Annotated in this window: 41 protein-coding genes and 5 pseudogenes; 23 read left to right on the top strand and 23 right to left on the bottom strand. The window is 72.2% G+C overall.

Annotation, left to right across the window (positions count from 1 at the left end; genetic code table 11):
• Positions 1 to 97: 97 nt before the first annotated feature.
• Positions 98 to 370, top strand: a pseudogene (locus AB0D53_RS36585) (maleylpyruvate isomerase); the annotation flags it as partial.
• Between the two features lie 144 nt (positions 371 to 514).
• Here the strand turns inward: AB0D53_RS36585 and AB0D53_RS36580 are convergent.
• Together AB0D53_RS36580 and AB0D53_RS36575 are read right to left on the bottom strand one after the other, a co-directional pair.
• A pseudogene (locus tag AB0D53_RS36580) lies at positions 515 to 832 on the bottom strand (hypothetical protein); the annotation flags it as partial.
• Positions 833 to 1,000: 168 nt separating this feature from the next.
• Complete coding sequence (locus AB0D53_RS36575; protein WP_362453678.1) at positions 1,001 to 1,603, bottom strand: hypothetical protein; 603 nt, start codon at positions 1,601 to 1,603, stop codon at positions 1,001 to 1,003.
• A 70-nt stretch (positions 1,604 to 1,673) separates the two neighbouring features.
• Between AB0D53_RS36575 and AB0D53_RS36570 the strand changes: the two are divergent.
• Positions 1,674 to 1,822: pseudogene (locus tag AB0D53_RS36570) on the top strand (IS5/IS1182 family transposase); the annotation flags it as partial.
• Positions 1,823 to 1,979: 157 nt separating this feature from the next.
• On the opposite strand, the gene arr reads toward AB0D53_RS36570, so the two are convergent.
• A complete protein-coding gene (gene arr, locus AB0D53_RS36565; RefSeq protein ID WP_362453677.1) occupies positions 1,980 to 2,390 on the bottom strand; it encodes an NAD(+)--rifampin ADP-ribosyltransferase in 411 nt (136 codons plus the stop codon).
• Positions 2,391 to 2,553: 163 nt separating this feature from the next.
• Positions 2,554 to 2,991, bottom strand: a complete 438-nt coding sequence (locus tag AB0D53_RS36560; RefSeq protein ID WP_353791073.1) for a hypothetical protein — start codon at positions 2,989 to 2,991, stop codon at positions 2,554 to 2,556.
• Between the two features lie 199 nt (positions 2,992 to 3,190).
• On the opposite strand from AB0D53_RS36560, the pseudogene AB0D53_RS36555 reads away from it, so the two are divergent.
• Positions 3,191 to 3,457 (top strand): annotated as a pseudogene (locus AB0D53_RS36555) (DUF6112 family protein); the annotation flags it as partial.
• Positions 3,458 to 4,025: 568 nt separating this feature from the next.
• Here the strand turns inward: AB0D53_RS36555 and AB0D53_RS36550 are convergent.
• Entirely contained in the window at positions 4,026 to 4,454 is a 429-nt protein-coding gene (locus AB0D53_RS36550) for a hypothetical protein (protein ID WP_362453694.1), read from the bottom strand.
• A 464-nt stretch (positions 4,455 to 4,918) separates the two neighbouring features.
• Between AB0D53_RS36550 and AB0D53_RS36545 the strand changes: the two genes are divergently transcribed.
• Positions 4,919 to 5,644 carry a DUF2625 family protein gene (locus tag AB0D53_RS36545; RefSeq protein WP_362453676.1) on the top strand — a complete coding sequence of 242 codons (726 nt, stop codon included), beginning with the start codon at positions 4,919 to 4,921 and terminating at the stop codon, positions 5,642 to 5,644.
• A gap of 198 nt (positions 5,645 to 5,842) precedes the next feature.
• Here AB0D53_RS36545 and AB0D53_RS36540 read toward each other — a convergent pair whose 3' ends face one another.
• Entirely contained in the window at positions 5,843 to 6,034 is a 192-nt protein-coding gene (locus AB0D53_RS36540) for a hypothetical protein (RefSeq protein WP_362453675.1), read from the bottom strand.
• A gap of 1,322 nt (positions 6,035 to 7,356) precedes the next feature.
• On the opposite strand from AB0D53_RS36540, the gene AB0D53_RS36535 reads away from it, so the two are divergent.
• A complete protein-coding gene (locus AB0D53_RS36535; RefSeq protein ID WP_362453674.1) occupies positions 7,357 to 7,983 on the top strand; it encodes a PadR family transcriptional regulator in 627 nt (208 codons plus the stop codon).
• Between the two features lie 80 nt (positions 7,984 to 8,063).
• Here AB0D53_RS36535 and AB0D53_RS36530 read toward each other — a convergent pair whose 3' ends face one another.
• On the bottom strand, positions 8,064 to 8,495 hold the full coding sequence (locus AB0D53_RS36530) for an SRPBCC family protein (RefSeq protein WP_362453673.1): 432 nt from the start codon (positions 8,493 to 8,495) through the stop codon (positions 8,064 to 8,066).
• 61 nt (positions 8,496 to 8,556) lie between these two features.
• Positions 8,557 to 8,778 (bottom strand): hypothetical protein, encoded by a 222-nt coding sequence (locus AB0D53_RS36525; RefSeq protein WP_362453672.1) that lies wholly within the window; start codon positions 8,776 to 8,778, stop codon positions 8,557 to 8,559.
• A gap of 243 nt (positions 8,779 to 9,021) precedes the next feature.
• On the opposite strand from AB0D53_RS36525, the gene AB0D53_RS36520 reads away from it, so the two are divergent.
• Both AB0D53_RS36520 and AB0D53_RS36515 read left to right on the top strand, forming a co-directional pair.
• Complete coding sequence (locus tag AB0D53_RS36520) at positions 9,022 to 9,585, top strand: Clp protease N-terminal domain-containing protein (RefSeq protein WP_362453671.1); 564 nt, start codon at positions 9,022 to 9,024, stop codon at positions 9,583 to 9,585.
• A gap of 133 nt (positions 9,586 to 9,718) precedes the next feature.
• A complete protein-coding gene (locus AB0D53_RS36515) occupies positions 9,719 to 10,747 on the top strand; it encodes an EamA family transporter (protein ID WP_362453670.1) in 1,029 nt (342 codons plus the stop codon).
• Between the two features lie 162 nt (positions 10,748 to 10,909).
• Here the strand turns inward: AB0D53_RS36515 and AB0D53_RS36510 are convergent, their stop codons facing one another.
• The gene (locus AB0D53_RS36510) at positions 10,910 to 11,605 is read right to left on the bottom strand and encodes a pyridoxamine 5'-phosphate oxidase family protein (protein WP_362453669.1); all 696 of its coding nucleotides are present in this window, start codon (positions 11,603 to 11,605) and stop codon (positions 10,910 to 10,912) included.
• 35 nt (positions 11,606 to 11,640) lie between these two features.
• Between AB0D53_RS36510 and AB0D53_RS36505 the strand changes: the two genes are divergently transcribed.
• Entirely contained in the window at positions 11,641 to 12,972 is a 1,332-nt protein-coding gene (locus tag AB0D53_RS36505) for an aminotransferase class I/II-fold pyridoxal phosphate-dependent enzyme (protein WP_362453668.1), read from the top strand.
• Here AB0D53_RS36505 and AB0D53_RS36500 read toward each other — a convergent pair.
• Positions 12,963 to 13,973 carry a DMT family transporter gene (locus tag AB0D53_RS36500; protein WP_362453667.1) on the bottom strand — a complete coding sequence of 337 codons (1,011 nt, stop codon included), beginning with the start codon at positions 13,971 to 13,973 and terminating at the stop codon, positions 12,963 to 12,965. The two genes, AB0D53_RS36505 and AB0D53_RS36500, sit on opposite strands and share 10 nt — an antisense overlap.
• A 74-nt stretch (positions 13,974 to 14,047) precedes the next feature.
• Between AB0D53_RS36500 and AB0D53_RS36495 the strand changes: the two genes are divergently transcribed.
• Positions 14,048 to 14,956 carry a LysR family transcriptional regulator gene (locus AB0D53_RS36495; RefSeq protein WP_362453666.1) on the top strand — a complete coding sequence of 303 codons (909 nt, stop codon included), beginning with the start codon at positions 14,048 to 14,050 and terminating at the stop codon, positions 14,954 to 14,956.
• Between the two features lie 46 nt (positions 14,957 to 15,002).
• On the opposite strand, the gene AB0D53_RS36490 is transcribed toward AB0D53_RS36495, so the two are convergent.
• A complete protein-coding gene (locus AB0D53_RS36490; RefSeq protein ID WP_362453665.1) occupies positions 15,003 to 15,479 on the bottom strand; it encodes a pyridoxamine 5'-phosphate oxidase family protein in 477 nt (158 codons plus the stop codon).
• 112 nt (positions 15,480 to 15,591) lie between these two features.
• Here AB0D53_RS36490 and AB0D53_RS36485 point away from each other — a divergent pair, with 112 nt between their 5' ends.
• Positions 15,592 to 16,245, top strand: coding sequence for a cysteine hydrolase (locus AB0D53_RS36485; protein ID WP_362453664.1), 654 nt, complete (start codon positions 15,592 to 15,594; stop codon positions 16,243 to 16,245).
• Positions 16,246 to 17,188: 943 nt separating this feature from the next.
• On the opposite strand, the gene AB0D53_RS36480 is transcribed toward AB0D53_RS36485, so the two are convergent.
• Positions 17,189 to 17,641, bottom strand: coding sequence for a Rieske (2Fe-2S) protein (locus AB0D53_RS36480; protein ID WP_362453663.1), 453 nt, complete (start codon positions 17,639 to 17,641; stop codon positions 17,189 to 17,191).
• A gap of 212 nt (positions 17,642 to 17,853) precedes the next feature.
• Between AB0D53_RS36480 and AB0D53_RS36475 the strand changes: the two genes are divergently transcribed.
• Positions 17,854 to 18,234: a hypothetical protein gene (locus AB0D53_RS36475; RefSeq protein WP_362453662.1), complete on the top strand. Its 381-nt coding sequence runs from the start codon at positions 17,854 to 17,856 to the stop codon at positions 18,232 to 18,234.
• Between the two features lie 918 nt (positions 18,235 to 19,152).
• Here the strand turns inward: AB0D53_RS36475 and AB0D53_RS36470 are convergent.
• Positions 19,153 to 19,770, bottom strand: a pseudogene (locus AB0D53_RS36470) (TetR family transcriptional regulator C-terminal domain-containing protein); the annotation flags it as partial.
• A 148-nt stretch (positions 19,771 to 19,918) separates the two neighbouring features.
• On the opposite strand from AB0D53_RS36470, the gene AB0D53_RS36465 reads away from it, so the two are divergent.
• From AB0D53_RS36465 to AB0D53_RS36455, 3 genes are read left to right on the top strand one after another with little or no spacing between them, the layout of a single operon-like run.
• Complete coding sequence (locus AB0D53_RS36465; RefSeq protein WP_362453661.1) at positions 19,919 to 20,152, top strand: hypothetical protein; 234 nt, start codon at positions 19,919 to 19,921, stop codon at positions 20,150 to 20,152.
• 19 nt (positions 20,153 to 20,171) lie between these two features.
• Entirely contained in the window at positions 20,172 to 20,660 is a 489-nt protein-coding gene (locus tag AB0D53_RS36460; protein WP_362453660.1) for a hypothetical protein, read from the top strand.
• A gap of 59 nt (positions 20,661 to 20,719) precedes the next feature.
• Positions 20,720 to 21,472: an alpha/beta fold hydrolase gene (locus tag AB0D53_RS36455; RefSeq protein WP_362453659.1), complete on the top strand. Its 753-nt coding sequence runs from the start codon at positions 20,720 to 20,722 to the stop codon at positions 21,470 to 21,472.
• A 74-nt stretch (positions 21,473 to 21,546) separates the two neighbouring features.
• On the opposite strand, the gene AB0D53_RS36450 is transcribed toward AB0D53_RS36455, so the two are convergent.
• From AB0D53_RS36450 to AB0D53_RS36420, 7 genes are read right to left on the bottom strand one after another with little or no spacing between them, the layout of a single operon-like run.
• The gene (locus AB0D53_RS36450; RefSeq protein ID WP_362453658.1) at positions 21,547 to 23,583 is read right to left on the bottom strand and encodes a beta-ketoacyl synthase N-terminal-like domain-containing protein; all 2,037 of its coding nucleotides are present in this window, start codon (positions 23,581 to 23,583) and stop codon (positions 21,547 to 21,549) included.
• Positions 23,580 to 26,861, bottom strand: a complete 3,282-nt coding sequence (locus tag AB0D53_RS36445; RefSeq protein ID WP_362453657.1) for an amino acid adenylation domain-containing protein — start codon at positions 26,859 to 26,861, stop codon at positions 23,580 to 23,582. Before AB0D53_RS36445 ends, AB0D53_RS36450 begins: the two co-directional genes overlap by 4 nt.
• Positions 26,862 to 26,866: 5 nt before the next feature.
• Positions 26,867 to 30,826 carry an amino acid adenylation domain-containing protein gene (locus AB0D53_RS36440; RefSeq protein ID WP_362453656.1) on the bottom strand — a complete coding sequence of 1,320 codons (3,960 nt, stop codon included), beginning with the start codon at positions 30,824 to 30,826 and terminating at the stop codon, positions 26,867 to 26,869.
• The gene (locus AB0D53_RS36435) at positions 30,823 to 35,529 is read right to left on the bottom strand and encodes an amino acid adenylation domain-containing protein (protein ID WP_362453655.1); all 4,707 of its coding nucleotides are present in this window, start codon (positions 35,527 to 35,529) and stop codon (positions 30,823 to 30,825) included. The genes AB0D53_RS36440 and AB0D53_RS36435 overlap by 4 nt, the downstream gene beginning before the upstream one ends.
• The gene (locus tag AB0D53_RS36430; RefSeq protein WP_362453654.1) at positions 35,529 to 36,581 is read right to left on the bottom strand and encodes a MupA/Atu3671 family FMN-dependent luciferase-like monooxygenase; all 1,053 of its coding nucleotides are present in this window, start codon (positions 36,579 to 36,581) and stop codon (positions 35,529 to 35,531) included. The genes AB0D53_RS36435 and AB0D53_RS36430 overlap by 1 nt, the downstream gene beginning before the upstream one ends.
• Complete coding sequence (locus AB0D53_RS36425; RefSeq protein WP_362453653.1) at positions 36,566 to 40,087, bottom strand: amino acid adenylation domain-containing protein; 3,522 nt, start codon at positions 40,085 to 40,087, stop codon at positions 36,566 to 36,568. Before AB0D53_RS36425 ends, AB0D53_RS36430 begins: the two co-directional genes overlap by 16 nt.
• The gene (locus tag AB0D53_RS36420; RefSeq protein ID WP_362453652.1) at positions 40,071 to 41,417 is read right to left on the bottom strand and encodes an MFS transporter; all 1,347 of its coding nucleotides are present in this window, start codon (positions 41,415 to 41,417) and stop codon (positions 40,071 to 40,073) included. The genes AB0D53_RS36425 and AB0D53_RS36420 overlap by 17 nt, the downstream gene beginning before the upstream one ends.
• 323 nt (positions 41,418 to 41,740) lie before the next feature.
• Here AB0D53_RS36420 and AB0D53_RS36415 point away from each other — a divergent pair, with 323 nt between their 5' ends.
• Positions 41,741 to 42,127 (top strand): hypothetical protein, encoded by a 387-nt coding sequence (locus AB0D53_RS36415; RefSeq protein WP_329814684.1) that lies wholly within the window; start codon positions 41,741 to 41,743, stop codon positions 42,125 to 42,127.
• A gap of 140 nt (positions 42,128 to 42,267) precedes the next feature.
• Positions 42,268 to 42,669 (top strand): hypothetical protein, encoded by a 402-nt coding sequence (locus tag AB0D53_RS36410; protein ID WP_362453651.1) that lies wholly within the window; start codon positions 42,268 to 42,270, stop codon positions 42,667 to 42,669.
• Between the two features lie 137 nt (positions 42,670 to 42,806).
• Here AB0D53_RS36410 and AB0D53_RS36405 read toward each other — a convergent pair whose 3' ends face one another.
• Positions 42,807 to 45,500 (bottom strand): BTAD domain-containing putative transcriptional regulator, encoded by a 2,694-nt coding sequence (locus AB0D53_RS36405; protein WP_362453650.1) that lies wholly within the window; start codon positions 45,498 to 45,500, stop codon positions 42,807 to 42,809.
• 596 nt (positions 45,501 to 46,096) lie between these two features.
• Here AB0D53_RS36405 and AB0D53_RS36400 point away from each other — a divergent pair.
• Complete coding sequence (locus tag AB0D53_RS36400) at positions 46,097 to 47,461, top strand: helix-turn-helix domain-containing protein (RefSeq protein WP_362453649.1); 1,365 nt, start codon at positions 46,097 to 46,099, stop codon at positions 47,459 to 47,461.
• Between the two features lie 163 nt (positions 47,462 to 47,624).
• Positions 47,625 to 48,551: an ornithine carbamoyltransferase gene (locus AB0D53_RS36395; RefSeq protein WP_362453648.1), complete on the top strand. Its 927-nt coding sequence runs from the start codon at positions 47,625 to 47,627 to the stop codon at positions 48,549 to 48,551.
• Between the two features lie 259 nt (positions 48,552 to 48,810).
• Here the strand turns inward: AB0D53_RS36395 and AB0D53_RS36390 are convergent, their stop codons facing one another.
• Positions 48,811 to 49,023: an MbtH family protein gene (locus AB0D53_RS36390; RefSeq protein ID WP_362453647.1), complete on the bottom strand. Its 213-nt coding sequence runs from the start codon at positions 49,021 to 49,023 to the stop codon at positions 48,811 to 48,813.
• Positions 49,024 to 49,165: 142 nt separating this feature from the next.
• Positions 49,166 to 49,447, bottom strand: coding sequence for a hypothetical protein (locus tag AB0D53_RS36385; RefSeq protein WP_362453646.1), 282 nt, complete (start codon positions 49,445 to 49,447; stop codon positions 49,166 to 49,168).
• A 261-nt stretch (positions 49,448 to 49,708) separates the two neighbouring features.
• Between AB0D53_RS36385 and AB0D53_RS36380 the strand changes: the two genes are divergently transcribed.
• From AB0D53_RS36380 to AB0D53_RS36360, 5 genes are all read left to right on the top strand, one after another.
• Positions 49,709 to 50,161: a cobalamin B12-binding domain-containing protein gene (locus AB0D53_RS36380; RefSeq protein WP_329814690.1), complete on the top strand. Its 453-nt coding sequence runs from the start codon at positions 49,709 to 49,711 to the stop codon at positions 50,159 to 50,161.
• Complete coding sequence (locus AB0D53_RS36375) at positions 50,158 to 51,564, top strand: methylaspartate mutase (protein ID WP_362453645.1); 1,407 nt, start codon at positions 50,158 to 50,160, stop codon at positions 51,562 to 51,564. The genes AB0D53_RS36380 and AB0D53_RS36375 overlap by 4 nt, the downstream gene beginning before the upstream one ends.
• A 5-nt stretch (positions 51,565 to 51,569) precedes the next feature.
• A complete protein-coding gene (locus AB0D53_RS36370; protein WP_362453692.1) occupies positions 51,570 to 52,577 on the top strand; it encodes an asparagine synthetase A in 1,008 nt (335 codons plus the stop codon).
• Complete coding sequence (locus tag AB0D53_RS36365; RefSeq protein WP_362453644.1) at positions 52,574 to 53,842, top strand: glutamate synthase-related protein; 1,269 nt, start codon at positions 52,574 to 52,576, stop codon at positions 53,840 to 53,842. Before AB0D53_RS36370 ends, AB0D53_RS36365 begins: the two co-directional genes overlap by 4 nt.
• 114 nt (positions 53,843 to 53,956) lie before the next feature.
• Positions 53,957 to 57,083, top strand: a 3,127-nt coding sequence (locus AB0D53_RS36360; RefSeq protein WP_362453643.1) for an amino acid adenylation domain-containing protein, incomplete at its 3' end; no start/stop codon positions are given.

Here is a 57,083-nt window from a genome sequence, read left to right as displayed (position 1 = left end):
GGGCTGGACGGGCTGGACGGGCTGGACGGGCTGGACGGGCTGGACGGGCTGGACGGGCTGGACGGGCTGGACGGGCTGGACGGGCTGGACGGGCTGGCTGGCCGTCCGGCCGGCTGCCGCGTACGAGGAACACCGGCTGCTCAGGTTCCACCTCGACGGCATCGGCTCCGCCGCTGCTCGCGCCGGCGGGCTCGCCGGCCCCGGCCGGCGGGTCGGCACCCGCGACGAGGTCCTCACCGCGGGCGACTACCTCCGTGCGTACGCCCTTGAGTGGACGCTGCACCACTTCGACCTGATCGCGCACCTCCCGGATGCGGCCGGACCGCCCGCGGAGGGACTCGCCCGGGCCCGCGAGATGCTGGAGAGAATCGCCGGGGGCCGCTTTCCCCGCGTCGTTCTCCGATTTCTCACTGACCGGGGGCGGTGCTGTGGGCAGGCAGCCACGGTGGGTGGAGGCGATGTCCTGGACGCGGCGGGAGAGGCCGTGCCAGATATGGAATCGCTCGCTGACCTGCACGGTGGCGGGTGCGCCGGCGGTGATGCCCTGCCGGTAGATGAGGGAGCCGTCGCGGCAGGCGACCACGACACCGGGGCGTTCGTGGAGCCAGCGGCTGAGCTGTTCCGCGTCACGTTCTTCCCGGAGTGTCAGCGGGAGCCGGGTCGTGGCGTCGACCAGGAGGGTGCCGTAGGTGCTGCCGTAGAGCGCGAAGTCGTCCACCCCGGCACCCGGGGTGTCGCCAGTGGCGGAAGCGGTACCCGCATCAGCCGTGCAGGTGTGCTCCTGGAACCTGATCCGATCCCCGATTTGCAGCCGTCCGGGCCGGGCGGACATCACGACCGACCCCAGGACGGGAGGCGAACCACGGTGCCGGCACCGAGCGGCGCCGCGGTCAGGGCCGCCACCGACTCGTGCTGCCAGAGCAGATGGTGGAGCACCGGCAGCACCACCAACCGGTCCCCGACCTGTTCCGCCCCGGCGAGCCCAGAAGCTGTCCCGTAACTACTGATCGGGGCGGACCCCTCGGACGTGTGCGATCACGTCTGGTTGGCCCAGGCCGGCGCGGTTGATCCGGCCTCGGCCGCGGATCACGCCGTCTGCGGCCAGTCTTTTCTGCAGTGCGTCGGGTGCCAGGGGGACCTCGAAGCCCTCACTGAGGCCTCGCCCCGTATCTGCGTACTCGTAGCGGACCGCGTACATCCTTCCCGCGTGATGCCATTCGCAGCGGACCAGAGGTCGCGCGAGGACTGCCTCGAACCACTCTGCCGCACTGTTCGCCAGCTCCGTAGGGCTGCCTTCGGCTTCGAAGGCGAGCTCACTCACGGACTGCCGGATAGTGAAGTCCTGGTTGTGGAGTTCGCCCCCACGGACGACGAAGCCGTCGAAGTGGGCGCCCACCGTCAGAACTCCCTGGCGGCGTTGCGGGTCGCCGATGTCCAGATAGACGATCAGTTGGCCGTCGGAGGTGTGTGCCGATGGCAGTACGACAGTGTCGAGCGGGTCCACCAGCCAGGATCCCGCGCGTTCGGCCAGCACGTCCACGAACGCGCGTTGCGTGACGTCCAGGTCGTCTTCGTCGTACTCGAACCAGGGGATCTCGTCCATGACCGCACTCCAGGGGCGACGCAGAGGCTGTCCAGCAGCCGCCAGTCACAGGTGGTGAGATGATCTTGATGTGGCTGTTGTGATCACGGCGTCGGGGACCTCCTGGACAGCCCCGTTCACGGGACTGGGCCCGGGCTCCTCGGGAAGCCGGTAACCGTGCTGCGGCGCAAAGGTGCGGATGCGGTCCGCGAGGGCCGGCCGTGGAGTCTTCCGCTGGAGGCCTCCGCGACTGCAGCCTCAAAGGCAACGGAGTCCATCACGCCATGCTCGGCATTGCACGCATGCGCAACCTCGTCCTCACCGGACGGACGAGCGGCCCCGCACACCGCTGAGCACCCCTGGCGCGGCGACTTAAAGATCATTCACGGGGCAACCATCAGTTGATGATTTCGGCGCGGTCATCCAGACGGATTGCGGCCAGCCGGTCTCGCCATGTCTGGAGAGCTTCGGGTGTCTGTCGCGTCCAGTCGGTGACCTCGCCAACGATCCGGAGCGGTTCCCTGCTGCGATAGGAGCGGGTGGGATTGCCAGGGAACTTCTTGTCGGTGACGTTGGGATCGTTCTCGAACTCCCCGGTCGGTTCGACAACATACACTCGCGCGGCCCCGTCGCCAGCGGCCAGTTCGGCGGCGAGTCCCGCGCCGTCACGCAACGCGGTGAAGTAGATGTGGTTCATCACGATTTCGGGCCGGTAGTTGGAACGGAAACCGGCGGTGAGGTGATCTCCGAGCTGCAGCTCGGCCTTTGTCCCGTGAAAGAATGGCCCCTCGTCCAACACCGCGTCCATCACCACAGGTTATCAAACCGAGCTGTGTTCCTTGGTCGGATCACATGCTCAGCCGAAGGCCGCCCGCACGTAGGGCAGTTACCAGTCCGAGTGATCAAGCACGAGGAGCCGTTCGGACCCCGAGGTCAAAGATCAAGTCAGGGATCCGGCCAATGACTTCGGGTCAGGTCCGCTTGCGGCTCGCGATCTCGTCAGAGAGCTGCTGCACGTGGGCGGGGTCCGCGTCCCGGGCAAGGGCGACGTAGTGGTCCATGACGGCCGGCCGGTAGCGCACGGGCAACGTCTGTCCTGGGGCGAGTCGGGTGAGCTCGGTGATCGTGAGGTTTTCGTCTGCGATACCGCGGAACGAGATGCCGTCGGCGGTCTCCACGTCGAACATCAGGACCACGCGTGGATTGCCGTTGACCTCCCGCCAGTCGACGAGAACGCCGAGCGCAAGCGCCCCCGTACGCAGTTCCGCATTGCGCTTCCGTGCATCACTGCTCAGGAGCGGGTTCGGGGCGACGCCCGGGAAGTCGGGCCCGACGCCGAGCGATTCCCGACTCAGGTCGGGCCTGAGCTGCGCCATCAGGTCGTTGAGCTTCTTCTTCGAACCGAACATCCTGACCCCTCCCTCACACCGGTGCCGGAATCTCGGCCTGGCGCTTCGCCTTCACTGCGATTGTACGGCGCGGCCCTTCCCGCCCTCCGCCGCATTGCCCCGTCCCGATGGGGTCGCCGTCTGCGGTCGCGGACGGGCTCGGTCGGTGCACCTGTCTGTCGGACGAGCCACGTCCGCACGTCGACAGGAGGACCAATCCGTGATCGATATTGGCCCCAGCGTTAGCGGGCTTCCGGGGGTCGCGCAGTTGCGCGACATCGTGGGCGCGGTGATGACCGTCGGCCTGTTCCTGAGCGTGCTCGCGCTCATCATCTCGGCGATCGTCTGGAGTTTCGGAGCCAACAGCAGCAACCCTCATCTCGCGTCCCGTGGCAAGACCGGGGTGCTGGTCTCGTGCGGTGCCGCGATCCTGTGCGGAGCGGCGGTCACGCTGATCGACTTCTTCTGGACCGTCGGCCAGGCCGTGAACTGGCTTGATCTTCAACCTCGGGGTCCGAACGGCTCCTCGTGCTTGATCACTCGGATTGGTAACTGCCCTACGTGCGGGCGGCCTTCGGCTGAGCGTGTGATCCGACCAAGGAACACACAACACTCAGCACGAAGGCCGTTGGGATGAGTCTGTTGCATCAAGCTGTTCGGCAGGATCCGTTTGCGGAACTGTCACGCTTCCGGGCCGAGTTCTATTCCTGTCTGACCAGGCGTGCGGATGCGTTGTCCGAGCCGGCCGACGCGGTGTTGTGTGCGGAGGCTCGTTCCAAGAGCGCGCCAGCGGACCAACACGCTCGACACCAGCGCCGTCGACGAATCCCACCTGGACGTCTGATACGCATTGCCAGGCCGGAGCGACCGGCGCAGGCTCACGCACGAGTGCCTCCGACCTCTCGCTATCCCTGTACGAGAGTGGGACGCCAGGTGGACCATGTCCCCAAGAGCCGGGTGCGGCCACCCGGAGGAGTGGCACGCCGTCTCAAGCGATCTGGTAGACGCAGTTCAGGGCAATCGGGCGGCCTCGGCCTCGGCGAAATCCCGCCGAATCAGTACGCCGTACTCGTGCCCGGCTCAGCGGGGATCTCACCGCGAAGCAACCTGATGAAGGCATCGGTGAATTCCACCAGGAGGACCGTGTCCAGGTCGCTGTTGAACGACTCTGCCTCGCCGCCGGTTCCGAACGCGTTCACGACGTCCTTCGGGATCGCCGGGGCCCACTGCACCAGCCGCTGCCGCACCCGCTCCGACAAGCCGAGCGCCACGGCGACTCGACCTGGATCGGCACGCAGGTGCTCATCGAGGCATGACGAGACACACCCCATGAAGCCGGCAGTCGCCTGAACCTCCCAGTCATCCCGGGCATCGTCGAGCCATGCGGGACGGTCAGCGACGTCGCCGGCTTCCTTGGACAGGAGGTAGAGGTACACCTCGGCCTGAAAGTCGCGCGCCCAGAACCCGCATCCGCGATAGTCCATGAACGAACTCCCCATGAGCCCAGTAGATCATCTTCTCGCAGACCCCGGGTCTTTCTGAGGAGAGATCTGTCAGGACCGGGTACCCACCGACCTTCGCACGGACCAGATCACCTGGGACAACCAGTGAATCGGACCAGATCACCTGGGACGGGGGGCAGTTCGAGCGAGACGGGACACCGCTCCACCTCGGGTGACCGCCCACACCGGGCGGGCCTCCGGCGTGGGCCTCCGGCGCGGGCGGGCGGTGTGGTGCGGGCGCAGTCGGTCGACGCGGACGACGCCGCGTCGGCCGGGGGTGCCTTCCTCCGGCGGACTGTGCGGCTGTCCTGTGACAGTGAACCTTGACCATTGTCAGCGAAGTTTGACCACGAGGTCGCTGCTGCCCGATTCATCGACCGGGCTTCCAGGCCGGCGTGATCCGGCCCGCTTGATGAAGCGATGAGGGAGGGTGCGACCATCTTCGGATGCGAGAGATCGACGAGTTGGTCAATGTGGATGATCCGGCATGGCCGGAGCTTCGGGAGATGCTCTCGGCGGGCTCCGTGCCCGTTCAGGTGCTGTCTGCCGACGTTGACGAGAGTCGCCGATGCCTTCTGCAGATGCAGGTCACGGCGCGATCGGTGCTGGGTGCCCTGGCGTTGAACACCGGCGGGCTGCTCGTGGACAACGGGTGGGTGCGTGTGTTCGGCGGGGGTTCGGTCACGGGCGGGGGCCTCGTGGGTCTGGCGCAGGTCAACCGTTTCCCCGCAGACTTCGATCCGGTCTGGCATCCCGCGACAGGGCTGGTCGTCGGCCACGACGTCGTCGGTGGGGTCTTCGCTCTGAACGGTGCCGATCCTGCGGCTGTGGGCCGGCCCGGGGCACCTGGGCAGATGACGTACTTCGCTCCCGACACCCTTGAGTGGGAGGCGATGGAGATGGGCCACTCCGGGTGGGTCTCCTGGCTGCTCTCAGGTCAGTTGGAGACGTTCTATGACGGGCTGCGATGGCCTGGCTGGCGTGAGGAAACTGCGGCCCTGGCCTTCTCACAGGGCATTTCTGTGTATCCCTTCTTGTGGTCCAAGGAGGCCCATGCCGATCTCGCGGCGACAAGTCGGCGGCCTGTGCCGATGCGTGAGGTCATCGGAGTCGCTGCGGACTTCGCCCGGCAGATGGGGCCGCCCGATCCCGGGTTCCTCGGCGACGTGTGACCGGGTTCGCTGTCGCTCGTCAATGGTGTCGGCGAAGTCCGGCCCCCGGGCCCCGCGGGCCCTGGGGCGGCGGGTGGTGGCGGAACCGGTGGTGCGGGTGCCCGTGGTCGGCTTCGCCGGCAGCCGGTAGAGCGTCCGCTGCGAGGGCAGGCTGGCCTGCTGTCCCTCCGCAGAGGCCTTGAGGATCTGGCCGGTCCGTCAGAGCAGGAACGGGCCCGTGCGCGTCGAGGCGTCCAGGGCCTCGTCGATCGCCTGCCGCATCGCCGCGACCACCGCATCGTCCACCGCCCCGAACTGCGGCCTCTTGCGGACCGGCCGGTGGTCGGCCAGGCCGGCCACCCCGAGCTCCTGATAGCGGTGCCGGTGATGGGCGACCGGGCCGGGGCTCACCCGGTGCTCGGCAGCGGACAGCTTGGCTGCCTTGGCTCGCCGGCGGGCGGTCAGCGACCGGCCCGGCCCGTGTTCGGGCCGCGGCGCCGGGCCCGGTTCGGCGCCGGGCGGCGGGCCGTGCAGGACCTCCAGGATGTGCCCCCTCCCACCACAGAGCCTTCTCCACCACCACCTTCGGGAAGGTCTCCAGCAGCGAAGCCGGAGGCAAGGGCATCCGCATCGGAATGCCCGCGACCCTGAAATCCTCGGCGTCGAACAACTCCGGCAACGGCACGACCCGGTAGGGCCGTTCGGCATCGCCCAACGTTGCAGCCGGGGTCGACACCGCGAGAACCCCGCGCAGCCGCCCGTCGAGCCGGACCCGGTCTCCGATCGTGACCCTGGACGGCCGCTTCAGCCCGCACCCGACGACCGTCTCCCGGCCCGGACCAGTCTGCCCATTGCCGGCGGGCGGACTCCAGATCAGCGGTGAGCCGGCCGGACCACGGCAGGTGTAACAGCACCGGAAGCACCTGCAGCCGCTCGCCAACCCGCTCGGCCCCGGTCCATAGCGGCAACGGCTCCGCGAACACATCGGTCAGCCGGGAGACCACCTCCGCCAGCCGTCCCGAACGGCGGCGCCGGTATCGGGCCGGCCGGCGGACGTTCGCCATGAACATCGGCTCGGGCACATCCGCCCACTCGAACGCCCGGCCCACCGCCCCGCCGGCCTCCCGCGTTGCCTCGAAGGATTCTTCCGTCCGCTCGTCCGCTCGTCCGCTCGTCCGCTCGTCCGCTCGTCCGGGCGGTCGGGCGGTCGGGCGGTCGGGCGGACGGCGGACCGGGCATCGACCACCCGGGCACGGCTGTCGGCGAACCGTACGAAGCAGTGAGGGGCGTGACGACGCGGTTCCCGCCCGTCGTGTCCGTGCAGCCAGAACGGCTGCGAAGCGATTCCGACCACCTCCGGATCGCGCCCCGGCAGGACCAGCCGATCCCGTTCCGGCCACGACTCCGCACCACATGGTCAGCCGTCGTCGCGGCGTAGTACCGGCCCGGGAAGCTCTCGCCGCCCCTCGCCCACCCGGCTGGCGAACTGGCTCGGCGTCCTCGAAGCGCACGCTCCAGGTCTCTCCAAGGGGCAGCCGAGGGCGACCTGCGACTCCGTGGAACCCCAGCTCAAGGGCCGATGACGCGGAGTCCCCGTGGAGACGAGCCGGTACCCCCGCCCTGCGGGATTCGCTGTCACAGGACGGCGGCAATCGGGCAAGACATTGCCAGGCGATCGGTTCCGATATATCGTTGAAGCATCGCGACAGATCAACGATGGAAGGAGCGCGGTGATGCGTTCACATGGACACGAGCACGAGTTCGGGCATGGGCATGGGCACTGTGGACCCGGTCACCAGGGGCGTGGCGACTTCGAGGGGCGGCGGGCGGCCTTCGGGCAGTTCGGGCCGCCGTTCGGTGGCGGCCCCTTCGGCGGCGGGCCGTTCGGTGGCGGGCGTGGTCGGGGTGGCGGTCGGGGGAGGGCGCGGCGCGGTGACGTGCGCGCGTCGATCCTGGCGCTGCTCAAGGACCGGCCGATGCACGGCTACGAGATGATCCAGGAGATCGGGGAGCGCAGCGGCGGGGCCTGGCGGCCCAGTCCCGGTTCGGTCTACCCGACCCTCCAGCTGCTGGAGGACGAGGGTCTGATCGTCAGCGCGAGCGAGGGCGGCAAGAAGCTGTTCACGCTCACCGACACCGGCCGCGCCGAGGCGGAGTCGGGGGCCGAGGCGCCCTGGGAGGAGGCCGGGCGCGGCGTCGACTGGGAGAGCGTCAATGAGATCCGGCAGGCCGGCTTCGGCCTGATGGAGGCGTTCGGGCAGGTCTGGAAGACCGGCTCGGCCGACCAGCGCCAGAAGGCTCTCACGGTCATCAACGAGGCCCGCAAGAAGCTGTATCTGATCCTTGCCGACGAACACTGAGCCGGTGGGCGCGGTGTTCGTGGGGGCGGTGACAAGGGCCTCGCGGCCGAGCCGCGAGGCCCTTTCCGTCGGGCGGGGCGTCAGGCGGTGATGAGGCCGCCCAGCTTGCGCAGTGATTCGATGAGCGCGGCCGTCGCCGAATCCTTGAGCTTTCCCGCCATCAGGGAGACCGCGGCGCCGGTGAACTCCCCGTCGATGCGGACCGTGGTGGCGTCCCCGTCGGGGGTCAGTGAGTAGCGCATGGCCAGGTTGACGCCCATCGGCCCCTTGCCCCTGGTGGTCAGCAGGCGTGCGGTCTCCAGTTCCGCCACCGTCCAGGTCACCTCGGCGGGGAAGCCCATGAGCTTCATGTTCTCCTCGTAGGTGGCCGCGAGTTCGAGTGTCTCCGGGCCGCCCTTGGGGAAGCTGGTGTGGGTGGCGTTCCACCGACCGTACGCGCTGAAGTCCGTCAGCTGGGCCCACACCTTCTCGGCCGGTGCTTCGATGCGTGCCTCTGCACTGACTTCGGCCATGCGACCACCCCTTCTCGGCGGGTTACGGTGTCGCGGAACGTAGCCGCAGTGGCCGGAACATTCAATACTGATGAACTGTCAGATCTGCATGACCGGTCCCTTCCGCTCCGGCGCGCCAGATCAGGGCGGCGTCGAACCGGTCGAAGGCGCGGGGGTGCGGGCCGTCGTCGTGGCAGTGGAAGGCGGCCCAGAAGAGGTCGGCGCGCAGTGCGTCGGCCGGTGCGTGGACCCGGTACACGTACTCCCGTCCGTCGAGTGCCGGCAGGGCGACCAACCAGGACACGTGCGCGGTCCCCCTTCCGGCTGTCGCATGGGTATGGCCTGTGGGACGTAAGGGAATGGCTTCCGGTTGCTCAGGGAGCGCGTGGCAAGGCGGCGCGCGCCCTTTTCTCCGATCGGATCCGGAAATGGCGAGATCTCATCCGCAAGGAGGAGAAACCGTTCGGGTGTGCCCAACTTGCGCGGGATGCCTGGATGAGTCCTTCCGGCGATGTATCGGCGCTCCGGAACTGATGGGGTGAGAGGCGTGCACAACCGGATGCCGCGGATTCCTCAGCAGCCCGTACCGAACCGCGCCGAGCTCGACGCCAGACTCACGGTGGAGCTGGCCGCCGTGGTCACGGGCGCCCGCAGGCGTGCGCTGCGCGACGGCGACCGGCAGATCGACACCGCGCACCTGCTGCACTCCCTCATCGAATCGGATCCCGCGGTGCGGGCGGCGTTCGAGGGCGGGCCCCAGCTGGCCAGGGTGCTCGGCTACCTCGTCCAGCGCAGTATCGGATACGGGCTCCGCTGGCAGGGCTCGGTGGAGGACTCCGGCGCGGTCCCGGTCGTCCCGGCCCCGCATTCCGCCGTGCCGGACGCGGAGGGCTGGTCGCCCTCGGCCGCCTCGGCGATGGCCGGAGCGCTCGACCGGGCACACAGGCGCGGCGACGTACGGGCCGCAGGGCTCGATCTGCTCGCGGCGCTGGCCATGGATCACGAGTGCCGCGCCGTGGAGGTGCTGGTACGGGGCGGGGTCGACGCGGACCGCCTCGCCGCCCGGATCGCGGACGCCGCCGGCCGGGGTGCGTGGGAGGCCGGGGGCTGACCGGCCGGTGTACGGGAGTCCGGACCGGCTCCCCGGGCCGACGGGAAGGCCGTGGTGAAGCCACGTATCCAGGGGCGAGTGTGTCAGGGGTGACCGGGGTGACGCTGCTGACCGCAGCTGTCATGATGGGCCGATGCACGCGTCTCAGGGGAGAAGCGCCAGCCTGGGACTAGCCCTGGCTTCGGCGTTCGCATTCGGTGGTTCAGGGGTCGCGGCCAAGCCGCTGATCGAGGCAGGGCTCGATCCGCTCCATGTGGTGTGGCTGCGGGTGGCGGGCGCGGCCCTGGTCATGCTGCCGGTGGCCTGGCGCCACCGGGACCTGGTGCGCAGCCGGCCGGTCCTGCTGCTCGGCTTCGGACTGCTCGCCGTCGCGGGTGTGCAGGCCTTCTACTTCGCCGCGATCTCCCGCATCCCCGTCGGCGTGGCCCTGCTCGTCGAATACCTGGCACCCGCGCTCGTCCTCGGCTGGGTCCGGTTCGTCCAGCGCAGACCGGTCACCCCGCGGGCCGCGGTCGGTGTGGTACTCGCCGTGGGCGGACTGACGTGCGTGGTCGAGGTCTGGTCGGGGCTGAGCTTCGACGCGGTCGGGCTGCTGCTCGCGCTCGGTGCCGCCTGCTGCCAGGTCGGCTACTTCGTCCTGTCGGACCAGGGGAGTGCGGACGGGGCGGACGGCGTCGAACCGCCGAATCCGGTCGGTGTCATCGCCTACGGGCTGCTGATCGGGGCGGTCGTGCTCACCGCGGTCGCACGGCCCTGGGGCATGGACTGGTCGATTCTGGGCGGTCGTGCCGCCATGGACGGCACGGATGTCCCGGCCTGGCTGCTGCTCGTCTGGATCGTGTTGCTGGCGACCGTGATCGCCTACGTCACGGGGGTGATCTCGGTGCGGCTGCTCTCTCCCGCGGTTGCGGGTGTGGTCGCCTGCCTGGAGGCGGTCATCGCCACCGTGCTCGCCTGGGTGATGCTCGGCGAGCACCTGTCGGCACCCCAGCTCATCGGCGGCGCCATGGTGCTGATCGGTGCCTTCATCGCCCAGTCGTCGACGCCCCGGACGCCCTCGGGTCCCGTCGCTTCGGGGCCGGGAGCGGTGGTTCCCGAAGGGCCGGACAGCGGCCGCGCGGACGCCGAGGGGGAGCTGTCCGCCGGGCGTGCCGCGACCTGACGGCGACCGGGACCGGATACGAGTGACGGCGGGGACCGGCCGAGGCATGGCGGCGGAGGCCGGTCCCGGGCGGTGCGTCGCGGTCGGGGGAGCGGGGGTGCCCGGCCGCCGGGATGGGCGGACCCGTTGCCCGGTGGTGCAGCCGTCCGCCCCTGGGGTGTGTCAGAGCGCGGTGATGTAGTCCGGCACCCCGATCGAGGGGGCGAGGTCGTCCGCGGGGAGCGGTGCGGCGTAGCCGCGGGCGAGTGGGACGACCCCCGCCCAGTGGGGCAGCGTGAGGTCGCGGGGCTCGTCGTTGGGGCCGCCCGTGCGGATCTTGGCGGACACCTCCCGCAGGTCCAGCCGGATCACCGCGGTCGCGGCCAGTTCCTTCTCGTCGGCGGGCCGGGAGTCCGCGGAGCGGCCCGGCACCACGTGGTCGACGATGGCGTCGAGGGCGGTCCGCCGCTCCTGGGGATCGGTGACCGTGTGCGCGATCCCGTGGACGACCACGGAGCGGTAGTTGATCGAGTGGTGGAAGGCGGAGCGGGCCAGCACCAGCCCGTCGACATGCGTCACCGTCAGGCACACGGGCAGCCCGGGGTCGGTGCGGCCGGCCTCGCGAAGCGGCCGGGAGCCCGTCGAGCCGTGTACGTAGAGCCGGTCGCCGACCCGGCCGAAGAGTGTCGGCAGGACGACGGGCGCGCCGTCACGGACGAAGCCGAGATGGCAGACGTATGCCTCGTCGAGTATCGAGTGGACCACCTCCCGGTCGTATGCCGCCCGTTCACGGGAACGGGTCGGGACGGTGCGCCCGGTCGGCTCGTATCCGGCTGTGGCTTCGGGGGCCGTGGTCTGCTGCGATGCGGTGTCCGACATTGCGTACTCCATTGCACTAGTGCATAATCTTGTTTGTGCTAGGAGAGTATCGGATTGTCGGGCGGCGCGCATCGGAGATTGCCGCCAGTGTGGAGAGCGGGGTCGGCTCCGGTGAGCTCGAACCCGGTCAAGTGCTGCCCCCCATGCGTGAGTTGGCCGAGCAACTGGGGGTGAATCCGAATACGGTGGCGGCCGCCTACCGCACGCTCCGCGAACGCGGGGTGATCGAGACCGCCGGGCGCCGGGGCAGCAGGGTGCGACCGCGCCCCGCGAGTACGGCGCGTGGTTCGCTGCGGGTCGAGGCGCCCGCGGGCGTGCGGGATCTGGGGGCGGGCAACCCCGACCCGGGCCTGCTGCCCGCGCTGGGGGAAGTCTTCGCGGTGGTCGCGGGGGAGTACGCGCGGCAGCCGGGGATGTACGGGGAGGCGCCGGTGGACCCGGAGTTCGCCGGGCTCGCCCGCGCCGCGCTGGACGCCGACGGGGTGCCGGCCGGGCCCGTGGTCGCGACCTCCGGATCGCTGGACGCGATCGAGCGCGTGCTGGTCGCGCACCTCAGACCCGGTGACGCGGTGGCGATCGAGGACCCCGGCTGGGGCAGCCTGCTGGATCTCGTACCGGCGCTGGGGCTGCGCCCCGTGCCGGTCGCGGTCGACGACGAAGGGCCCGTGCCCGACGCCGTCGAGGACGCGCTGAACGCCGGTGCCCGCGCGCTGGTGGTCACCGACCGCGCGCAGAACCCGACCGGCGCGGCGATCGGCGCCGGACGCGCCTTCGAGCTGCGGGGAGTCCTCGCCGGGCACCGAGGCGTCCTGCTGATCGAGGACGACCACGGGCACGGCATCGTGGACCTGCCGCTTCACCCGCTGGCGGGTGCCACGGACCGCTGGGCGTTCGTGCGGTCCGTGGCCAAGGCGTACGGGCCGGACCTGCGGGTCGCCGTGCTGACCGGCGACCCGGTCACGGTCGACCGGGTGGCGGGGCGGCAGCGGCTGGGCCCCGGCTGGGTCAGCAGACTGCTCCAGCGGGCCGTGGTGCACCTGTGGGCCTCGGGTGCCGTCGATCCGGGCCGGGTGGCGCGGGCGTACGCGAAGCGGCGGGACGGTCTCGTGCGGGCGCTGGCGGAGCGGGGCGTGGAGGCCCACGGGCGCAGCGGGATGAATGTGTGGGTGCCGGTCGGTGACGAGACCGGTGCGGTGGCGAGGCTGCTGCACTCGGGCTGGGCGGTGGCGCCCGGAGCGCGGTTCCGGATGACCGCGCCCCAGGGGATCCGGATCACGGTCTCGTCGCTCGCCGAGGCCGACATCGGGCCACTGGCGGATGCGGTGGCGGCAGCGGTGGGGCCGGTGAAACCGCTGAACTACGGGTGATCCCCGGTCCCGGCCCGGCCGCCCCGTCGGGGCCTGCTCTGGGTGAGCGCGGCGCCCGCCAGCACCACGAGGGCTCCCACCGGGGTGTTCCAGCTCAGCTGCTCGCCGAGCACGGCCACCCCGGCGGCGGTGGCGACGACCGGGATGAAGTAGGTGACCATCTGCGCGGTCGTCGGTCCGACCTCCTCCACCAGGCCGTACTGCACCAGGACCGCGAGGCCGGTGCCGAGCGCCCCGAGAGCCACCACGGCCAGGGTCGGGAGCAGCGGGAAGTCCTCGGGAGCCGAGGTGAACAGAGGGGTCACCAGGGCGATCTGCGCCGTGCCGAGGAAGAGCTGGCCGCCGGTCAGCGCGAGCGTCGAGGAGCCGCTGCCCGCCAGCGTCCTGCGGACGTAGATCCAGCCGACCGGATAGCTGAGGGAGGCGAGCAGGGCCATGGCGGTGCCGCCGAGGTCCAGCCCGGAGAAGCCCTGCCAGGCGCCCAGCACGGTCAGTACGCCGAGGAAACCCAGGCCGAGTCCCGCGACACGGCGACGGGTGGGCCGGTCCTCGGAGAGTGCGACGAGTGACAGGGCCATGCCCCACAGGGGCGAGGTCGCGTTGCAGATGCCGGCCAGCGTCGAGGGGATGGTCAGCTCGGCATAGGCGAAGAGCGAGAACGGCAGCGCGTTCAGGAAGAACGCCGCGACGGCCAGGTGCCCCCAGGTGCGGGCACCGCGCGGCAGCCGCTCACGCCGGACCGCCATCGCCACGGCCAGGACCGCCGTGCCGGACAGCAGGCGGCCGAGGGTGACCTGGAACGGGGCGTACCCCTCCGTGCCGACCTTGATCAGGAGAAAGCTGAAGCCCCAGATGAGTGAGAGCGCGCCGAACCGGATCCGCCAGTCCAGCGCCGGGCGGGCGGCGGGGACCGGAGCCGGGGCGGCTGCCGGGACAGCTGTCGGAGCCGGGGCGGAGGGCTGGGCGGGAGGGGTGGGCTTCGGTGTGGCGGCGACGCTCATGGGCTCAACGATGACGAAGCGGACCACTTAGAACAAGCGAGATTTTGTGTGAAGGTCTGCGTAGCATTGCTTACATGTTGAATCTGGAGCGCCTGCGCACCCTGGACGCACTGGCCCGGCACGGTTCCGTGAGCGGCGCCGCCGAAGGGCTGCATGTGACCACCTCGGCGGTCTCCCAGCAGCTGGCGAAGCTGGAGCGCGAGGTGGGGCAGCAGCTCCTGGCCAAGAACGGGCGCGGGGTCCGGCTCACCGACGCCGGCCGGCTGCTCGCCGACCACGCGGCGCGGATCCTGTCCCAGGTCGAGCTGGCCCAGTCCGACATCGAGGCGCAGCGCGGTCAGGTGGTGGGTGAGATCCGGCTCTCCGCCTTTCCGACCGCGGCACGCGGACTCTTCCCCGCGGTGCTCCACGCGCTGCGCAGGGACCACCCCGAACTCCGCGTACGCACCCGGGAACTGGAGCCCGAGGACGGAATCCGTGCCGTGCTCAGAGGCGACACCGACCTCGCGGTGGTGCTGGACTGGAGCAACAAACGGCTGCCCGTGCCCGGTGGCCTGACCAAGGCCGAACTCCTGGACGACGCACCGGACATCGCGATGCCGGCCGGTCATCGGCTCGCCGGCCGGCCCGAGGTGGACCTGGAGGACTTCGCAGACGACGACTGGGTGTCCTGGCCCGAGGGGGAGTTCTGTTACGACTGGCTGATGTTCACCCTCCGCTCGAAGGGCATCGAACCGCGCATCGCGCACCTGGCGGGCGAGCACCACACCCAACTCGCCCTGATCGCCGCCGGGATGGGCGTCTGTGTGGCACCGAGGCTCGGCCGCGGACCCGTGCCCGACGGGGTGCGGCTCGTGCCCGTACGGCAGCAGATGCGACGCCACGTCCATGCCGTGTGGCGCACCGACGCGGACCGGCGTCCGTCGATCAGGGCGGCGGTGACGGCTTTGCGCGCGGCCGGCCGGGAGCTGGACGCGCCGTAGGCAATGTCCGGCGGGTCGGGGTCGGACAGGCCGTGGCCAGGTGTGCTCAGGCGGTGAACGGCCCCGCGAGCTTCCGGAAGTCCCAGGAGGTGATGGTCTGCGGCGTCAGCCGCAGCCAGGCGTGGCGGCCGTCGTGCGGCATGGTGTCCATGCCGAAGTACTTCGCCGCGAACAGCCTTTCCGGCGCGACGAGTCCGGGGCACGGCTCGCCGGTGCGGGGTGCTTCGCCGACCGGGACGGCCTCGCCGGAGAGCTCGATGCCGCGCAGTTCCCCGTACTCCACCCCGTCGTCCACGACCACCGCGATCCTCGGGTCGCGGCGCAGCTGGGACCAGCGCAGGCTGCGGGTGATCGAGTAGAGCCAGAGCGAGGTTCCGTCCCAGGTGAACCAGAGGGCGCCGATGTGCGGACGGCCGTCCTCGGCCACGGTGGCCACCCGGCAGGTGCGCTGCTCGGTGAGATAGGTGTCGCGTTCGGCTTCCGTCATCATGATCCGACGGCCCCGTCGCTGAGTGGCGGTCATGGGGCGCCCCTTCCGGGTTGCTGACTGTGTGTCAGAAATCATGGGGTCTCTTCCCTCATCACGCAATGGCGGTTAGCCTCTCGCGCCCGGTCCGCCGCAGAAAGGGGCAGCCGTGCCGTCGAGGACGCAGCTCGCCGAGCAGCTCGATCCGGCCACCACCGTGCTTCTCGCGGTCGAATGCCAGCAGGGGGTCGTCGGCCCCGGCAGCGCACTGCCCGAACTGGCCGAGGAGGCCAGGTCGTCCGGCGCCCTGCACCGTGTCGCCCGGCTGGTCGCCGCCGCCCACGAGGCCGGGGTCCAGGTGCTGCACGCGGTGGCCGAACGGCGCCCCGACGGCCGGGGGGCCAACAGCAACGCCCGGCTGTTCCGGGCCGCCGGCCGGTTGCCCGTGCAGCAGCACTCCGGCACCACCGCGGTACGGATCGCCCCGCCGATCGAAGTGGCCGACGAGGACCTCGTCGTACGCCGGCTGCACGGTCTCTCGCCCATCGCCGGCACGGATGTGGACGCGCTGCTGCGCAACCTCGGCTGCCGCACGCTCGTCGTCGCCGGCGTCTCGGCCAACGTCGCCGTACCCAACGCCGTGTTCGACGCGGTGAACCTCGGCTACACGGCCGTGGTGCCGTCCGATGCCATCGCCGGGGTGCCGGCCGACTACACCCCCGCGATGATCCGCAACACGCTCGCCCTCGTCGCCACCATCACGGATACGGACGGTGTACTGGGCTGCTGGCTGAACCGGGCGCCCGGCAGGGGGGCTTCCTGAGGCGTGCCCCGGAGGTCCCGCCTGCCCCGGAGCTCTCTTGCGCCGGGGGCGGTCAACCCGTCGCGGTGGTGGCCGGGAGACGGTTCTGGACCTGCCAGGTGTCCCGCGCGACGCGGCGTACGGTGTCCTGCCGGGGCTCCGCCCGGTCCCTCGCCGATCTCGTCGGGCGCGAGCTCGATGGGTGTGTTCGCACAGGGCGAGCAGGAGCCCGCCCTTGTCGCTGTCGGCGGGGCACGGCGCCGGCCGCCGTCCTCGACGCCGCCGGAGCGATCTGCCCGACCGCGCTGAGCCACACGAAGACGGCCCGGCACCTCCCGGTCCCGGGATCGGCGTACCCGCACGCCAGGAAAGCGATCGGTGCCCCGAGGCCGTCGGCTGCACCATGTCGGTTCAGGGGCGGCGCTCAGATCTTCGCCGACCGGACCGACACGGCCGGCATTCCCGCCGTATCCGCCCCGGGCCCGGCCGTGCGGCTCAGCTCCGGCCGGCCGATGCACATCATGGGCCGCCACGGGGTGCTGCCCGAACGGATCTCCGGATCCCCGACCGGTGCACCGGGACCCCGGTGTTCTGCCTCCTGGTCACCGGGGCCCGATGTCTCCTCGGCCCCGGTCTCTCATCGGGGACCGCGACCTCGTTCATCGACTTCGGTGCGTTCCTCGCCTTCCTCGCCGTTCCCGTCGGCGGCGCCTGCGTCGTCGTCCGCTTCGTCCGCGTGTCGGCGTGCTCGGACACCTCGTCGCGCCGGTGCTCGGAGCCTGTGCGACGGTCCACCTGCTGACACAGCCCAGCACGATGGCGCTCACCGTCGGCGGGTGCCGGCTCGCCATCGGATTCTGCTCTCTCCTCCGGCTCACCCGGGGCTTCCGAAGGCCGGCCCCCGCGCTGAGCATCGGAGGCGGCCTGTCGGAAGGAGCCCGGGCGCTGCCCGGTGGCGAGGCGGTCAGGGGGTGAGCGCGATCGAGCCGTCCGTGACCGTGATCTTCCTGGCGGGCAGCGGCTGGGTTGCGGGGCCGTGTGCCACGGCGCCGGTCGACGCGTCGAACTTGCTGCCGTGACAAGGGCAGTCGATGGTGCCGTTCGAGACGCTCGACACCGTGCATCCCTGGTGGGTGCACTTCGAGGAGAACGCCTTGAACTCGCCGGCCTTCGGCTGCGTCACCACGACGCCCTGGTCCGGGAAGACCGTTCCGCCGCCCTCGGGGATGTCGGCGGTCTTCGCCAGTGTGGTTCCGCCGGTGTCCGTTCCGTCGTCGGCCGAATCGACCCCGTCCGAGCCACCGGAGCCCTGCCGGCTGCCGCAGGCGGTGAGTACGGCGGCCACCGAGGCGGCTCCGGCCGCGACGACGACGGCCCGGCGCCCGGGACTTCCCTCGTGGTTCCGCGATGTGCTCATACTGGCTTTCCTTTCCGCAGTGTTCACGACTTCGGCCGTCGCCCAGGGGTACGCGCGGCGGGACCCCCGTGTTCAGCGCCCCGGGACTTCCCCGGGAAGCCCCGGGGACGGCACCGCGGCGGATGGACGACGACCACCTCGTCATCGGCAGATCCCGGCACCGGCATGAGCGGCCGGGAGGAGTGTCAGAGGCGTCTGCGAGGCTGAGCGGTATGACACTGAGCAATTTCAGCGACCTGGAGCAGGCCATTCGCGACGGCTGGGGTGCGGACACCACGACGCCGGTGCACCGTCCGGACTGGACCCCGGACAATCCGGCGCGCGACCAGTGCGGTGTCACCGCCCTGGTGGTGCATGATCTGCTGGGCGGTGATCTGATCCGCGGCGAGGTCCATGTCGACGGCGAGCGGGTGGACTACCACTGGTGGAACCGTCTGGGCATGGGGATCGAAGTCGATCTGACGCGCGAGCAGTTCGCACCCGATGAGGTGGTCGTCGGCGGGGACGTGATCGCACGGCCCGCGGAGATCGTGCGGCTCCGTGAGGAGTACGAACTCCTCCGCGGTAGAGTCCTCGCGGCGCTGTGTCCGTAGGCGGTCCCCCTCGCCGGGGCCGGGGCCGGGGGCGCCGGGTCGCTACGCGTCCTTCGTGCGGAAGACCGGCAGCCCCTCGCGCATCCGGCCGAACAGCAGGCTGCGGTCCAACTGCTCCTCGCCCTCCTCGTCGCTGAACACCCCGTCCACCAGGAGCTCGCGCAGCCGCTCCTGCACGCCCTCGCCGTATCCCTGCCGGTAGTCGTCCAGGTCGAAGTGGGTGTCCGCCTCCACCGCGGCGATCGTGCAGTGCTCGTCCTCGATGACCAGCCGGGCGCGGATGGTGGCCGCCTGGAGGGTGTGGTCGTTGTAGTGGCCGTAGACCACCTCGGCCGAGATGTCGCCGCCGACCGACATCTCGCCGTCGGTGTGCACCGCGTGGGCCGTTACGCCGCCGCCGACCGCGACGACGGAGTCGGGACCGCAGTCGGCCAGGCAGCCCTCGACGGTCAAGGAACCGGTGACCACGAACGGGGCCGCGATGTCCAGATGTCCCCGCACCACGAGATCCCCGTGGTGGAAGAACGGCGCGTCCACCCGCCGGTCGCCGGCCAGGGTGCGGTCCGTACGGGAGTCGTCACCGAGAATCCCGGCGCACAACTCCGGTATCAGCGGGACATGATCGGGATCGGCGCCGTTCCGGAGTCCGGCGACGAACTCCTGGAAGCTGTCGCACTCCGTCCGCAGGAACTCGGCGAGCCGGCCGCTTCCGTCCGGAACCCCGGCGGCCGTGCGGGCATCGGACGCGGCGGCACGCATCGCCTCGGCGACCCGGCGGGCCACCGTCATGTCGATGGGCAACGGTTGGTCGGTCACCGTGCGGGACCCGGCCCGGGCCGATGCGTCCTCGTTCACCGGTTCGCTCATGGCGGGAGTCCATGAACCACCACCGACATCGAGCGCGGCCGCGCGCCTGGTGAGTGTGCCGCTCTCCAGGCCGAGTTCGCGTTCGGCCGTGCTGACCGCCATGCGTGTGACGATCTCGGGGCGGCCTTCCGCCGAGGTGTTGGCATGTGCGCCCAGGCCGTCGATGACCACGAGAATCCGAATCGTCGTCACATACGGGTCGTCGCTGCGGAACTCGCCGCGATCGACACCCTCGCGGACGAGATCCTCCAGGCGGCCCCGCCACAGGGCTTCCTGGTGGCCGACCCGGTCGCGCAGGACGGGACGGTAGCGGCTGAGGTGCCGGGCGTTGATCCACAGCCGGCTGATGTCGTCGTACGCGGTGCCCGTCGCGAGGGCGAAGAAGCGCGCGAGGTGGTCCGTGGGGGTCCCCGCCGCCCGGTCCGCCGGCAGCAGGGAGTCGAGTTCGCCGCCGGCCGCGGTGCCGAAGGCCTCGGCCACCAGGTCCTCGACCGCGGGAAAGTAGTGGCCGATGAGACCGGGGCGGACGCCGAGCTGCTCGGCGATCCGGCGCAGGGTGATGCACTCCAGCCCCTCGGCCAGGGCGATGGCCGCCGCCGCGTCGACGATCTCCGCGCGCCGGTCCGCCGGGGACTTGCGGGTCCGCTTCCGCTGAGTGCTTGACGACATGCCGCCAATTTTATTGGCCGCGTGGCCAATAGGCAATGGGGTGGGCGGGAACCGCCTGCGAAGCCGCCGCAGCAACTGCCGATCGCGGCGGCACACGGACTCTACCGTCGACTCCTGTAAGCAATGACCGATGCCATGGAGGACAGGGATGAACAACAGCATGCGTACGGCGGCCGCTGCCGCAGCCCTCGTTGCCGGTCTCGTCACGGTCGGCGGAACCACCGGTGCCGCGGCCGCCGAGCGTCCGGAGCGGATCACCAGTCAGGAGCAGCTCGCCAGAAGCATCGCCCAGGCGGTCGCCGCCGAGCAGCAGAAGGGCGCTGTCACCGTCGGAGTCATCGGCGGCATGGTGGTCAACTCGACAACCCCGCGTTCCTGCTGACGAATCGGAGGTGAGCACCGTGGACAGCACTGCGGACCGTGCCCGGGACGGGCAGGAGAGCCCCCTCAGATGGTGTCCGAGCGGTGATGCGAGCCGCCCGGAGACCGTTGTCCTCGGCGTACGGTCCGGGGAGCACGATCAGGTGGTCTACCTGGCCGAACCCGTACCCGCCGCCGATGTTCTCGGTAGCATTCCGGAGGGGATCGCCCCCAACCGGGTGCTCCGGTTCGCCTCGCACTGCGTGTCGGACTGCGCGAACCGGGTCGGCGAGGCCTGCGGGCTGATCGAACGGATCACGACCGTACCGGCCGAGCCCGGTCCGGCCGCCGTGCCACGGTGCCACCTCCGCCCGCACTGCAAGTGGTGGAACCAGGTCGGTGTCGAGGCCTGCCACCGCTGCCCGGCCCTGACGACACTGGAACCCCGCGACGACGAACTCGCCGTTCTCGTCGCGGACCCGGCGACCACCCGTGAGCAGCTGGAGAGCTGGATCGCCGCCGAACGGTGAGCGGAGACGTTCACGGAGTCGGTCACGGACCGGACCGAGAACACGAGAGAAGGGATGTCGTGAACAACTGGACAAGGTGCTTCCGCCCGGCCCCCGAGGCCGGGGCGCAATTGCTGTGCTTCCCGCACGCAGGTGGTTCGGCCAGTGGATACATCCCGCTGGCGACCGAGGTCACGGGGACGGTGGAGGCACTGGTCGTGCAGTACCCCGGGCGCCACGACCGATTCGCCGAACCGTTCGCCGAACGGTTCGGCGTCGTCGTGGACGCGGTGCTGGCCTCGCTCCCTCCGAGCGGGGGCCGGCCGCTTCTGCTGTTCGGCCACAGCATGGGCGCGCTCCTGGCGTTCGAGACGGCACGGCGGCTCGCAGCCGAAGGGCGGGAGCCCGCCGCGCTGTTCGTCTCGGGCAGCGAGGGCCCCTCGCTGCCGCGCCGCTCGAGGCTCCCCGAATCGCCCAGCGACGACGATCTCGTCCGGGAGATGCGACTGCTGTCCGGCACGGACGAGGAGTTGCTGACCCATCCGGAGATCCTCGAACTCGCACTGCCGCCGCTGCGCGCCGACTACGCCATGCTGTCCGCCCGTACCTACGTTCCCGGGCCGCCGCTCCACTGCCCGGTCGTCGCGCTGACCGGTGACAGCGACCCCCGGGTCTCCGTCGAGGGAGTGCAGGCCTGGGAGCGGGAGGCCGAAGGTCCCTTCGAGCGCCATGTACTGCCCGGCGGCCACTTCTTCCTCAACGACCACCTGCCGTACGTCGCGGATCTCGTCGCCTCGTACGTGCCCGGCCGAGCGGCCCGAACGGTCGCCTGACACCCCGCACCGCACAGGGCTTGGGCCCCGACCCCCTTCCGGGTCGGGGCCCAAGCCCTGTGCGGTGGTTCCACTCACTCCGCCTCGAACTCCGAGAGCAGGGCGTCGAGGGAGTCCTCGCCCTCTCCGGTGGCCACGATCCGGCGGGCCATCTCGTGCAGCGTCAGCTGTTCCAGGAACAGCGTGATGGGGACGTCGAGGTCGAAGTCGTCCCGGAGGCAGCCGACCAGGTGGACGGCGGTCAGGGAGTCGCCGCCGGCCGCGAAGTACGTCATCTCCGGGTCGTCGGCGTCCGCCAGACCCAGGGCCTCGGCGAGCAGTGCCCGTACGCCCTGCTCCAGATCGATACCGCCGCCCTGCTCCGACTGCTCAGCGGCCTGGACGACCGGGCCGAGGCGGTACGCGCCGTGGCTCTCGCCGGCGAAGGGGTAGGACGGCAGCGCGACCCGCCGGCCGTCGTCCTCCCGCACCACCGGCTCGCCCGCCAGCCAGGCCTCGCCGAGCGGGTCGGGCCCGCCGAGCCCCACCGCACCGCCCGAGGCCAGTGCGTCGAGCAGCTCCGCCGCCCCCGCCCGGTCCCCGGCCCGCACATAGCCGCGCACGGCCATCGGTGTACGGCCCAGGCGCAGGGTGTACGCGGTGTCGATGAGGGACGGGGCGCCCGGAGCCCGCAGCGCCCCGGCCAGCCGGCCGGCCAGCGCGGAGAGGTCCTCCCGGGTGCGGGCGGACAGCAGCAGGAGTTCCGGCGTGCCCTCCGCGTCCGGAGCCCCGGCACCGGTGCGCCGGGGAGCCTCCTCCAGGACCACGTGCACATTCGTGCCGCCGATGCCGACCGAACTCACCCCGGACCGCCGGGGACCGTGCTCGGGCTCCGGCCAGGCGGCCGGCCGCTCGATCAGGTGGAACGGGGAGTCGTCGAAGCCGAGTTCCGGGTGCGGGCGGCCGGCGTCGGCGTTCGGCACCAGGGTGGCGTGCTCCAGCATGAGCACCGACTTGATCAGCGCGGCCACACCCGCCGCGGCGTCCAGGTGGCCGATGTTCGACTTCACCGAGCCGATCCCGATCCGCCCGGTGCCGAGCGCACCCTTGAACGCGGCGGTGGCCGCCGCCGCCTCGATGCGGTCGCCGAGCGCGGTGGCCGTGCCGTGTGCCTCCAGGTACTGGGCGTCGGCCGGGTCGAGACCGGCCGCGGCCCAGGCCTCCACGATCGCGGCGGTCTGCTGGTCGACGCCGGGCGCGGTGAACCCGACCTTGGTCGCGCCGTCGTTGGTGACGGCGCTGCCCCGGATGACCGCCCGCACCGGGTCGTTGTCGGCGAGCGCGTCGGACAGCCGGCGCAGCACGACCACGCCCACCCCGTTGCCCGGCACGGTGCCGCCGGCCCGCTCGTCGAAGGGCCGGCAGCGGCCGTCCGGTGCGTAGATGCCGCCCTGCTGGTGGACGTAGCCCCGCTTGCGCACCGTGTCCACGGCGACGCCTCCGGCCAGTGCCGTGTCGCACTCGCCGAGCAGCAGGGACTGCACCGCGAGGTGCACCGCCGTCAGCGAGGTCGAGCAGGCCGTCTGCACCGTCAGGCTCGGCCCCTCCAGGCCCAGCCGGTAGGAGATCCACGGGGCGAGGAACTCGCGGTCGGTGAGGATGCGCACCTGAAGCGCCCCGATGGACGCGGCGAGCCGCGGATCGGTCTGCGCGGCCAGCATGTGCTCGGTGGGGCCGCCGCCGACGTACACACCGGTACGTGCCGTGCCGCCGAGCGGGCTGCGGCCGGCGTTCTCCAGCGCGGACCAGGCCGTCTGCAGGAGCAGCCGGTGCTGGGGGTCGAGGGCCGCCGCCTCGGTGCGGTTGAAGCCGAAGAGCTCCGCGTCGAAGCGGTCCGCGTCCGCGAGATGGCCCTTGGCCGGTACGTAGTCGCGGCCGCGCACCTCCTGCGGGTCGGCGCCGTCGGCGATCAGTTCCTCCTCGGTGAAATCGGTCACCGAGCAGAGCCCGCCGAGCAGATTCTCCCAGTAGGCGTCCAGGTCGGGGGCGCCGGGGAAGCGTCCGCTCATCCCGACGACCGCGATCGCGGAGTCGGCTGCGAGGGGCTCGGCGGCGCTGGCGTTCTCGGTCATCGTGTGGAGCCTTTCCGGTAGCTGAGTCGACGGGCTGCGGCGGTGCGTCGTGCGTGCCGGTCACCGCCGCGCGCGGCGGCCGTGGCGGCGGGAGGTTCGGCGGCGGTTCCGGCGGCGGCCCGGTCGAGGAAGGCCGCGAGGGAGCTGACGGTGGGGTGACGGAACAGGTCGACCAGGCTGAGTTCGCCGTACGTCCCCAGCTCGCGCAGGGCGGACAGGACGCTCAGCAGCCGGATCGAATTGCCGCCCAGATCGAAGAAGTGGTCGGTGACGGCGACGAGTTCGAGGTTGAGCACCCGGGCCCACAGACCGGCCACCAGCCGCTCGGTCGCGGTGCCCGCCACGGTGGTCGAGCCGTCCGGCCGGCACCGTACGGTGGCGGGTTCCGGGAGCCGGGCCCGGTCGATCTTGCCGTTGCTGCTGAGCGGCATCTCGTCCAGGCGCACGAACACCTCGGGCACCATGGACCCCGGCAGCCGCCGGGCGAGATGGGCGCGCAGCTCCGCGTCCGGCGGCGCCGCCCCGTCGCGGCCCACGACATACGCCACGAGCCGCTGGGCGGTGCCCGTGCCGCGGACGGTGGCCGCCGCAAGGGCGACGCCCGGCGCACCCGCCAGCAGGGTCTCGATCTCGCCGAGTTCGACACGTACACCGCGCAGCTTGACCTGGAGGTCGGAGCGCCCGAGGTAGTGGATGAGGCCGTGCGCGTCGATCCGGCCGAGGTCGCCTGTGCGGTACATCCGGGTGCCCGGTGCGCCGTGCGGGTCGGCGACGAACCGCTCGGCGGTCAGGGCGGGCCGGCCGATGTAGCCCCGCCCCAGCGAGGCGCCGGCCACGTAGATCTCACCGGCGACCCCGGCGGGGACCGGCCGGAGCCGCTCGTCGAGGACGTAGACCCGGGCTCCGGGCACGGCGCCGCCGAGTACCACGGGCTCACCGGGGGTGAGGTCCCCGGTGGTGGCGTAGACGGTGACCTCGCTGGGGCCGTACGCGTTCACGATCCGCCGGCCGGGCGCGCTGAGCCGCTCGACCAGTTCGGCCGGGCACGCCTCTCCGCCGACCGCGACGGTCCGCAGATCGGGCAGCTGTCCGGTCAGGTCGGGCAGCAGCATCGCGGCGGACGGCGGCAGGAACACATAGGTGATGCGCGAGTCCCGCAGCCGCTCCAGCAGCGCCTCGCCGATCCGCTCGTCCTCCTGCGGTATGTGCAGTTCCGCCCCGGCCACCCAGGGGAAGAAGAGGTCGGACACGGCGACGTCGAAGCCGAACGACACGAACTGCAGCACCCGGTCGTCGGCGTCGACGGGGAAGGAGTGCCGGACCGCCCGGGTGAGGTTGATCAGCGCCCGGTGCTCGATGGCGACGCCCTTGGGGACGCCGGTGGAGCCCGAGGTGAACAGCACGTAGGCGAGGTCCTCGGGGCCCGGTGTCCCACCGGTCGTGACGGCCCCCGGTACGACGGGGTCCGTGACGGCCGGGCGGTCGACCCGGATGCACGGCACCGCCAGGCTCCCGCCCTTCTCCGCGGTCTCCCGGGAGGTCAGGAGCAGCCCGGTACCCGAACTCCCCACCATGTGGCGGAGCCTGGCCTCCGGGTGGGCCTGGTCCAGCGGGACGTACGCGCCGCCCGCGCGCAGGACGGCGAGCGCCGCGATGCCCTGGTCGGCCGAACGGGGCAGCAGCAGACCGACCCGGAAGCCGGGCCGTACTCCGGCGGCGCGCAGCCGGGCGGCCAGCGCGTCGGCCCTGGTGAGCAGTTCGGCGTAGCTCAGGCGGAGTTCGCCGCAGACCAGGGCCGTGGCATCGGGGCGTTCGGCCGCCCGGTCGGCGATCAGGTCGGGCACCAGGCGGTCCAGCGGCGCGGCCTGTGCGAGGCGGTCGGCACCCGCGATGATCCGGCGGCGCTCGTCGGCCGGCACCAGCTCCACGGTGGACAGCGGCGCGGACGGGTCCGCGAGAAGTCCGGCCAGCAGGGTACGGAAGTTCTCCGTCCAGCGGTGGACCGTTCCGGCTTCGAACAGGTCGCTGCGGTAGATGAACTGGGCGGCGAGTCCGGCGCCCCACCGCTCCATGAACAGGTGGAAGTCGAACTTGGCGGTGTCCAGGGTCAGGGGGAGCCGTTCGGTCCTCGCGCCGGGCAGTGCCAGATCCGGCGCGGCCTCGTCCTCGTAGCTGAGCGCCACCTGCACCACCGGGTCGTGGCTGGTCTCGCGGACCGGGGCGAGGGTGTCGACCACCGCCTCGAACGGGGCGTCCTGGTAGGGCTGGGCCGCCAGCATCGAGGCCCGGACCCGGTGGGTGAGCTCGTCGAGCGAGGGATCGCCGGACAGGTCCACGCGCATCGCCAGGGTGTTGGTCAGCATCCCGACCATCTCCTGGAGCTCGGGCCGCTCGCGCCCCGACGCCGGATAGCCGATGACCAGGTCCTCGCCGCCCGAGAGACGCGAGAGGAACGCGGCGTACGCGGCGAACATCGTCATGAACGGGGTGGCGCCCGAGGCCGCGGCCACCTCGGCCAGGCGTTCCCTGACCTCGGCGCCGAGCAGGAAGCGCTCGGTGCCCCCGGCGGCCGTGCGGACCGGCGGGCGCGGACGGTCCAGCGGCAGCTCCATGGTGGTGGGCGCGCCGCGCAACACGCCGACCCAGTGCTCCACGGACGCCTCGAACGCCCCGTCCGCGGCGCGCTCCCGCTGCCAGGCAGCGTAGTCGGGGAACTGCAGGGGGAGTTCGGCGGGCCGGTACGTCAGACCTCCGGCCTCGTGCCGGTACCCCTCGGACAGTCCCTCCAGCATGAGGCCGAGCGACCAGCCGTCGCAGACCAGGTGATGGGCGACGAGCAGCACCCGGTGGCTGCCGTCGTCGACCGCGTACACGGTGCAGCGCAGCAGCGGCCCCTCTGCGGTGTCGAAGGGACGGGCGGCCTCGGCACGTACCAGGTCGTCCGCACGGCCGGCGGGCACGTCCCGGCGGACCGTCAGCGGCACCCGCCCGACGGCCGAGACACGCTGTGCCGGGGTGCCGTCCTCGGCGGTCCGGAACACGGTGCGCAGCGCCTCGTGCCGGTCGACGAGCGCGTCGAGCGCGCGGCCGAACGCGGCCGTGTCGAAGGGGCCGTGCACCGCGAAGGCGACCGGGACGTTGTACTGGGGGGAGCCCGGATTCAGCTGGTCGAGGACGAGCAGGCGGCTCTGGGCGTCGGAGGCGGGGAACTCGTACTCCTCGTTCCCCACACCCTCCGCGGCGTAGAGGTCGATGAGATCGACGGCGTCGACGGTCATGGGTTTCAGTCCCCTCGGAGGGCGGTTTCGAGGACCGCGGCGATCTCGGCCGCCGGGCCCGGAGTGAGTACGTCGCTGTGACCGCAGTGCAGTTCGCGCACATCGAGCGCGGCGGTCACGCGCTGCCAGGCCTCGGTCTTCTCGGCTGTGGTCGGCCACGTGTCGAGCGTCGCGGAGAAGAGCGTCGTCGGGCCGTCGTGGAAGGACGGGCGCCACTTCCGTACGAGCCGGGTGTGGTGGGCCCCGGCGTCGACGAGGTTGTGCAGACGAGTGGGGGAGAGGCCGTCGAAGGCCCCGTCGCGCGCCATGGCGAACACCGCGGAACGCTCCAACCGCCCCGACGGGGGCGGAAGTTCCGGTGCGTGGGAGTGGAGCAGGATGCGCAGCATCTCGTCCTCGACGGCGGCGGGGTCCAGCGGGGTGCGCCTGATCTCCTCCGGCATCGGCATGGCGTCCACGACGGCGAGCATCCTGACCTCCTCGCCGGCCCGGCGCAGCCGCACCGCCAGTTCGTGGGCGAGCGCTCCGCCGAAGGACCGGCCGATCAGCAGATACGGTCCGTGCGGCTGGAGTTCTCGCACCCGGCGCAGATACTGCTCCGCCATCGCGCCCATGGTGGCCGGGAGTTCACCTGCGCCGTTCAGCAGCGCAGGGCTCTGCAGGGTGTGCACGGGGCGGTCCGGGTCGAGGTGCGGCAGCAGGTTCACGTACGACCAGCTGAGACCGAGCCCCGGGTGCACGCAGATGAGCGGGGTGAGGTCGGAGCCGGTGCGCAGGGTGAGCACCGGCTCCAGACTGTTGCGGTGCGGCTCGTCGGAGGCCGTCGCGGGGGCGCGGCGCTCGCGGGTGGTGCGCAGCGGTGTCCGGGGAGCGGGGCCGTTCGTGGGCGGCGGCGCGTCGAGCCGGGCGGCGAGAGCGGCCGGGGTCGGCGCGTCGAACAGGGCGGAGACCGGGATCCGTACGCCGAGAAGCGTCTCGATCTTCGACTTCAGGCGCAGCGCGGTCAGGGAATGGCCGCCCGCCAGGAAGAAGTCGGTGTCGGGACCGACCGCGGGGATCCCGAGCACCGTGCCGAACAGCGCGCACAGCTCCCGCTCGCGCGCGGTGCGCGGCGCCCGTTGGGCCGCTGGTTCTCCGTTGGGTCCGGGGTCGGGGAGCGCGGCCCGGTCCACCTTCCCGTGGCGGGTGAGCGGCACCTCGTCGATCCGGACCCACAGCGAAGGCACCAGGTGCGCCGGCAGCTGCTCGGCGGCGTGCTCCCGCACCCGGGCGAGGGTCCGCTCCCACTGATCCTCCCCGCCCTCGTCCCCGGCCGGTACCAGCCAGGCGACCAGCAGCTTGCCGCCCGACGCGTCCCGCCGGGCACCGACCACGGCCCGGGCCACGCCGGGGCAGCCCGCCAGCGCGGCCTCGACCTCGGCGGGCTCCACGCGGAAGCCGCGCACCTTGACCTGGTCGTCGGCACGCCCGGCGAACTCCAGAACGCCGTCCGGCGTCCAGCGGGCCAGGTCCCCGGTGCGGTACATGCGGCTGCCCGGCGGCCCGTACGGATCGGCCACGAACCGCTCCGCGGTGGGGACCGGCCGCCCGAGGTACCCCTGGGCGAGTCCGCTGCCGCCGATGTAGAGCTCACCGGTGGCGCCCGCCGGAACGGGGCGCAGCCGGGCGTCCAGGACGTGGGCGCGGGTGTTGTCCAGGGGACGCCCGATGGGGACGGCGCCCGGCTGCCCCGCCGAGTCCCGGGACGCGGTGTGCGCGGTGGCGAAGACCGTCGTCTCGGTGGGGCCGTAACCGTTGACGACCACCGTGTCCGGGCAGTGCTCCCGGATCCGGCGCACGGTGTCGGGCGCGAGGACGTCGCCGCCGGACCACACCTCGCGGAGCCCGGACAGTGCCCCGGGCGCGATCTCCGCGACGGTGCGCAGGAGTTCGGGTGTGAGCATCAGCGCGGTGACCCGGCGTTCCCGGACCACCCGCTCCAGCAGGTCGGGGGTGACCGCCTCGGCGGGGGCGACGACCACCGTCCCGCCGTTCAGGAGCGGGACCCACACCTCGTAGGTCGAGGCGTCGAAGGTGTACGGGTTGTGCAGCAGCACCCGGTCGTGGGCACCGCCGGCGAAGCGGGCGTCGACGGCCAGTTCGGTGATCGCCCGCTGCGGGACCACCACCCCCTTGGGCTCCCCGGTGGAGCCGGAGGTGTAGAGCACGCAGGCGGCGGCCCCGGGATCGGCGGGTACGCCCTCGAAGGGCGCGGCCCCGGACTCCTCGGTGACGTCCAGCACCGGGGTGCCGGCGGGCAGCCGGGCGGCAGCCTGACCCGTTCCCGCGGTGAGGACGAGTGAGGGGGCCGCCGCCGACATCAGCCGCGCCAGCCGCTCCGGCGGCTGCGCCGGGTCCAGGGGGAGCCAGCAGGCACCCGACTTGAGGACCGCGAGCTGGGCCACGACCACGGACGCCGAACGGGGGAGCAGCAGGGCCACGGTGTGTCCCGGTGCCACACCGGCCCGGAGGAGGCGGCCGGCCAGCCGGTCCGACGCGGCGTCCAGCCCGGCGTAGCTGAGCAGCTCGCCGTCCGTGTCGACGGCCGGTGCGTCCGGGGTGCGGGCCGCCCGGGCGGCGAACCGGGCGGCCGGGGTGGCGGGTTCGGCGGGCGTCCGGGCCGGGCCGTCGGCCAGGGCCAGCAGTCGCCGCCGCTCCGCCGCGGGCAGGGCGTCGATGTCGTCCACCGGTGTCCGGGGGGAGCGGGCCAGCTGCTCCAGCACATGTGCCAGACGCCCGGCGACCGCGTCGGCGGAGATGCCCCGGCGGCAGCTCACCGACAGCAGCAGCCGGTCCTCGGCGACCGCCGCGACGGTGACCGGGTAGTGCGTCGCGTCGGCCACCTTCACCAGGCGGACGGCTCCGGGGCCGTCGTCGCCCCCCGTGCCCCGGGGGAAGTTCTCGAAGGCGACGACCGTGTCGAAGAGTTCACCGGCCCCCACGGCGCGCTGCACCTCGGCGGTGCGGGCGTGGTGGTGCTCCAGCAGCCGGGACTGCTCCTCCTGGATCCGCAGGAGCAGTTCCTCCACCCGCTCGCCGTCCCGCAGCCGCACCCGGACCGGCAGGGTGTTGATGAAGAGGCCCACCATGGACTCGACGCCCGGCAGGTCGTGCGGGCGCCCCGAGACGACCGCGCCGAAGACCAGGTCGCGGGAGCCGGTCAGCCGGGCCAGGACCAGCGCCCAGGCCACCTGCACCAGGGTGTTGAGGGTGACGCCCGTTCCGGCGGCCCGCCGGACCAGCAGTTCGGTGAGGCCGGTGGTCAGCCACAGCCGTGAACGGTCGGGTGCGGTGTCCGGCCCGGCGGGGGCCAGCAGCGCGGGCCGCTCCAGCCCCTCCAGCGACTCGCACCACGCGGCCTCCGCCTTGTGCCGGTCCTGGCCGCCCAGCCACACCAGGTAGTCCCGGTAGGGCGCGGCGGGCGGCAGCGGCAGGCCCGCCACGAGGGCGGCGAGGTCCCGCTCGACGACCGCCATCGACCAGCCGTCCAGCAGGATGTGGTGGAAGGACACGATCAGTTCCGCGCCGGTGTCGTTCCGCAGGAACGTGGCACGGACCAGCGGCGGGCGGGCCGGGTCGAAGCGGAGCGCCGCGTCCTCGCGCAGCACCTCGTCGGTCCGCACGTCCACCGCGTCCGGGGCGAGACCGGTCAGGTCCACCTCGGTCCACGGCACCCGGACCGCCTTCGGCACGACCTGGACCGGCCGGTCCAGGCGCTCGTGGCGGAAGCAGGCGCGCAGGTTCGGATGCCGGTCCAGGAGCGCGGTGACCGCGGCCCTGACCGTCTCCCCGGCGACCGAGGGGCCGGTCACGAACCGGGCCTGCACCAGATAGGGGTCGGGTCCCTCGGTCTGCCGGGCGGCCTGGAAGAGCAGGCCCTCCTGGAGCGGGGAGAGCGGCAGCACGTCCGCGATGCGCGCGTTCATCGTCGCTCCCCTGCGCCGTCGGTGGAGCCGGCGCCGTCGAAGCCGGCGTCGAGGTCGTCGAAGTCCATGTCCTGTCCGAGCAGTTCGAGCTGGTCGCCGGTGAGGTCGACGAGGGGGAAGTCGGACGGGGCGTGGACGGCTCCGTCGTCCGGCCCGCAGTGGTCCGCGAGGACGCCGAGCGCCTCGGACCACGCCGCGGCCAGTGCGCGCACCTCGTCCTCGGTGAGCACCCCCGACGGATAGGAGAAGCTCGCCTCCAGAACGGGCTCGCCGTTCTCCTCACGGGCCAGCACGTCCACCTCAAGGGTGTGCGCCAGCGGCACGGCGTCCGGGCCCGGCTCCAGCAGCCGCCCGCCCGCCGCGTCGCCCGCGGCGAACCGGCCCAGATAGTTGAAGCGGACGTCGGGGGCCGGGAGCGCGGCGAGCGCCGGGCCGTTCGCGGGGTCGAGGTAGCGCAGCAGACCCCAGCCGAGCCCGCCGGAGGGCACCGACGCCAGCTGCTCCTTGACGCACTTCAGGGCTTCGCCGGGCCGGCCGCCGGGCGTCACCGAGGCGGCACCGAGGTCCAGCCGGACCGGGTACTGCGTGGTGAACCAGCCGACGGTGCCGGACACGTCGACCTGGGCGGAGACGGCCTCGCGCCCGTGGCCCTCCAGATGGACGACGAGCGCGGAGCCGGTGCCCCGCCGCCGGACGGCCGCCGCGGTCAGCGCGGTCAGCATCACCGCGTCGGGCCGGCAGTTGAAGGCGCCCGGCAGGGTCAGGAGCACACTGCGGGTGAGCCCCGGATCCAGCTCGAAGGTGAGGGTCTCCCGCCGCCCGTCCGACCCCGGACCGTCGGCCAGTCTCGCCGTGTCGTCCGCCAGCTGCCGCTTCCACCAGGGGAGTTCGCCGAGCCGCAGCCCGGCCTCCTGGGAGAGCAGCCGGGACCACCGGGTGAACGAGGCGCTCCTGGCGGGCGCGGCCCCGCCCTCGGCACCGGGGTCCAGCGCCGCGGCGAGCTCCTGGCCGATCACGCGCCAGGAGAAGCCGTCCACCGCCAGGTGGTGCACGGTCAGCAGCAGGGCGCCGGGCCGGCCGGGGCCGGGGTCGAGCCGGACCGCCCGCACCATCTCACCGTGCTCGGGCCGCAGGGCGATGGTGCGCGCCAGCTCCGTCGCCCGGGAGTGGAGATCGGCGTCCGCCGGAACGGCCACCTGGACGACCGCCGCGTCGGCGGGCGCGCTCTCCTCGGGCACCTGGAGCTCCCAGCCGGTGTCGTCGCCGCGCACCAGGCGCATCCGCAGCGCGGCGTGCCGCTCGACGAGCGAGGAGACGGCCGCCCGGATCGCCGCGAGTCCGGTGCCGGGCGCCAGCGGGAACAACATGGACTGGGTGAACGTCGAGGTGTCCCGCACCTGTTCGCGCCACCAGTGCATCACCGGGGTGAGGGGGAGCCGCCCGGTGCCGGTGTCCTCCTGCTCCGGGGTGTCGGCGTCGGGCGTGCGGGCCAGCACGGCCAGCCGGGCCGGGGTGCGTACGGTGAACACGTCGTGCGGCGAGAGCACGAGCCCGGCCGCCCGCGCCCGGGCGGCGAGCTGGATCGCCATGATGCTGTCGCCGCCGAGCCGGAAGAAGTCGTCGTCGGCACCGGCCTGTTCGAGGTCCAGGAGTTCGGCGAAGAGCCCGCAGAGGATCTCCTCGCGCGCCGACCCCGGGAGCCGGACGGTGTCCGTGGTCCGTGGCGCGGGCGCGGGCAGGGCGTTCCGGTCGAGCTTGCCGTGGGACGACAGCGGCAGCGCGTCCAGGGCCACCACGGCGGCTGGGACCATGGCCGCGGGAAGGCGCCCGGAGGCGTGCAGCAGCAGTGCGTCCTCGTCGATCTCCGCTCCCGGCGCGGGCACCGCGTACGCGATGAGCCGGTCGCTGCCGGCCCGGTCGTGGCGGACGACGGCCACCGCCCTTTCCACGGTGGGGTGTTCCGCGAGCGCGGCGGCGATCTCGCCCGGCTCGATCCGCAGCCCGCGCAGCTTCACCTGCTCGTCGCCGCGCCCGAGGTAGTACGTGCGGCCGCTGTCGTCCCGGTGGGCGAGGTCACCGGTGCGGTACATGCGGCTGCCGGGCGGCCCGTAGGGGTCGGCGACGAACCGCTCGGCGGTGAGCGCGGCGCGGCCCAGATAGCCACGGGCGAGCGCCTCACCCGCCAGGTACAGTTCACCGCCCGTCCCGGCCGGCACCGGACGGAGCCGCTCGTCGAGGACATAGGCGGTGGTGCCCGCCACCGGTGTGCCGATGGGCGGCACCGTGCCGTCGGCGTCCAGCGGTCCGGAGAAGGTGGAGACGACGGTCGACTCGGTGGGCCCGTAGGCGTTGTGGAAGCGCCGCCCCCCGGTGGCCCAGCGGGCCACCAGCTCCGGCGGGCAGGCCTCCGCGCCGACGACCAGGGCCCGCAGATCCGGGTGGGATCCGGCCGGTACGGTCGCGAGCACGGACGGCGGGACGAACGCGCAGGAGATCCGGCGCCCGGTCAGTACCGTCCCGAGGGCCTCCCCCACGAGCGGGCCCGGGGGAGGAAGCACCAGGGTTCCGCCCGAGCCGAAGGCCAGGCACAGCTCGCCGACGGAGATGTCGAAGGAGGGCGGCCCGAGCTGGAGCACCCGGCTGTCGGCGTCCAGTCCCACACCGTCCACCAGGGTCCGGGTGAGCGCGGCCACACCGGCGTGGGTGACGACCACGCCCTTGGGGGTGCCGGTGGAGCCGGAGGTGTGGATGACGTGGGCGACATCGTGCGGTGCCGGGCAGCCGGGCGGCAGCGGCTCCCCGGACCAGGCGTCCTCGTCGAGGACCAGGGTCGCCGTCCCCGTCTCCAGGGGCGTGGCGCCGGGTTCGGTGACGACGAGCACGGGCGCGGCCTCGGCCAGGACCCGGCGGAGCCGCTCGGCCGGGTGGGCCGGGTCGAGGGGCAGATAGGCGGCGCCGGCCCGCTGTACGGCCAGCGCCGCCACCGGCCAGTCGCTGCCGCGGGCGAGGGCGAGGGCCACGACCCGACCGGGGCCGGCCCCGAGACGGACCAGCCTCCCCGCCAGCCGGGCCACCCGGTCGTCCAGCCGGCCGTAGCTCAGGGTGTGCCCCGGGGACTCGACGGCCGGTGCGTCCGGTGTACGGGCCGCGTGATGCGCCACCAGCTCGGGCAGCGAGAGGGGGGCGGGGGCGGCGGGCCCGGCGGAACCGGCGAGCAGCTCGTCGCGCATGGCGCGGGGCACCAGGTCGATGTCCCCGATGAGTGCGGTGGGGTCGGCGGTGATCTGCCGCAGGAGTTCGACGTAGCACTGCGTCCAGCGGGCCACCGTCTCGGGGCTGAAGACATCGGTACGCAGCCCGAAGCTGCCCTCCATGCCGTCACCGCTGTCCTTCACCACGCCGACCAGGTCGTGTTCGCCGCCGGTGTGGATGCGCTCCGGCTCCGCGAACTCCTTCATCACCGAGACGCTCGGCTGCTGTGTCAGGTGCATGAACACCCACTGGTACAGCGGGGCCCGGCCCGCACTGCGCTCGGGCGCGGCGGCCGACACGATCCGGCCGACCGGCACGTCCGAGTTGGCCATCAGATCCGGGAAGTCGACGGCGAACCCGGCGAGCACATCGGCGAAGGACCGCTCCGGTGTCACCTTCCAGCGGGTCGGCACGGCGTTCATGACGTACCCGATGACCTGGTCCAGGCCCTTGGCCGCGCGGTTGGCGATGGGGGTTCCGAGCACCAGGTCGTCGGCGCCGCTGACCCGGTGCGCCAGGACGGCGAACGCGGCCATCAGCACGACGTAGACGGAGGCACCGCGCTCCCGGGCCAGGGCCCGCACGGCGGCGGTGGTCGGCGCGTCGACGTGGAAGGGGACCTGCGCGATGCCGTCGCCCTCGGTGACGGCGGCGGCGCCGCCCGGCACGGTGAGGGGACCGGGCGGGTCGGCGAGATAGCGCCGCCAGAAATCGAGCCGGCTCGCGAAGACCCCGGACTCCTCCAGCTCGCTCTGCCAGGACGAGAAGTCGGCGTACTGGACGGCGGGCCGGGTGAGGGGCGGCCGGAGTCCGTCGCGCAGGGCGCCGTACGCCTGCGCGAACTCGTTCTGCAGCACGTCGAACGACCACCAGTCGCTGATGGTGTGGTGCAGGCTCAGCATCAGGGTGGAGCGCTCTTCGCCGACCCGGACGAACCGGGCCCGGATCAGCTTGTCCCGGCCGAGGTCGAAGGGGCGGCTGCGGAAGGTCTCGAAGGCCTCGTCGATCGTCCTGGCGGTGCCCCGCAGGTCCTCGCGCTCCAGATCGAAGCCCGCGTCGTCGTCGAACTCGACGTGCAGCTCGCCCGACGGGTCCGTCACGATACGGGTCCGCAGGATGTCGTGGTGACGCTGGATCAGCGTCAGCGCCGCCTCCAGATGCGCCGGGTCGACGGGCTGCTCGAAGTGGTACGCGGCACACAGGTTGAGCGCGGGCGTGCCGGGATACAGCGAGTCGTACACCCACAGGTCGTGCTGCGCGGGGCTCAGCGGAACCCGGCGCGCGGGGTCGCGCGGCGGTATGACGGCGGGTATCTCACGGGCCCGCCCGGCCTCCAGCAGACGGCGCATCAGACGGACGCGCTGCTCCCTGCCGAGTGCGCCGAACCGGTCGGCCATGGAAGAAGGGGACGCGCCACCCGGGACGGGGCGCGAGACGGTGGGGGCGCTCATCACAGGTTCTCTTTCAGTTCGGCCAACCGGTGCAGCCCGGCCAGTACGTCGTCGCGTCCGATGCCGAAGTCGATGAAGCAGGCGACCTCGTCCACGCCCAGCTCGGCCAGATCGGCGAGCATCTTGGCGCAGTGGCCGGGGGAGCCGAGCAGACTGCCCCAGCTGAGATAGCGCTCGAACGCGAAGTCGGCGAGCATCGCGGTCTGTTCCTGGGTGAGGGCCGCCGTCGTGGCGTCCGCCGATCGGTTCGCCGCGGTCTGGCGGACGTACGAGGCGAGATAGGTCTTGAGCGGCGCGCCCGCCATCCGGCGGACCTCCGAGTCATCGGTGCCGACGAAGGTGTGGGCCATCAGCGTGACCCGGCCGTGGGCATCGGTGCCCCGCTGGTCGGGGGCCGTGGCGCAGGCGGCGCGGTAGCGGGCGATCTTCTCGGCCAGCTCGTCGCGGCTCTGCCCGACGGTCGCGCCGAGCACCCCGGCGCGCAGCCGTCCGGCCGCCTCCCAGGTCTCCGGGTTGCCGGACGTGGTGAGCCACAGCGGCAGGGTGTCCTGAACGGGCCGGGGCTGGGGCGTCACGGAGACCGGGGTGCCCGTGCCGTCGGGGTACTCGGCCGCCTCCCCCGCCCACAGCGCCCGCAGCCGCGGGATCGTCTCCAGGGCGGACCGCCTGCGGTCCGCGTAACTGCCGGGGGCCAGCGTGAAGTCCTTGGAGTGCCAGCCGGTGGCGACGGAGAGGCCCACCCGCCCGTGCGAGAGGTTGTCCACGACGGCCCAGTCCTCCGCCACCCGCAGCGGGTGGTGGAGCGGCAGGACGACGCTGCCCGCGCGGATCCCGATCCGCTCGGTGGCGACGGCGAGCGCCGCGCTGAGCACCGGCGGGCTGGGGAAGACCTGCCCCACCTGCTGGAAGTGGCGCTCGGGGGTCCAGAGGGCGTGGAACCCGAGCCGGTCGGCGGTCCGGGCCACGGCGAGGATGTCCTCGTAGGTCTCGGTGTGCCGGGCCTCGCCGGCGGTGGTGCTGTCCGCACCGAAGAACATCACACTGAGGTCCACTGCCACTCCTCCTGCTTTCTGCCGGTCTGGGTCTGGGGTTGCGGACGGCGCGGCACCCTGGGGCGGCGCGGGATGGCGGACACGGCGGGCGGCGCGGGTCTGGCGACCGCCCGTTCCAGTTCGGCGGCGAAGGCGGCCACGGTGGGCGAGGCGAACAGCTGGGCCACCGTCACCGGCCGGCCCGCGCCGAGCCGGGCCACGGCGCGCACCGCGCGCAGGGAGTTGCCGCCGAGCGCGAAGAAGTCGTCGTCGGGGCGGGCGACCGGCACACCGAGGACCTCGCCCCACACGGTGGCGATCTCCTGCTCCAGGGCGGTCATCGGGCGCCCGGCGGAGCCCCGGTGCCGGGCCGGTGCCGCGATCCGGTCGCTCTCCCGGGCCCGCCGGGGCGGCGCGGTGAGGCCCAGCTGCGACAAGGGCGTGTCGGGGGCGGCCGCCGCCGCCTCCAGGGCCTCGGGGAGGGCGTGTGCGAGCCACTGGACGAACTCCGCCTCCAGCGCCTCCCCGCGGTACTCGAACGTCAGCGTCAGCCCGTCCGGTGCGCCCTGCCCGGAGGTGGAGTCCGTGACATCCACCAGGAGTTCGAACCGGGCGGCGCCGGTGCGCACGATCTCGACGCCGTGCTCGGCACCGGGCAGCGTCACCTCGGCCCGTGCGTTGTTCTGGAGCGCCAGGACCACGTCGGTGAACGGCTGGCGGCCGGGGGACCGGGGCGGGTTGAGGCTGCCGACCACGTCCTCGAACGGCACGTCCTGGTGGCTGAACGCGGCGAGGTCCGTCTCCCGTACCCGGGCGAGCACCTCGGCCGCCGTGGGATCGCCGGACAGATCGGTGCGCAGCACCAGCATGTTGACGAAGAACCCGACGACGTCCTCGACACTGCCGTCCCCGGCGCGCCCGGCCACCGGCGCGCCGATCGCCAGGTCCTCGTCCGCCCCGGCCCGCACCAGCACGGTGGCCAGCGCGGCGTGCAGGGCCATGAAGAGCGTGGCGCCCCGGGCGCGGGCCGCGTCGACCAGCCGGGCGTGGGCCGCCGCGCCGAGCCGGCGGACCACGACCCGCGCGGCCGGACCGGGTACGGCGGGACGCCCGGCGCGGCGGGGCAGCAGCGGTCCGCCGGCCGGCAGTCCGTCCAGCTCCTTGCGCCAGTACCTGAGCTGGCGGGCGGCGAGCGCGTGCGGATCGGACGCGGAGCCGAGCCGGTCGAGCTGGTGGCGGGCGTGCTCCCCGTACGGGACGGCGAGCGGGGCGAGCCCCGCCGGTTCCAGGCCCCGCACCTGCGCCTCGTAGGCGCGCGACAGATCGCGGAAGAGCGGCCGCAGTGACCACCCGTCCCCGGCGATGTGATGGACCAGTACCAGCAGCGCGTGCTCCTCCGGCCGCTCCCGGCTGGTGAACAGCGTCGCCCGTACCGGGAGTTCGGCACGCAGATCGAAGCAGCGCCGGGCCTCCCGCTCGATCTCCCGCTCCATCGAGTCCCCGGCGACCCGCAGGTGGCGCAGGGGCGGACGCGCGGCCGTCCCGCTCAGCACCCGTCGTACGGGGGCGCCGTCGGACTCCTCGAAGACGGTGCGGAGCACTTCGTGGCGGCCGGCGACCGCGGCCAGCGCCTCGCCCAGCGCGGCCGTGTCGACCGTGCCGCGCAGCCGGACCAGCATCGGCAGGTTGTACGCGGCGCCCGCCCCGATCCGGTCCAGGAACCACAGCCGGTGCTGCGCGTGCGACACCGGGAGCGCGCCGGAGGCGGTGCCGGGCGCGGTGGGTGCCACGGTGGGCGCCGGGGGAGCGGTGTCGACGAGCGGGGCCAGCAGCGCCGGGGTGGGCGCCTCGAAGAGCCCGCGGATGTCGATCTCGGCGCCGAGCACGGTGTGGATCCGGCCCAGCAGCCGGGCGGCCAGCAGGGAATGGCCGCCGAGGGAGAAGAAGTCGTCGTCCGGGCCCACCGGGCCGGTGCCCAGCACCTGGGAGAAGAGCTCGCACAGCGCGGCCGCGGTGCCGCTCGCCGCCCGGCCCGGGAGAGCCGCGGCGGGTCCGGGCTCCGGCAGGGCGGCCCGGTCCAGCTTTCCGCTGGGCGTGAGCGGCAGCGCGTCCAGCGGTACGAAGACCGCCGGGACCAGGTAGTCGGCCAGCACGCCGCGGGCGTAGGCGCGCAACTCCGCTTCGCGGAAGTCCGCCGGGGCACCGCCGCGCGGCACGACGTACGCGGTCAGCTGCCGGTCGCCCGCCGGGTGCTCATGGGCGACGACCGCCGCCCGGTCGATGCCGGGGTGCCGGGTCAGTACGCTCTCGACCTCGCCCGGCTCGACCCTGAAGCCCCGGATCTTCACCTGGCTGTCGGCCCGGCCCAGATACTCGAGGACCCCGTCGGCCCGCCGCCGCCCGAGGTCACCGGTGCGGTAGAGACGCTCACCGGACGGGGCGGCGACGAAGCGTTCCGCGGTCAGCGCCGGCCGTCCCCGGTACTCCCGGGCGAGGCCCGCCCCGGCGGCGTAGATCTCACCGGTGCGGCCCTCCGGTACCGGACGGAGTTCCTCGTCGAGGACGTACAGCCGCTTGCCCGCCAGCGGACGGCCGATCGGCACCGGGCCCTCGCCGAGCTCGGCGAGGCTCACCGGGTGGACGGTCAGGAAGACCATGCACTCGACGGGCCCGTAGCCGTTGCTCAGCCGCAGTTCCGGCCGGCGTCGCAGGGCGCGGGCCGCGTGCGGCGCGGACAGCGCCTCGCCGCCCACCACGAGCTCCCGCAGTCCGTCCATCACCCGCGGGTACTCGTCCACGACGACGTTGAACAGGGACGACGAGAGATACATGGAGGTGATGCCGTGCTCGGCGACGAGTCGTGCCATCACGAAGGGTTCGGGCCGCCCGCCGGGATGCAGGACACAGGTCCCGCCGTTCATGAGCGGCCCCCACAGCTCCATGGCGAACGCGTCCCATGACAGCGGCGCGCACTGGAGCCAGACCGCACCGGGGCCGAAGGAGGCGAAGGTCTGCCCGGTGAGGGTGGACGTGATCGCGTGGTGCGAGGAGGCGATGCCCTTCGGGCGCCCGGTCGACCCGGAGGTGAACATCACGCAGGCGATGTCGTCGGGCCGGACCCGGACGGCGCCGCGCGGCAGCGGCTGCGCCCCGTGGACGTCCTCGATGTGCACCCGCGCCACGCCGGGCAGGCCGGGCGCGGCGTCGCGGGCCGAGACGACCACGGCCGTCCTCGCGTCCTCGGCCATCGCGCGCAGCCGTTCGGCGGGGAAGCCGGGGTCGAGGATCACGTATCCGGCTCCGGCCTTGAGGATGCCGAGCACCGTCACGACGAGTGCGGTGGAGCGCTCCAGGTACACCCCGACCGTGTCACCGGCCCGGATGCCCCGCGCGGCCAGCAGGCCCGCCAGCCGGGCCGCCCGCTCGTCGAGTCCCGCGTAGTCGATCCGTTCGCCCTCGTGGATCAGCGCCGTCGCGCCGGGTGTCCGTGCCACCTGCTCCTCGAACAGCTCATGCACGCACCTCATCGCGCTCACCTCCCTGGTGCTCGCTCTGCCCGGCCGGCTCCCGGGGGGCGTCGAGGTCGGGCAGCAGGTCGTCGATGTTCCTGATGGAGCGGCTGGCGAGGCCCCAGACGGCGACCCCGGTCCCGCCGATCCCGGCGAGGAACAACATGGCCGCCATGCCGCTGCCCGGACCGTCGCCGACGAGGGGACCGAGCACGGTGAACAGTCCGGTGCCCCGGGCGGCCAGCGGTTCGAAGACGTGGTCGGCGAGCGGTCCGGAGACCGCCATGGCCACGGGCACGGAGATCTGCGACAGGAACATCACCGCGCCGAAGACCCGGCCCTGCCATTCGTGCGGGACCTTGGTCTGCACGATCGTCTGCATCGAGGCGTTGACCACCGTCATGAGCAGGGCGCCGGCCAGGATGGCCAGGCACCAGCCGGTCACCCCGTCCACCAGGCTCATCACCACCAGGGCGGACACGCACATGCCGACCACGCCGAGCATCATGCCCCGGCCCCGGTTCGCGGGCCCGCCCCAGGCCGCCATGAGCAGGGCGCCGGCCACTCCGCCGATCCCGACCGAGGTGTTGACCGCGGCGAGCGCGCCGTTGCCGGCCCGGATCAGCACCATCGGCGAGATGAGGGCGAAGCCGAAGACCATGACGAGGTTGACGACGCAGAAGTTGACGATCAGTTCGCGCAGGCCGGGCACCCGGAACAGGTAGCGCAGCCCTTCGACGGCATCGGCGGTGATCCGTTTGCGCGGTGCGCCGGCTTCCTTCGTCACCCGGTCGCCGTCGAAGCGCACGATCCGGATGCCGATGAGGGCGAACGCGTAGCTCGCCACGTCGACCAGGAGTGTCGGGCCGATCCCGAAGAGGGCGACGAGCAGACCGCCCAGCGCGGGGCCGCCGATCCCGGCTGCACTCTTCGCGCCGGCCAACAGGCCGTTGGTGCGGTCCAGTTGGTCCTTGCGGACCAGGAGGGGAACGGCCGAGGACAGGGCCGGGAACTGGAAGGCGGCACAGATCCCGAGCAGTACGGCCGCCGGATAGACCTGCCAGGCGTGGAATGCGCCGAGGTAGTGGAGCAGGGCCAGCATGCCCACCACGAGGAGCCCGCCGACGTCGGCTATCTGGAGCGCGGTGCGCTTGGGCACCCGGTCGACGATTGCACCCGCAATGGGACTGAACACGGCCTGCGGCAGCATGGCGCACAGCGAGAGGACGGTGACGGAGGTCGCGTTCCCGCCGGACGCCCACACCTCGACGATGAAGGCGAACCGGACCGCGGCGCTTCCCGCCAGGGACACCGCCTGGCCGGACCAGACGAGGAGGAAGGGCCCCATTCCCGAGAATCGACCGGGAATGTCCGTTGATATCCGGGTGCCCATCAGGATCCGGATCCCTTGTGCAGCGGCACCCGGCACCTCGTGCCCGAGCCGTCGAATCGGTTCGTTGCCACGCCTCAATCCCCCAGCATGTCGCATCCTCTGCGGATCACCACGGATCCCTGTCTGAGTCGAACGGGGGTCATCATGCGGCCATCGATTACCGGTGCGTTCCCTTGGCGAACGAGGGAACGGGAAGGAAGCGGGAACGATTCGGGAGGGAACCGGGAGCCGGAGAGGCAAGGGTCGTTCCGTAGTTGTCTGCAGTAAGGAGTACTCACGTGAAGGACCCCAGGGATCGTTCGCCCGACGGGACGGAACTCCGCCAGGCCTTCAAGGACCTGTCCACCGTGGAACGGTGGGCGGAGCGTGTGGCGTCCGGTGATCAGTCCCATCCGTACACCGCGCCGGAGTCCTTGGAGGGGCCCCAGCTGAGCGTCGAGACCAGAACCGAGAACGGCATGCACACGGTGGCCGGGATCGTGGAGTGGCCGCCCGGTGCCGACACCGGCCCGGCGGCCCTGGACGAGACGGAGCGCGCGGTGCTCCGTTCCCTCGTGAGATCGCTGCTCGACCTGGCCGGCCATGAGTCGGGAACGGCCCGTACACGCGTGGTGCTCACCGCCCTCGGGCCGCGCGTCGCCGCCTGTCAGCTCGACGTGGAATAGCCGTTTCCGGTCCGTTCCCGCGGCAGTTCCCGGCGGCGGTATCGGGGCAGGAACGGACCGGGAACGCCCAACAGCAACATCAGTGGTGTCGGGAAGCGGAACACCGCAGAACCTCACAAACACCACTTAGGGGCGGGACAATGGGACGCAAGCTTGCTGGAATCTTCGGGATCGTCGCCGCGACGCTGGCCTTCGGGATCGGCACTGCGGTCGAGGTGGGACAGTCGAACGACTCCCGGGGTATTCAGCAGGTTGTCGCCGACGACAAGGGCCCCACGGTCATCGGCACCCACGTCCTCGCCGACGACAAGGGGCCCACGGTCATCGGTACGCAGGGCACCGACGACGACAAGGGTCCGACGATCATCGGCACCCAGGTGCTCGCCGACGACAAGGGCCCGACGGTCATCGCCCGGACGATCACCGACGACAAGGGGCCCACGGTCATCGGTACGCAGGGTGCCGACGACGACAAGGGCCCGACGGTCATCGGTACGCAGGGCACCGACGACGACAAGGGCCCGACGTCCCCCGTCATGTGATCCCCACCGCCTCGACACACGAGCCCCGCACCGGAGTCACGGTGCGGGGCTCGTCGCTGCCCATCGATGCGCCGGCCGAGGTGCCCACGTACTGATCCGGCGTGCGGCATACGGCGTACGGCGACGGCGGGAGGCCGTCAGCTGCGCCGGTGATCCGCCGGCACGCCCATGTCGGTGAAGAGCTGCTCGGCCTCCGCCCGGTAGCGGATCGCGTCCGGCGTGTCCCCGAGGGCGTCGGCCATGCCCGCGAGCGCGTAGGCCTGCTCGATGCGGTAGCTGAGCGACGAGGCGAGTTCGTGGGCGTGGGTGTGCAGCGCGAGTGCCGCCGCCACGTCGCCCTGCCGGCGGCGCAGCCGGCCCACCACGTTCTCCACCTTGGCCCGGCGCAGAGGCGAGGAGTTGGTCCGCATCATGTCGAGGGCGAGCTCCGCCTGGTCCGGTGCGCGGGGCGGCTTCCCCAGCCGGTTCTCCACATCGGCGGACAGCGCCAGGGTCAGGGCGAGGTTCACCTCGTTGCCGGCGTCCCCGTACAGAGAGCGGGCCTCCGCCAGGCAGCGGTCGGCCTCTTCGTACGCACCCAGGCCGACGTGGGCGAAGGCGAGATCGGTGATGGCGCCGGGCAGTCCCTCGTGCTGTCCCAGCTTCCGGCTCAGCTCGGCCGACCGCCGGGCCGCGTCCCGTGCCTCCTCGTACCGCCCCCACTGTTCGTAGAGCGTGCTGAGGATGGTGAGGCTCTCCGCCTCCGCTCGGGGCATGTCCAGTTCGCGTTCGTGCGCGATCGCCGTCTCCATGTGGCCCAGGGCCGCCGAGAAGTCGCCGAGCAGGCTGTTGAACTGGCCGAGGATGCTCTCGCTGTGCGCCTGGGTGTACACGTCCCCGAGCCGGACCGCGACGTCCCGGCTCTCGCGGGCGGCTTCGAGGCCCTCGGAGAGACGGCCGAGTTTCCAGCAGGCGACGCCCAGGTTGGACAGGCTCACCCCCAGCAGCGCCAGATCCTCCAGCCGGCCCGCGGCGGCGACCGCGACCCGGCTCAGCTCGCCGAACTCCTCCAGGAGCCCGAGGTCGTTGAGCTGGAAGACGAGATTGCGGGCCAGGCACACCACATAGCGGTCGTGACCCCTGCGCTCGGCGAGCGTGACGGCCGCGAGGAGCGAGGTCTGCTCGCGCCGGAACCACGTCCGCGCCTGCTCCGGGGTCGCGAGGCGGGGCAGTTCGGCCTCGGAGGGTTCGATACCGGTACTGCGCCGGCGCCGCCCGGAGTAGAGGAGGTCGCACGCCACCTCGGTGGCCGTCAGGTAGTAGCCCAGCAGCCGCTCCACCGCCGCGGAGTCCTCGGGGGCCTCGACGAGCAGGCTGTGCGCGAAGCTGCGCACCAGGTCGTGGAAGGTGTAGAGGCCGATCTCCGGCTGCTGCACGAGATGGACGTCGAGCAGCATCTCCAGCAGGTCCTCCGCGTCCCGGGCCGAGGACCCCAGCAGTGCACCGGCCGCGTGGACGTCCATGTCGCTGCCCGGGTGCAGGGCCAGCGTCGAGAACGCGTTCCGGCACTCGTCGTCCAGGGCCTGGTAGGACAGACGCAGGGTGGCGGAGACGCTGCGGGCGCCCGAGCTGAGCTCGTCGAGCCGCCGGGTCTCGTCGCGCAGCCGCTCCGCCAGGTACTGGAGGGTCCAGCGGGGGCGGTTGCGCAGCCGGGCGGTGGCGATCCGCAGAGCGAGGGGGAGATGGCCGCAGAGCCGGGCGAGCTCCGCGGCCGCCTCGGGCTCGGCGGCGACGCGCTCGGCACCGAGCGTCTCGGCCACCAGCATCGCGCTGTCCTCGGGCGGCATCACCCCGATGGAGATCCACTGCGCGCCGTCCAGATCGACCAGGCGGGCCCGGCTGGTGACCATGACGAGGCAGCCGGGGGAGAGGGGCAGCAGCGGACGGATGGCGGCGGCGTCGGCCGCGTTGTCGATGAGGATCAGCAGTCGCTTGCCGACCAGGGTGCCACGCCACAGGGCCGTGCGGGCGGGCACGTCGTCGGGGATGAGGTTGCCCGGCACGCCGACGGCCCGCAGCAGGGTGTCGAGCGCGATCCCGGCGGTCACCGGCTGGTCGCCCGGGGTGTACCCGCGCAGGTCTATGTGGAGTTGGCCGTCCGGGTAGTCCGGGGCGAGCCGGTGCGCCGCCCGCACCGCGAGCGAGGTCTTGCCGCAGCCGCCCATGCCGTCGATGGCCACGATCTGGGGGCCCTGCTCGCTGCCGCTCCTGGCGCCCTGCAGGATCTCGGCCAGTTCCCGGTCCCGGCCGGTGAAGTCCGCGAGGTCGTAGGGCAGGGTGCTGGGGGGTTCGGCGGGCAGCGCCACGGCCACGACGGGGGCGGCGGCGGCCGGCTCGGGCCCGGCCAGGTCGGGGCTCTCCCGCAGGATTCCCTCGTACAGCTTGGTCAGATTGGGGCCGGGGTCGATGCCCAGTTCCTCGGCGAGGAGTTCGCGCACCCTGCCGTACTCGTCCAGGGCCTCGGCCTGCCGGCCGGACCGGTACAGGGCGAGCATCAACTGGCCGCGCAGGGACTCGCGCAGAGGGTGCTGCTGGACCAGTTCCCGCATTTCCACGATGAGTTCGGCGGCATCGCCGAGTGCGAGCTGGAGTTCGAAGAGCTGCTCCGCCGCGGTCAGCCGGCGCTCCTCGATGGAGGTGGACGCGGCCTCGATGACCGGGCCGCCGCCGCCCGACAGGACGGGGCCCCGCCAGAGGGCGAGGGCGCCGCGCAATATCTCGGCGGCCTCGGCCGTACGGCCATCGGACGCCTTGAGCTTTGCTTCACGTATCAGTAGGCCAAATTCGGCCACGTCGATTTCGCATTGTTCCTGGGCGACGCGATACCCGGGCCCGTCGGTGACGAGGACGTCGGCACCTCCGGGTATCCGTCTTCGGAGATCCGCTACGGCCTTGCGTACTTGGTGGGGTGCGGTCGTCGGGGGTTCCTCGTCCCAGGCCGCCTCGACCAGCCGGGAAACCGGAAGCACTTTTCCGGGCTCCAGAAGCAGAGTGGCCAGAACTCGCTCTTGTATGACGCCGCCCAGTCGGAGACGCGTCCCGTTGGACCACCCCTCTATCGGGCCAAGAATGTTGAAGCGCAGCCGAAACTCTTCTGCAGTTGACACGCATCCTCCCCCTCAACTCTGCGCAGCCGCAGCGCTTCACCAGCGCGAAGCGATCGTATCCGCTGCGGAAGGAACTGGCGGTACTGCACCGGGAAGAGTTCGGGAATGGCTCGATGGAGTCTGTTCATCGACGGCAGGCCTTCGCTGCCACGGACAGCACGGAGCGTACGGAGCGTGAGCGGACCGGAAAGATCCCGGACCGGGCCGTGTGTTCCGGACAGCCCCGGGCGGCCGGGTAACCGGTCATTGCGTTTTCTGAGCATGTGGAGACCGAGGAGACAATGATGAATTCCCAGCCCGCACCCGGGCTCGACGTTCTGCTGCAGAATGCGCGCCGGCGGGCGGGACTCACTCAGGAACAGCTCGCCGGCCTTTCCACGGTGAGCGTGAGAGCCATTCGCGACCTGGAACTCGGACGGGTCCAGCACCCGCGCAGGGAAACGCTGAAGCTCCTCGCCAATGCGATGCGGCTGAGCGACGCGCGGCGCGTCGAGCTGGAACTCGCCGTCGATGCAAAGGCCGCGGGGCGCGTCTTCCAGGACATCTACGGAACAGGCCTCGCCACACCGCCGCCTCCGCTGCGCCCGCTGATCGGGCGGCGTCCCGAACTGGAGGCGCTGACGGCCCGGTTGCGTACGGACCACGAGCGGCTGCTGACCCTGGTGGGTCTGCCGGGAGTGGGAAAGTCCCGGCTCGCCCAGGAGGCCGCCTCGGTGATTCACGCCCGGGACGGGGTTCCGGTGCTGTGGGTCTGTCTGGACGACACCGCCGAGACCACCGCGGCGGACCCCAACAATCCGCAGGCGACCGTGACCGGATGGGTGCGCGCACTCGTCCGCGACGGCGAGGAATTCGAGGAACTGGCCGCGCTCATAGGGTCCAAGGCGACCTTGATCGTGCTGGATGGTCACGATGCGTCACCTTCTGTCACCCCTCGCCTGCTGAGTCTGCTGCGCGCCTGCGAGCGCCTGAAAATACTCACCACCACCGACCGGCCGGTGCAGCTGCCCGGCGGCCGGCTGCTGCCACTGGCCCCGCTCGCGGTGCCGACCGCCGCCGATCTCGCCGCCGAGCCGGTGGGCGGCTCCCTCGTCGCGGACCGGCACGCCGTCGAGCTGACGCTCTCCCATGTCAGTTACATGCGGCCCGACTTCCTCCCCACCGACTCCGTCGTCACCACCGTGGCCCACATCTGCCGGGCCCTGGACGGCATGCCGCAGGCGCTGGAGGCCGCCGCCTCGTGGCTGCTGCTGTATTCCCCGCAGCAGCTCCTGGACATCGCCCGCACCACACCGCTGGTCCTGCTCGACGGGGTGACGCCCGCCGATCCCGCCGCCGGTCCCACCCTGGGCGAGCGGCTCACCGCCGCCGTGACCGGGCTCGACCCGCAGGCCGCCGGTCTGCTGCGCACACTGGCGACGCTGGAGGACCCGTGGACGGTGGACGGAGCCGCGCGTGCCTGCGGCACCTCCCTGGCCGAGACCGCCCGTGATGTGCATGCGCTGCTGGTACGCGGCCTGATCCGCCGGCTCCCCACGACGGCGGGCGGCCCGGTGGGCTTCACCGTGCTGAACCTGGTCCGCGCGGTGCTCGACGCGGAGCAGGAGACGGCGCGCGCCGTTCTCGTCGCCGCCCTGGCCGAATGACGGCCGCCCCGCCGGGGAGCGTGGGCAGGATGCCGTGCTTCCGGGCCCGGGAGCCTTCGCTCCTCCTTCCCCGTCCCTGTCGCCCCGCCGCGCCACCCGGGGCCTCTCGTTCCCCGTTCCGCCGCCCGACCCCGTTCCCGTCCTCGTGAAAGGCACCTCACCCATGCGCAACCTGATCTCCCTCGCCGACCTCACGCCCGCCGAGCTGGACCACCTGGTGCGGCGTGCCGTCACGTTCGGCCGCGACGGCATCGTGCCGAAGCCGCTGGCCGGACGCCAGGTAGGTCTCTACTTCCGCAAGTCCTCGACACGGACCCGGACATCCTTCTGGAGCGCGGCGACCCGCCTCGGCGCCGACGTGATCACCTTCGGTCCGAACGAGCTGCAGCTCAGCACCGGCGAGACGGTCGAGGACACCGCCCGGGTGCTCGGGCAGTACCTGGACGCCCTCGTCGTACGCACCAACGGGGAAGTGGAGGAGATCCGCCGGCTCGGCAGCAGCGAGGACCTGGCCGTCGTCAACGCCCTGAGCCTGGACGAGCACCCGACCCAGGCGATCGCCGATCTCGCCACCCTGACCGAGGAGTTCGGCTCGCTCGACGGGGTGCACCTGCTCGCCGTCGGAGAGGGCAACAGCTCGGGGGCGGCCCTCGCGCTGGCCGCGGCCCTCACCCCCGGACTGCGCCTCACCCTGCTGTGCCCGGCGGGATACGAGGTACCCAAGGAGATCCTGGACCTGGCGGCCGAACTGAGCGGCGGCAAGGCCCTGGTGAGCCAGGTCGTGACGGCCGACGAGGTCGAGGGGCCGGCCGACGCGGTGTACACCAGCCGGTGGCAGACCATGGGCGTGACGAAGGAGAACCCCGACTGGCTCAGGGACTTCGACGGCTTCCGGATCGACCGCGCGTTCCTGGACCGCTTCTCCGGCCCGCGCACCGTCTTCCTGCACGACCTGCCCGCGGTCCGCGGCGAGGAGGTCACCGACGAGGTGCTCGACGGCCCGTCGAGCCGGGCCTGGCGCCAGGCCCACCACAAGATGACCGCCGCCGCGGCGGTCCTGGAGTGGTGCGTCCGGGGCATCCAGGACTGACCGGCCGCACCGCGGCCACCGGCACCGCCTGATCACCCGCACCATCGGCTCCTGGCGCACACGGGTTCACGACCGAGACCACCCGTGTCCGCCAGGAGCCTTCCGCGTGTCCCGCGTACGGGACCCCGCTCCGCACGCAGCACGCAGCACGCCGCACGCCGCACGCCGTACGAGAGGGGCGGGCACGGAAAAGGGCGGGTGCGGGGCGGCATGTGCCGCGCCTCGCACCCGCCCTCCGGGGCCGGGACGACCGATGGGGTCAGCCACCCATCGCCGCAACCACCGAACGCGGCCGCATGTCGATCCAGTTCGCCTCGATGAATTCTCCGCATTCCTGCTTGCTGCCCTCGTCCTTCACCAGTTCCCAGCCCGCCGGCTGCTGGATCCGGGCCGGCCACAGCGAATACTGCCCCTCTTCGTTGGCCAGCACTACATAGCGGCCCTGGGAGTCCTCGAACGGGTTGGTTGCCATGATTTCCACCTCGGTTGGACGATGTCTTACGTGAATGTCGTCAGGTGTTTCTGAGTGTTTCGGCTGCATCAAATGCTAGGAGCCGCAGACCGGTTCGCCGGGCAGAAGCCCAGGCAGATCGGCGGCACCACGGACCGCGCGGTCAGGCGAGCACGCGGGCCGTCTGGTGCGCGTAGGTGAGGGCGACCCCGGTCGCCACGGTGGCCGCACGCACCGCCCCGAGCGCCTCGCGCACCAGCTCCGAACGCTCCACCGGCATCACCTCGATCCCGGGCTGGCCCGCACGGACGATGTTCACGGCGGCTTCGAGCACGGCGACCTGGGCCTCGCCGAGCGCCTCCCGCCGGTCGACCCGTTCCCGTACCTCCGCCAGGACGTCCGCGAGCACGTCCGCCGCACGGACGCTGTGGCCGGTCTCTGCCATGTCATGACTCCTCGGTCTTTCGCCGGCGGATTGCACGGGGCCGGGCGCTGAATTCTGCGGGTGCAGTGCCGCCAGTCTCACGCCCCGCCGGCCGCCCGGCATCGGGCTCGCGGCCAACTGCTCCTCTGCTGCCGCCCAGTTGCCGCCGCTCACGCCGGAAACGCCTCCGGAGCGAATCTACGGTTGTGGCCGAAAGGGAGTTCCGGGCAAGCCTGGACCTCTTTCTCCCCTTGTCATCCAATGATGTGGACGAAGCGAACAATGAAGCCTGCGGAATGGGCGGCTCGTCATCGATCCGGGCCGCTGGATGTTGTTGTCACCGGACTGCAATCCGATGCTCACACCTGGAATCTCATCTACATCCAACTGCTGCTCGAAGACCTCGGGCACAAGGTCGTCAATCTGGGTTCCTGTGTGCCCGGGGACGAGATCGTCGAGTCCTGCTGCAAGTTCCAGCCCGACCTCCTGGTCGTCAGCAGCGTCAACGGGCACGGCTTCAACGACGCCGAGCCGCTGATCGGAGCCATCCGGTCGCGCTGGGAGCTGACCGGCCTGCCCGCGGTCATCGGCGGCAAGCTCGGCGTGTCCGGAGACGGGGAGGAAGAGGCCGACGCCCTCATGAGGGCCGGGTTCGACGCGGTCTTCCAGGACGGCGTCGACATCGCCGCCTTCGAGTCCTACGTCGACTCGCTCCCCAAGGAGGTGGAACGATGACCGCGCAAGTGGAGGAGGCAGCTCCCGGGAGCCGCACCACGGTGCACCGGCGACCGCTCTCCTTCGGCCGCTTCGTCGCCGGGGCGCAGGCCCGCGGAACACTCGTGGTCCAGCCCCGCATGGGCTTCTCCGACCCCGCACTGATGAGGGCCGGCCTGCTGGCCACCAAGGGAGCGGCGGACGCCGTCGTCGGCACCATGACGATCGACAGCTACACCCGGGTCAACGACGAGGTGTCCGCGGCCCGCGCCCTGAACGGCGGCGTCCCGCTCAACGGATTCCCGATCACCTCCTACAGCCCGCACACCTCGCGCTGGGTCCTCGACGGCGTCCGGGACGCAGGGTTCCCGGTACAGATCCGGCACGGCTCGGCCCGTCCCCAGCGCATCGTCTCCGCACTGGCCCGGCTCGGCCTGGACGCGACGGAGGGCGGCCCGGTCTCCTACTGCCTGCCCTACGGACGCACCCCGCTCCTGGACTCCGTACGCAACTGGCAGGAGGCCTGCGACTTCCTGGCCGGACTGCGCGGCACCGGCGCGGAACCGCACCTGGAGACCTTCGGCGGCTGCATGCTCGGCCAGCTCTGCCCGCCCGGGCTGCTCGTCGCCATCAGCGCACTGGAGGCGCTCTTCTTCCACCGGGCGGGGCTGCGCAGCATCTCGCTCAGCTACGCCCAGCAGACCAACGCGGACCAGGACCGCGACGCGATGCACGCGCTGCACCGCCTGGCCGGTGAGTTCCTGCCCGACACCGACTGGCACATCGTCCTCTACACCTACATGGGCCTCTACCCGCAGACCCGGCACGGTTCCCTGGAACTCCTGGAACGGTCGGCCGAACTGGCCGTGGACACCGGGGCGGCCCGGCTGATCGTGAAGACCGTGGCCGAGGCTCACCGCATTCCGACCGTGGCGGAGAACGTCGAGGCCCTGCGGGTCGCCGCACGGGCCGCCGCCCGGCACCGCACCGCGACCGGTGCCCGGCCCGGGAGCGTCCCCGCCCCGCACACCGATCCCGCGGACAACGCCGTCTACGCGGAGGCCCGTGCCCTGGTGGACGCCGTGCTGAACCTGGACGACGACCTGGGCCAGGCACTGCTGAAGGCCTTCGCCCGTGGCTACCTCGACGTCCCCTACTGCCTGCACCCCGACAACGCGGGCCGCACCCGGAGTCATATCGACGGGTCCGGCCGCCTGACCTGGTCCGAGATCGGGGCGATGCCCCTCGGGCCCGTCCGCGACCGCGGCCGGCGGCTCACCGCCGCCGGGCTGTTCGACGCCCTGTCGTTCGTACAGCGCCGGCACGACCGCACCGTTTCCCCGTCCGCTTCCCGCCCCTCGCTCCCCACGGCGGCCCGTCGCCCGGCGGCCCATCGGCAGCACACCCAGGAGGTAGCACCATGACCAGCATGATCGCCGAGTCCCACGGCCGCGTCGCGCCCTCGTTCCCGGCCTCTCCCGACCAGCACCTGATCGCCGAGCCGACCCGTGCCACGCTCCGGGTGCAGAGCCGCATGCTGGCGGCGACCCGGGCCTTTCTGACCGCGCAGGGGTTCCAGGAGCTGCTGCCGCCCGTCATCGGACCGGTCACCGACCCGGGCATCCGCGGCTCCAAGCAGGTGGACGTCGACTTCTACGGCCACAAGTACAAGCTGATGACCAGCGCGATCCTCTACAAGCAGGCCTCCCTGCTGGCCTTCGACAAGATCTTCTACATCGCGCCCAACGTCCGCCTGGAACCGTTGGAGACGGCCGTCACGCACCGCCACCTCGCCGAGTTCCACCAGATCGACGTGGAGATCCGCGACGCCCGCCGCGAGGACGCGATGGAGCTCGCCGAGCGGCTCGTCGCCCATGTCGTCGACGAGGTCGTCCGCGAGATGCCGGGGGACCTGGAGCTCCTCGGCCGGGACCGGGACGCCTTCCGGGAAGTGGTCCAGGAGGCCTTCGACCGCACCACGCACAAAGAGGCCACCGCCGACCTGGTGGCACTCGGCCACCCGCAGGACCCGGGCGCCGAGATCGACTGGGAGGGCGAGGAGATCCTCTCCGCCAAGACCAGCCGCCCGTTCTTCGTCGTCGACTACCCCAAGGGCTCGCGGGGCTTCTACGACCAGGAGGACACCGACCGCCCCGGCGTCCTGCGCAACTTCGACCTGATCGCCCCCGAGGGCTACGGCGAACTCGCCAGCGGCAGCGAGCGCGAGCACGACTACGCGGCCCTGGTCACCCGGATGCGCGAGACCGGCGAGAACCCCGCGAAGTACGGCTGGTATCTCGACCTGGCCCGGCGCGGCATCCCCGCCAGCTCCGGCTTCGGCATCGGCCTGGAGCGCTTCACCCGGTACGTCACCGGCCGCACCGCGGCCTGGGAGGCCAGCGCCTACCCGAAGCTTCCCGGAGTGATGTCGGCATGAGCACGGTACTGAGCGCCTCGGGCTTCCCCGAGGAACAGGTGCGGCACCGGGCCAGGGCCGGAGCGGCCGGGGCCTTCCCCGCGCTGGAGTCCTACGGCAGCAGCATGCTGGGCGCGGTCCCGGCCGGCCAGGACTCGTACGACCTGCTGGAACGCGCCAGGATCGTCCCCCCGGTGTTCATGCCGGAGCGGCTGAAGAAGCTCATCGACCTGGCCCGCGAACCGCTGTACACGGATGTCGAACTGGACACCGTGCTCGGCGGGTTCACCTCCCGGCTGCCGCTCTACGTGTCCGCGTTCGGCTCCACCCAGGTCGCCAGCCACGACCTGGGCGAGGCGGCCGGACGCCAGGCCGGACGGCTCGGCATCCCCATGGTCATCGGGGAGAACGTGGTGCCGGTCAACGGCTACCGCGCCGCCGCCGACTCCGCAGCCTCCCCGCTGCTCGGCCGGATCGCCGCCTACACGGCCGCCGCCGACGACGAGCACGGCGGTGTGGTGGTGCAGCAGTCCACCGAGGACGCGGACGCCGAGGTGTGGAACCTGGTCTACAGCGACCCGGTGTCCGAACCGCTGCTGGCCACCGGCCGGCTCGCCTTCGAGCTGAAGGTCGGCCAGGGCGCCAAGCCGGGGCTCGGCGGTCTCACCGTCCTGGGCCGCGAGGCCGGCGACCGGGTCGCCGAACAGTACGCCATGGACGAGGTGTTCGGCGCCGGCAGCGACTCGGTGCTGCGGATCAGCAGCCCCGGCACCTTCACCGAGGAGATCCTGCGCCAGCAGATCCGGCTGATGCGGAACAACTTCCCCCGCGTGAAGGTGTGGGTGAAGCTGCACCCCGGGCGCGACATCGCCCTCGCCGCGGCCACCGCATGGGCGGCCGGCGCGGACTCCGTCACCGTGGACGGCGCGGAGGGCGGCACCGCCTGGGCGCCGACCGCGTTCCTTGGTCAGGTCGGGCTCCCGCTGGGCGAGTGCCTCACCCGCATCGGCCGCACCGATCACTGCCTGCTCGCCAGCGGGCGGATCTGGGAAGGCACCCGGGCCGTCAAGGCGCTGGCGCTCGGCGCCCGCGCCGTCGGCCTCGGCCGGGCCGCGCTGCTCGCCGTGGACGAGGACGCCGAGGCCGGCCTGGTCCGGCTCGCCGAGTCCATCGCCCTCGAACTCCGGCTGCTGATCAGCTCCGTGGGCAAGTACCACGTCAACGCCCTGGAAGCGGACGACGTCCTGCTGCCGGCCGACGCCGCGACGGGTTCCCGTACCGGCTGATCCCCCCGCTCCACCACTGCGCTTCGCACCCATTGCACGTCATCCACCGTGGCTCCGTCGGTCTCCCGGCACGCCGCGAGACCACGAGATCCGAGCTACCGAGAAGGTGTCGAGATGTCCCAGCCGCAAACCGATCCAGCTCTCTCCCCCGGCGCCGCAGTCCCCGCGCACGTCGCCACGTACAACGACACGGCCGAGAACCTGCCCGTGGGCGCGCTGCACGCTCTCTTCACCGCGCAGGCCGCCCGTACCCCGGACGCCGTCGCCCTCGTCCGCGAGGACCGCCGTCTCACCTACCGGGAGCTGGACGGCGCGGCCAACGCCCTCGCACACCGGCTCGTCGCCGAGGGCGTACGGCCCGGCGACGCGGTCGGCCTCCTCTTCGACCGCTCCTTCGCCTATGTCGTCACCGTCCTCGCCGTGATGAAGAGCGGCGGGGTGTACGTCCCCCTCGATCCCCGCCAGCCCGAGGAGCGCCTCGGCTGGATCCTCTCCAACACCGGGGCCGGCCTGCTGGTGACCGACCGCCCGGCCGGGGAGACCGGCTTCGCGGGCGATCTGCCCGCCCTGCGGCTCGACGACACGAGCGCCACGGCCGACACGGCCACCACCGCACCCGATGTCACGGTCCACCCGGACCATCCGCTGTACATGATGTTCACCTCCGGCTCCAGCGGCACCCCCAAGGGCGTCGTCAACACCCACCGCAACGTCGTCGAACTGGCCCTGGACCCGGGCTTCGGCGCCGCGGCCCATGAGCGGGTGCTCGCCTACTCGCCGCTGCCCTTCGACTCCTCCACCTACGAGCTGTGGGTACCGCTGCTGCGCGGCGGACTGGCCGTCGTCCTGTCCGCCCCGAAGATCGACATCGGCGAGCTGGCCGACGCCATCACCCGCTACGGGGCGACCGCCGCCTACTTCACGACCGCCCTCTTCGACGCCATGGCCAGCGAGGCGATCGACGCCCTGGGGCAGCTGCGCGAGATCTGGACCGGCGGCGACGTGCTGTCCGCCACCGCCCTCCAACGGGCCCTCGACCACTGCCCGGACACCACGTTCGTGCACGTCTACGGTCCCACGGAGGCGACCGTCTTCTGCAGCTACCAGGCCTTCACCCCCGAGACGCGCACCCTCGACCGGCTGCACCTCGGCATCCCGATGGCGAACACCGCCATGTACGTCCTGGACGCCGGGCTGCGCCACACCGCCCCGGGCGAAACCGGCGAACTCTACGTCGCGGGGCCGCACCTCGCCCAGGGCTACGGCAGGCTGCCCGCCCTGACCGCCGAGCGGTTCACCGCCGACCCGTACGGACCGGCCGGCAGCCGCATGTACCGCACCGGCGACCTGGCCGCCTGGAACGAGCGCGGCGAGATCGTGTTCCTGGGCCGCGCGGACCAGCAGGTCAAGCTGCGCGGCAACCGCATCGAGCTCGGCGAGATCGAGACCGTGCTGGTCCGCCACCCGTCCGTCGCCCAGGCCGCCGTCATCGTCCGCGAGGACCGTCCCGGCGACAAGCGCCTGGTGGCCTACGCCGTACCCGCCGAGGAAGGCGTCCTGGACGCGGCCGAACTCCTCCGGTACGTGGCCGAAGAGCTCGTCGAGTACATGGTGCCCTCGGCGGTCGTCCCGATGGGGACCCTGCCGCTGACCCCGAACGGCAAGCTGGACCGGCGTGCCCTGCCCGCCCCCCGGGTTCTCGCGGCACCGGGCGGCCGGGCCCCGCGCAACCCCGTCGAGGAGGTCCTCTGCGGGCTCTTCGCCCACTCCCTCGGCCTGCCGTCGATCGGCGTCGACGACGACTTCTTCACCTCCGGCGGCCACTCGCTGCTGGCGACCCGGCTGGTCAGCCGGGTGCGCACCACCCTGGACGTCCAGCTGACGCTGCGGCAGTTCTTCGAGTACCCGACCGTCGCGCTGCTCGCCGAGTACGTCGCCACCGGCGGCGGCGAGTCGGCCCGCCCGGCGCTGACCGCCCAGGAGCGCCCGGAGCCGCTGCCGCTCTCGGCGGCCCAGCAACGCCTCTGGTTCCTCGACCAGCTGGAGGGCCCGTCGGCGACGTACAACATCCCGCTCGCCGTCCGGGTACGGGGCGAACTCGACGTCGCCGCCCTGGCGGCCGCGTTCACCGATGTCGCGGGGCGGCACGAGAGCCTGCGCACCGTGTTCGGGCAGGCCGAGGGGCAGACCTACCAGCGGATCCTGCCCGCCGACAGCGTCCGGGTGGAGCTGCCGGTCACCCCGGCGACCGAGGACGGCATCGCCGCACTGCTCACCGAGGAGTCCGAGCGCTTCTTCGACCTGTCGGCCGATCTTCCGTTCCGCGCCCGGCTGTTCAGCCTGGGTGAGCAGGACCACGTACTCCTGGTGGTCATGCACCACATCGTCTCCGACGGCTGGTCCTACCAGCCGCTCATGCGCGACCTGAGCACCGCGTACGCGACTCGCTCGCGCGGCGAGCGCCCCGCCTGGGAGCCGCTGCCCGCCCAGTACGCGGACTACGCGCTCTGGCACCGCGACGTGCTCGGCGACCCCGCGGACCGGGAGAGCGTCGCATCCCGCCAACTCGACTACTGGCGCCGCACCTTGGCCGATCTCCCCGAGGAGGTCACCCTGCCCGCCGTACGACAGCGGCCGGCCGTCGCCTCCTACCGGGGCGCCACCCACACCGTGCACCTCTCCCAGGACGTGCACTCCTCGCTCGCGGAGCTGGCGCGCGAGTCGGGTGCCTCGGTGTTCATGGTGGCCCAGGCGGCGGTGTCGACGCTGCTGTCCCGCTCCGGCGCGGGCCACGACATCCCGCTCGGCTCGCCGATCGCCGGCCGTACGGACCAGGCGCTCGACGACCTCGTCGGCTTCTTCGTCAACACGCTCGTCCTGCGTACGGACACCAGTGGTGCCCCGAGCTTCCGTGAGCTGCTGGGCCGGGTCCGGGAGACCGATCTGGCCGCCTGGAGCCACCAGGACCTGCCGTTCGACCGCCTGGTCGAAGCCCTCAACCCCGACCGGTCGGCCGCCCGGCACCCGCTGTTCCAGGTCATGCTGACCCTGACCGAGGCGGCCACGCCGACACTCGTCGCCGAGGACCTGGACACCGAATCGGAGTTCACCTGGCTGAGGTTCGCCAAGTTCGATCTGACGTTCTCCTTCGCGGAGCGTCGTTCGGTGGATGGTGGGCCGGGTGGGTTGGACATCACGATCGAGTATGCGACTGATCTGTATGACGCGCGTTCGGTGGAGT

Origin of the sequence: Streptomyces sp. NPDC048295, assembly GCF_040652135.1 — a bacterium.
Classification (GTDB): domain Bacteria; phylum Actinomycetota; class Actinomycetes; order Streptomycetales; family Streptomycetaceae; genus Streptomyces.
Note: the sequence above shows the minus strand (reverse complement) of the source record. Positions and strands in the feature narration are given on the sequence as shown.

What these genes read in the sequence shown, in the direction of transcription:
- AB0D53_RS36575 (WP_362453678.1), bottom strand. Translation starts at nt 1,603, where the DNA reads ATGGACGAGATCCCCTGGTTCGAGTACGACGAAGACGACCTGGACGTC.
- arr (WP_362453677.1), bottom strand. Translation starts at nt 2,390, where the DNA reads ATGGACGCGGTGTTGGACGAGGGGCCATTCTTTCACGGGACAAAGGCC.
- AB0D53_RS36560 (WP_353791073.1), bottom strand. Translation starts at nt 2,991, where the DNA reads ATGTTCGGTTCGAAGAAGAAGCTCAACGACCTGATGGCGCAGCTCAGG.
- AB0D53_RS36550 (WP_362453694.1), bottom strand. Translation starts at nt 4,454, where the DNA reads ATGGACTATCGCGGATGCGGGTTCTGGGCGCGCGACTTTCAGGCCGAG.
- AB0D53_RS36545 (WP_362453676.1), top strand. Translation starts at nt 4,919, where the DNA reads ATGCGAGAGATCGACGAGTTGGTCAATGTGGATGATCCGGCATGGCCG.
- AB0D53_RS36535 (WP_362453674.1), top strand. Translation starts at nt 7,357, where the DNA reads ATGCGTTCACATGGACACGAGCACGAGTTCGGGCATGGGCATGGGCAC.
- AB0D53_RS36530 (WP_362453673.1), bottom strand. Translation starts at nt 8,495, where the DNA reads ATGGCCGAAGTCAGTGCAGAGGCACGCATCGAAGCACCGGCCGAGAAG.
- AB0D53_RS36515 (WP_362453670.1), top strand. Translation starts at nt 9,719, where the DNA reads ATGCACGCGTCTCAGGGGAGAAGCGCCAGCCTGGGACTAGCCCTGGCT.
- AB0D53_RS36510 (WP_362453669.1), bottom strand. Translation starts at nt 11,605, where the DNA reads ATGTCGGACACCGCATCGCAGCAGACCACGGCCCCCGAAGCCACAGCC.
- AB0D53_RS36500 (WP_362453667.1), bottom strand. Translation starts at nt 13,973, where the DNA reads ATGAGCGTCGCCGCCACACCGAAGCCCACCCCTCCCGCCCAGCCCTCC.
- AB0D53_RS36495 (WP_362453666.1), top strand. Translation starts at nt 14,048, where the DNA reads ATGTTGAATCTGGAGCGCCTGCGCACCCTGGACGCACTGGCCCGGCAC.
- AB0D53_RS36490 (WP_362453665.1), bottom strand. Translation starts at nt 15,479, where the DNA reads ATGACCGCCACTCAGCGACGGGGCCGTCGGATCATGATGACGGAAGCC.
- AB0D53_RS36480 (WP_362453663.1), bottom strand. Translation starts at nt 17,641, where the DNA reads ATGAGCACATCGCGGAACCACGAGGGAAGTCCCGGGCGCCGGGCCGTC.
- AB0D53_RS36475 (WP_362453662.1), top strand. Translation starts at nt 17,854, where the DNA reads ATGACACTGAGCAATTTCAGCGACCTGGAGCAGGCCATTCGCGACGGC.
- AB0D53_RS36465 (WP_362453661.1), top strand. Translation starts at nt 19,919, where the DNA reads ATGAACAACAGCATGCGTACGGCGGCCGCTGCCGCAGCCCTCGTTGCC.
- AB0D53_RS36450 (WP_362453658.1), bottom strand. Translation starts at nt 23,583, where the DNA reads ATGACCGAGAACGCCAGCGCCGCCGAGCCCCTCGCAGCCGACTCCGCG.
- AB0D53_RS36445 (WP_362453657.1), bottom strand. Translation starts at nt 26,861, where the DNA reads ATGACCGTCGACGCCGTCGATCTCATCGACCTCTACGCCGCGGAGGGT.
- AB0D53_RS36440 (WP_362453656.1), bottom strand. Translation starts at nt 30,826, where the DNA reads ATGAACGCGCGCATCGCGGACGTGCTGCCGCTCTCCCCGCTCCAGGAG.
- AB0D53_RS36435 (WP_362453655.1), bottom strand. Translation starts at nt 35,529, where the DNA reads ATGAGCGCCCCCACCGTCTCGCGCCCCGTCCCGGGTGGCGCGTCCCCT.
- AB0D53_RS36425 (WP_362453653.1), bottom strand. Translation starts at nt 40,087, where the DNA reads ATGAGGTGCGTGCATGAGCTGTTCGAGGAGCAGGTGGCACGGACACCC.
- AB0D53_RS36420 (WP_362453652.1), bottom strand. Translation starts at nt 41,417, where the DNA reads ATGGGGCCCTTCCTCCTCGTCTGGTCCGGCCAGGCGGTGTCCCTGGCG.
- AB0D53_RS36410 (WP_362453651.1), top strand. Translation starts at nt 42,268, where the DNA reads ATGGGACGCAAGCTTGCTGGAATCTTCGGGATCGTCGCCGCGACGCTG.
- AB0D53_RS36400 (WP_362453649.1), top strand. Translation starts at nt 46,097, where the DNA reads ATGATGAATTCCCAGCCCGCACCCGGGCTCGACGTTCTGCTGCAGAAT.
- AB0D53_RS36395 (WP_362453648.1), top strand. Translation starts at nt 47,625, where the DNA reads ATGCGCAACCTGATCTCCCTCGCCGACCTCACGCCCGCCGAGCTGGAC.
- AB0D53_RS36390 (WP_362453647.1), bottom strand. Translation starts at nt 49,023, where the DNA reads ATGGCAACCAACCCGTTCGAGGACTCCCAGGGCCGCTATGTAGTGCTG.
- AB0D53_RS36385 (WP_362453646.1), bottom strand. Translation starts at nt 49,447, where the DNA reads ATGGCAGAGACCGGCCACAGCGTCCGTGCGGCGGACGTGCTCGCGGAC.
- AB0D53_RS36380 (WP_329814690.1), top strand. Translation starts at nt 49,709, where the DNA reads ATGAAGCCTGCGGAATGGGCGGCTCGTCATCGATCCGGGCCGCTGGAT.
- AB0D53_RS36375 (WP_362453645.1), top strand. Translation starts at nt 50,158, where the DNA reads ATGACCGCGCAAGTGGAGGAGGCAGCTCCCGGGAGCCGCACCACGGTG.
- AB0D53_RS36370 (WP_362453692.1), top strand. Translation starts at nt 51,570, where the DNA reads ATGATCGCCGAGTCCCACGGCCGCGTCGCGCCCTCGTTCCCGGCCTCT.
- AB0D53_RS36365 (WP_362453644.1), top strand. Translation starts at nt 52,574, where the DNA reads ATGAGCACGGTACTGAGCGCCTCGGGCTTCCCCGAGGAACAGGTGCGG.